This window comes from Streptomyces morookaense (assembly GCF_013030945.1).
In the GTDB taxonomy this organism is placed as follows: domain Bacteria; phylum Actinomycetota; class Actinomycetes; order Streptomycetales; family Streptomycetaceae; genus Streptomyces; species Streptomyces morookaensis.
On sequence record NZ_JABBXF010000069.1, the window covers coordinates 1 to 54901 of the forward strand.

Annotated in this window: 43 protein-coding genes and 2 pseudogenes; 15 read left to right on the top strand and 30 right to left on the bottom strand. The window is 70.7% G+C overall.

The genetic code is table 11. The features are described from left to right. The first annotated feature begins 126 nt into the window (after positions 1 to 126). From HG542_RS25625 to HG542_RS35405, 3 genes and pseudogenes are all read left to right on the top strand, one after another. Positions 127 to 2025 (top strand): endonuclease/exonuclease/phosphatase family protein, encoded by a 1899-nt coding sequence (locus tag HG542_RS25625; protein ID WP_229922460.1) that lies wholly within the window; start codon positions 127 to 129, stop codon positions 2023 to 2025. A gap of 692 nt (positions 2026 to 2717) precedes the next feature. Next, positions 2718 to 2790 (top strand): annotated as a pseudogene (locus tag HG542_RS36315) (AMP-binding protein); the annotation flags it as partial. Between the two features lie 45 nt (positions 2791 to 2835). Continuing rightward, positions 2836 to 2970 carry a hypothetical protein gene (locus tag HG542_RS35405; RefSeq protein WP_255316194.1) on the top strand — a complete coding sequence of 45 codons (135 nt, stop codon included), beginning with the start codon at positions 2836 to 2838 and terminating at the stop codon, positions 2968 to 2970. Positions 2971 to 3053: 83 nt separating this feature from the next. Here the strand turns inward: HG542_RS35405 and HG542_RS25640 are convergent, their stop codons facing one another. Next, positions 3054 to 3635, bottom strand: a complete 582-nt coding sequence (locus HG542_RS25640) for a TetR family transcriptional regulator (RefSeq protein ID WP_171085385.1) — start codon at positions 3633 to 3635, stop codon at positions 3054 to 3056. Between the two features lie 184 nt (positions 3636 to 3819). Here HG542_RS25640 and HG542_RS34570 point away from each other — a divergent pair, with 184 nt between their 5' ends. Further along, the gene (locus HG542_RS34570; protein ID WP_218039077.1) at positions 3820 to 4266 is read left to right on the top strand and encodes a hypothetical protein; all 447 of its coding nucleotides are present in this window, start codon (positions 3820 to 3822) and stop codon (positions 4264 to 4266) included. 471 nt (positions 4267 to 4737) lie between these two features. On the opposite strand, the gene HG542_RS25650 is transcribed toward HG542_RS34570, so the two are convergent. After that, positions 4738 to 5304 (bottom strand): TetR family transcriptional regulator, encoded by a 567-nt coding sequence (locus HG542_RS25650; protein WP_171085387.1) that lies wholly within the window; start codon positions 5302 to 5304, stop codon positions 4738 to 4740. A gap of 124 nt (positions 5305 to 5428) precedes the next feature. Between HG542_RS25650 and HG542_RS25655 the strand changes: the two genes are divergently transcribed. Further along, the gene (locus HG542_RS25655) at positions 5429 to 6367 is read left to right on the top strand and encodes an SDR family oxidoreductase (RefSeq protein ID WP_171085389.1); all 939 of its coding nucleotides are present in this window, start codon (positions 5429 to 5431) and stop codon (positions 6365 to 6367) included. Between the two features lie 197 nt (positions 6368 to 6564). Here HG542_RS25655 and HG542_RS25660 read toward each other — a convergent pair whose 3' ends face one another. Further along, the gene (locus HG542_RS25660) at positions 6565 to 13560 is read right to left on the bottom strand and encodes a type I polyketide synthase (RefSeq protein WP_171085391.1); all 6996 of its coding nucleotides are present in this window, start codon (positions 13558 to 13560) and stop codon (positions 6565 to 6567) included. 355 nt (positions 13561 to 13915) lie between these two features. Here HG542_RS25660 and HG542_RS25665 point away from each other — a divergent pair, with 355 nt between their 5' ends. Beyond that, positions 13916 to 15157 carry an FAD-dependent oxidoreductase gene (locus HG542_RS25665; protein WP_218039078.1) on the top strand — a complete coding sequence of 414 codons (1242 nt, stop codon included), beginning with the start codon at positions 13916 to 13918 and terminating at the stop codon, positions 15155 to 15157. A 133-nt stretch (positions 15158 to 15290) separates the two neighbouring features. Here HG542_RS25665 and HG542_RS25670 read toward each other — a convergent pair whose 3' ends face one another. Then, on the bottom strand, positions 15291 to 16112 hold the full coding sequence (locus HG542_RS25670) for a DUF1684 domain-containing protein (protein WP_171085393.1): 822 nt from the start codon (positions 16110 to 16112) through the stop codon (positions 15291 to 15293). Positions 16113 to 16301: 189 nt separating this feature from the next. Further along, positions 16302 to 16883 carry a helix-turn-helix domain-containing protein gene (locus HG542_RS25675; protein ID WP_171085394.1) on the bottom strand — a complete coding sequence of 194 codons (582 nt, stop codon included), beginning with the start codon at positions 16881 to 16883 and terminating at the stop codon, positions 16302 to 16304. 65 nt (positions 16884 to 16948) lie between these two features. Here HG542_RS25675 and HG542_RS25680 point away from each other — a divergent pair, with 65 nt between their 5' ends. After that, positions 16949 to 17932 carry an NAD(P)/FAD-dependent oxidoreductase gene (locus HG542_RS25680; RefSeq protein WP_171085396.1) on the top strand — a complete coding sequence of 328 codons (984 nt, stop codon included), beginning with the start codon at positions 16949 to 16951 and terminating at the stop codon, positions 17930 to 17932. 105 nt (positions 17933 to 18037) lie between these two features. Here the strand turns inward: HG542_RS25680 and HG542_RS35410 are convergent, their stop codons facing one another. From HG542_RS35410 to HG542_RS25700, 4 genes are all read right to left on the bottom strand, one after another. Next, on the bottom strand, positions 18038 to 18292 hold the full coding sequence (locus tag HG542_RS35410; protein ID WP_229922503.1) for an NAD(P)-binding domain-containing protein: 255 nt from the start codon (positions 18290 to 18292) through the stop codon (positions 18038 to 18040). A 129-nt stretch (positions 18293 to 18421) separates the two neighbouring features. After that, a complete protein-coding gene (locus tag HG542_RS25690) occupies positions 18422 to 19690 on the bottom strand; it encodes a cytochrome P450 (RefSeq protein WP_171085399.1) in 1269 nt (422 codons plus the stop codon). Between the two features lie 60 nt (positions 19691 to 19750). Then, positions 19751 to 21154, bottom strand: a complete 1404-nt coding sequence (locus HG542_RS25695) for an NAD(P)/FAD-dependent oxidoreductase (RefSeq protein ID WP_171085401.1) — start codon at positions 21152 to 21154, stop codon at positions 19751 to 19753. Then, positions 21151 to 21369 (bottom strand): ferredoxin, encoded by a 219-nt coding sequence (locus HG542_RS25700; protein ID WP_171085402.1) that lies wholly within the window; start codon positions 21367 to 21369, stop codon positions 21151 to 21153. Before HG542_RS25700 ends, HG542_RS25695 begins: the two co-directional genes overlap by 4 nt. Positions 21370 to 21836: 467 nt before the next feature. On the opposite strand from HG542_RS25700, the gene HG542_RS25705 reads away from it, so the two are divergent. Further along, positions 21837 to 23522, top strand: coding sequence for a ribonuclease J (locus HG542_RS25705; protein ID WP_171085403.1), 1686 nt, complete (start codon positions 21837 to 21839; stop codon positions 23520 to 23522). 255 nt (positions 23523 to 23777) lie between these two features. Here the strand turns inward: HG542_RS25705 and HG542_RS25710 are convergent, their stop codons facing one another. From HG542_RS25710 to HG542_RS25735, 7 genes and pseudogenes are all read right to left on the bottom strand, one after another. Then, positions 23778 to 23981 (bottom strand): cold-shock protein, encoded by a 204-nt coding sequence (locus HG542_RS25710; RefSeq protein WP_030052720.1) that lies wholly within the window; start codon positions 23979 to 23981, stop codon positions 23778 to 23780. Positions 23982 to 24224: 243 nt separating this feature from the next. Further along, positions 24225 to 24563, bottom strand: coding sequence for a helix-turn-helix domain-containing protein (locus tag HG542_RS25715; RefSeq protein ID WP_171085404.1), 339 nt, complete (start codon positions 24561 to 24563; stop codon positions 24225 to 24227). Between the two features lie 898 nt (positions 24564 to 25461). Continuing rightward, positions 25462 to 25687, bottom strand: a pseudogene (locus HG542_RS35420) (hypothetical protein); the annotation flags it as partial. A gap of 280 nt (positions 25688 to 25967) precedes the next feature. Then, the gene (locus HG542_RS25720) at positions 25968 to 26171 is read right to left on the bottom strand and encodes a cold-shock protein (RefSeq protein WP_023586116.1); all 204 of its coding nucleotides are present in this window, start codon (positions 26169 to 26171) and stop codon (positions 25968 to 25970) included. Positions 26172 to 26652: 481 nt separating this feature from the next. Continuing rightward, entirely contained in the window at positions 26653 to 27141 is a 489-nt protein-coding gene (locus tag HG542_RS25725; protein ID WP_171085405.1) for a GNAT family N-acetyltransferase, read from the bottom strand. A gap of 337 nt (positions 27142 to 27478) precedes the next feature. Further along, on the bottom strand, positions 27479 to 27955 hold the full coding sequence (locus HG542_RS25730; protein ID WP_109279306.1) for a (2Fe-2S)-binding protein: 477 nt from the start codon (positions 27953 to 27955) through the stop codon (positions 27479 to 27481). 12 nt (positions 27956 to 27967) lie between these two features. After that, positions 27968 to 30316 carry a molybdopterin cofactor-binding domain-containing protein gene (locus HG542_RS25735; protein WP_373313056.1) on the bottom strand — a complete coding sequence of 783 codons (2349 nt, stop codon included), beginning with the start codon at positions 30314 to 30316 and terminating at the stop codon, positions 27968 to 27970. A gap of 513 nt (positions 30317 to 30829) precedes the next feature. Between HG542_RS25735 and HG542_RS25740 the strand changes: the two genes are divergently transcribed. Both HG542_RS25740 and gnd read left to right on the top strand, forming a co-directional pair. Then, the gene (locus HG542_RS25740) at positions 30830 to 32800 is read left to right on the top strand and encodes a potassium transporter Kup (RefSeq protein WP_171085407.1); all 1971 of its coding nucleotides are present in this window, start codon (positions 30830 to 30832) and stop codon (positions 32798 to 32800) included. Between the two features lie 384 nt (positions 32801 to 33184). Then, positions 33185 to 34645 (top strand): NADP-dependent phosphogluconate dehydrogenase, encoded by a 1461-nt coding sequence (gene gnd, locus HG542_RS25745; RefSeq protein WP_171085409.1) that lies wholly within the window; start codon positions 33185 to 33187, stop codon positions 34643 to 34645. A gap of 119 nt (positions 34646 to 34764) precedes the next feature. Here the strand turns inward: gnd and HG542_RS25750 are convergent, their stop codons facing one another. Both HG542_RS25750 and HG542_RS25755 read right to left on the bottom strand, forming a co-directional pair. Further along, positions 34765 to 34935: a hydrophobic protein gene (locus HG542_RS25750; protein WP_171085411.1), complete on the bottom strand. Its 171-nt coding sequence runs from the start codon at positions 34933 to 34935 to the stop codon at positions 34765 to 34767. A gap of 62 nt (positions 34936 to 34997) precedes the next feature. After that, positions 34998 to 35705 carry a hypothetical protein gene (locus HG542_RS25755; RefSeq protein ID WP_218039079.1) on the bottom strand — a complete coding sequence of 236 codons (708 nt, stop codon included), beginning with the start codon at positions 35703 to 35705 and terminating at the stop codon, positions 34998 to 35000. Between the two features lie 180 nt (positions 35706 to 35885). On the opposite strand from HG542_RS25755, the gene HG542_RS25760 reads away from it, so the two are divergent. The 3 genes from HG542_RS25760 to HG542_RS25770 all read left to right on the top strand — a co-directional run bounded on the left by HG542_RS25760 (position 35886) and on the right by HG542_RS25770 (position 37769). Continuing rightward, positions 35886 to 36398, top strand: coding sequence for a DUF6328 family protein (locus tag HG542_RS25760; protein ID WP_171085414.1), 513 nt, complete (start codon positions 35886 to 35888; stop codon positions 36396 to 36398). A 134-nt stretch (positions 36399 to 36532) separates the two neighbouring features. Continuing rightward, positions 36533 to 37087, top strand: a complete 555-nt coding sequence (locus tag HG542_RS25765) for a type 1 glutamine amidotransferase domain-containing protein (RefSeq protein ID WP_171085416.1) — start codon at positions 36533 to 36535, stop codon at positions 37085 to 37087. A 106-nt stretch (positions 37088 to 37193) separates the two neighbouring features. Further along, positions 37194 to 37769 carry a TerD family protein gene (locus HG542_RS25770; protein ID WP_171085419.1) on the top strand — a complete coding sequence of 192 codons (576 nt, stop codon included), beginning with the start codon at positions 37194 to 37196 and terminating at the stop codon, positions 37767 to 37769. Between the two features lie 27 nt (positions 37770 to 37796). Here the strand turns inward: HG542_RS25770 and HG542_RS25775 are convergent, their stop codons facing one another. From HG542_RS25775 to HG542_RS25785, 3 genes are all read right to left on the bottom strand, one after another. After that, a complete protein-coding gene (locus HG542_RS25775) occupies positions 37797 to 38270 on the bottom strand; it encodes an OsmC family protein (protein ID WP_171085421.1) in 474 nt (157 codons plus the stop codon). A 27-nt stretch (positions 38271 to 38297) separates the two neighbouring features. After that, positions 38298 to 38771: a hypothetical protein gene (locus tag HG542_RS25780; protein ID WP_227723896.1), complete on the bottom strand. Its 474-nt coding sequence runs from the start codon at positions 38769 to 38771 to the stop codon at positions 38298 to 38300. A gap of 97 nt (positions 38772 to 38868) precedes the next feature. Then, positions 38869 to 40425 carry a Na+/H+ antiporter gene (locus tag HG542_RS25785; protein ID WP_229922459.1) on the bottom strand — a complete coding sequence of 519 codons (1557 nt, stop codon included), beginning with the start codon at positions 40423 to 40425 and terminating at the stop codon, positions 38869 to 38871. 108 nt (positions 40426 to 40533) lie between these two features. Here HG542_RS25785 and HG542_RS25790 point away from each other — a divergent pair, with 108 nt between their 5' ends. Continuing rightward, complete coding sequence (locus tag HG542_RS25790; RefSeq protein ID WP_171085425.1) at positions 40534 to 43077, top strand: sensor histidine kinase; 2544 nt, start codon at positions 40534 to 40536, stop codon at positions 43075 to 43077. Between the two features lie 111 nt (positions 43078 to 43188). Beyond that, entirely contained in the window at positions 43189 to 43707 is a 519-nt protein-coding gene (locus HG542_RS25795) for a GNAT family N-acetyltransferase (RefSeq protein WP_171085427.1), read from the top strand. Here the strand turns inward: HG542_RS25795 and HG542_RS25800 are convergent. The 9 genes from HG542_RS25800 to HG542_RS25840 all read right to left on the bottom strand — a co-directional run bounded on the left by HG542_RS25800 (position 43704) and on the right by HG542_RS25840 (position 54631). Beyond that, positions 43704 to 46211 (bottom strand): aldehyde dehydrogenase family protein, encoded by a 2508-nt coding sequence (locus HG542_RS25800; protein ID WP_171085429.1) that lies wholly within the window; start codon positions 46209 to 46211, stop codon positions 43704 to 43706. The two genes, HG542_RS25795 and HG542_RS25800, sit on opposite strands and share 4 nt — an antisense overlap. Continuing rightward, complete coding sequence (locus HG542_RS25805; RefSeq protein ID WP_171085431.1) at positions 46208 to 47359, bottom strand: LuxE/PaaK family acyltransferase; 1152 nt, start codon at positions 47357 to 47359, stop codon at positions 46208 to 46210. The genes HG542_RS25800 and HG542_RS25805 overlap by 4 nt, the downstream gene beginning before the upstream one ends. Further along, positions 47356 to 48492 carry a GNAT family N-acetyltransferase gene (locus HG542_RS25810; RefSeq protein ID WP_171085433.1) on the bottom strand — a complete coding sequence of 379 codons (1137 nt, stop codon included), beginning with the start codon at positions 48490 to 48492 and terminating at the stop codon, positions 47356 to 47358. Before HG542_RS25810 ends, HG542_RS25805 begins: the two co-directional genes overlap by 4 nt. Further along, entirely contained in the window at positions 48489 to 49790 is a 1302-nt protein-coding gene (locus HG542_RS25815) for an MFS transporter (RefSeq protein WP_171085435.1), read from the bottom strand. Before HG542_RS25815 ends, HG542_RS25810 begins: the two co-directional genes overlap by 4 nt. Beyond that, positions 49787 to 51058, bottom strand: a complete 1272-nt coding sequence (locus tag HG542_RS25820; RefSeq protein WP_171085436.1) for an AMP-binding protein — start codon at positions 51056 to 51058, stop codon at positions 49787 to 49789. The genes HG542_RS25815 and HG542_RS25820 overlap by 4 nt, the downstream gene beginning before the upstream one ends. A 242-nt stretch (positions 51059 to 51300) precedes the next feature. Next, on the bottom strand, positions 51301 to 51954 hold the full coding sequence (locus tag HG542_RS25825) for a response regulator transcription factor (RefSeq protein ID WP_171085439.1): 654 nt from the start codon (positions 51952 to 51954) through the stop codon (positions 51301 to 51303). A gap of 27 nt (positions 51955 to 51981) precedes the next feature. Then, on the bottom strand, positions 51982 to 53667 hold the full coding sequence (locus HG542_RS25830; RefSeq protein ID WP_229922458.1) for a sensor histidine kinase: 1686 nt from the start codon (positions 53665 to 53667) through the stop codon (positions 51982 to 51984). A 101-nt stretch (positions 53668 to 53768) separates the two neighbouring features. Beyond that, complete coding sequence (locus tag HG542_RS25835; RefSeq protein WP_171085441.1) at positions 53769 to 54215, bottom strand: large conductance mechanosensitive channel protein MscL; 447 nt, start codon at positions 54213 to 54215, stop codon at positions 53769 to 53771. Positions 54216 to 54361: 146 nt separating this feature from the next. After that, positions 54362 to 54631, bottom strand: coding sequence for a DUF1876 domain-containing protein (locus HG542_RS25840; RefSeq protein ID WP_171085443.1), 270 nt, complete (start codon positions 54629 to 54631; stop codon positions 54362 to 54364). Positions 54632 to 54901: the final 270 nt, after the last annotated feature.

The following is a 54901-nucleotide window of genomic DNA, read 5'->3' on the forward strand; positions in this document are numbered from 1 at the left end:
TTCGTTGCGAACAAGGTCGTGACAAACCTGTTCGCCACTGCCAGGCTGGACGCCGGTCCCGCTGGCCGGCTCCCGGCCGGCCACCGGGCTCAGTGCTCTCAAGTGTCCCGACAGAAGGGAACGTTGATGCACGCTCACCGGATTCTCCGGCGCACCGGCGCCGACGCCCACCCGCCGGGCAGAGCCCGGCGATTACGCCCGCTCGCGTCCCTGATGACGGCATTTCTGCTGGCCTGCGCGGGGATCGTCACGGCCACCGGCACGGCGCGCGCCGTGAACGGCGACGGATCCTCGCCGTTCGCCACGTACAACATGCACGGCTCCGACAACGGCTCACGCTGGACCTCGGAGGTCACGCGGCTGGCCGCGACCAACCCGCTGGTGGCACTGCAGGAAGCCGGCGCCGGGCCGCCGCTGCCGGCGCACGACAACAACCGCAACGAGTTCCAGCAGATCCGGCTCACTCCCAACCGCAGCCCCCAGCCCAGTTCCGTCCAGCGGGTAACCTGGGCGGGCGGCCCCAACGGCAGCAACCGCTACGTGTACTACCTGCAGACCGACCCGCGCCGGGTCACGGGGACGGACCAGGACACCTGGGACGGCGGCCAGATGAACCTGGCGTTCGTCACCGACACCCCGGCCGCTCAGGTCCGCGTGCTGGAGAACCCGGCCTACAACCCGGACCCCAACGCCCCCAACAACCGCTACCGGGCACGCCCCCTACTCGGCCTGCGGTTCGGCAGCACCTGGTACTGGAACACCCACGCCCGCGGCGGAGACGTGCAGCAACTGCTCACCCAGGTCCGCGACTTCATGGCCACGCCGGACCAACGCGGCCGGAGCTGGGTGCTGGTCGGCGACTTCAACGTGAACATCCTCCACCGCTCCGACGCCGACGCCCGCAACCTGTCGCTCCACCTGCGCGCGGACGAGACGCTGCTGCGCACGGGGCAGGTGACGTACATCGGCGGCGACGAGCCCAGCGAGCTGGACTACGCGATCACGCGCGGCGTGCCGGGCGGGTTCAACGCGACCGTTCCCCGGGGCGGCGGCTCGGACCACGTGCCGGTGGAGTTCGCCCGCACCCCGCCACCGGTCCAGGCACCGCGCCCGTCCCACGTCTACCACAGCGTGCTGGCCGCCCCGACCGGCAGGCTGCTGCAGGAGAACCCGAACCGCACGATCACCGTCGGGGAGGCCCGCTACAACGGCAACCAGACCTTCGGCATGTTCACCACCGGCGCGCTCACCCACTACCTACAGAACATCGATACCGGAGACTGCATCGCGATCGCGTCCAGCGTCCGCCGGGCCGCGACCACTCCGGTCGTCGCCGGCAAGTGCGACGACCCGCGTGCGCAGTGGACCATCGCCCACCTCGATGACCCGCCGGCCTGGAACGACGACAACGGCGGACCGCAGCGCTGGCGCAACGTGGCCAACCCCGGACTCTGCCTGACGCCCACCGGCGCCACGGTGGCCGCCGCGCCGTGCACCCAGGACGCCGGCCAGCTGTGGTGGGACAACGCCGCATCCGTCCCTGCGAACTGGCAGACCACCGGCGACAACATCCGCCTGGAATCCTCCTGGCTCGGTGGCCGGCTGCGGCGGGCCGGCAACGTTCCGGGGACCTTCGTCTACACCCAGCCCACACCGCCCCGCTCGTGGTGGATCTACTGGCTGTTCTATGAGAAGCAGGACTTCGGCTGGAACATCCAGCGGATCAGCCAAGGCGACAACCTGGTCCGCATCCAGAGCCTCAGCGGCACCAACCAGTGCCTGGGCAGCCAGGACGTCCACGCCACCACCCGGACAAGCGCCCTGCTCTACACGTGCGACGACGCCCGCGGCGTCGCCGGAGCCGGCCAGCGCTGGCTCGCCGAGGCATACCCGGACGGATCCATCCGCTATCGCAACGAAGCCAACCACCTGTGCCTGCTCGCCCCCGACGCCGACCACGGCGTCGTCAACCTCTACAAGTGCCAGGACATCCCGGCCGAACGCTGGAATGCGGTCAGCCCCTGAAAACCCACCGGCCGCCTGGACCCCCGTACGCGCGGGCCCAGGCGGCCCGTTCGCCGGACTCGACCGCTTCTGCCCACACGCCCATCCCGGAAGGTTTGTTCTCTCTGAGCCATGACGAGAATTCCGTCATGGGCGAAGGCGAAAGCCTCGCATGCAGCGGATGCGGCCCGGGCCTACTACAACTCCGCTGACGTCGAAGGCTTCTACACCTCCGTATGGGGTGGCGAGGACGTCCACACTGGAATCCACGAACACCTCGACGAGCCGGTCGCGCGGGCAACCCGGCGGACCGAAGCCGGCCCGGCCGGGCCGGCGAGGTATGGCACTGGCCAGACGCTGACCTTGGTGGTGCGGATGGTGATGAGTGTGGGGCGCTCACGGTCGGCGGTTCCGGAACGGAGCAGGCTCGCCAGCTCATCGGTGTCGTGGGCGGTGTGCGCGTCCACCCCGTAGCGAGAACCGGCCGCGTGGCCGGATGCAGTTGAAGATCGCGTTTTCGTTGCTTCCTGCCTCGGTCACCCACATGGTGTCGGCCGGTGCGTTGTCGCCCACGGTTGCCCACAACGCCTCGGGCGTGAGCGGTGCGGCCGCCGGATCCACAGCGGGGACGGGGGCCCCGGGAGCCGGGGCGGGACGGCCGGTGCAGCCTACGTTCCCGCGGACCCCGGCTATCCCGAGGAGCGGATCGCCTGGATCGTGCCCACGTCATCTACACGTCCGGGTCCACCGGCCGGCCCAAGGGCGTCCAGGTGGAGCACCGCAACGTCGTGTCATGCACGCCTCCCACCGCACGAGGGCCGCACCCGGGACATGCACATGGGCTTCGTCGGCCGCTACGTTCCCGCCGCCGTGGAGATCTACCCCGGCACCGACGCAATCGACGAGTACGGCGAGCCTGCGCGGACGCGAGTGTTGCCCAACTCGCCGAGCCGGGCCACCCCGTGACGGCTGCCCCGGCTGCGCAAGCATCTGGTCACTGCCGACCGCCGGGGCTCACTCGTCCCCGGGTGCGGCTCAGCCCGCTCGCCTCACATCCGCTCACTGGCCGCTCGCGGCCACAGGGCCTTGAGCTCGCCCAGTGTCTCCCGCAGCAACTGCGCCATCTCCCGCTCCTCGCCCGGCGCGATCCAGCGTGCGAAGCCGACCTTGAAGACGACGACGCCCGCCTCGGCGGTCAGGGTCGCGGTCGGCTCCGCGACGCCGCGTCGGCGCAGGGCTTCGGCGAGCGCGGCCGACAGCTTGGCGAGCTTGATCAGCTCGCGCTCCTGGAGATGCGCGTTCGCCGTGATCACGCTCTGCCGCTGCCGCGCGGCCTCTCGGCGGTCGGCGAACATCTCGGAAACCGCGTCGAACCCCGCCACCAGCAGATCGACCGGCGCCGCGGACCGCGGGGCGTCGCTGACCGCCTGTACGAAGAGCTCCCGCATCGCGGGGGCTCCTGCGAACAGCACTTCGCGCTTGTCGGCGTAGTGACGGAAGAAGGTCCGCTCCGTGAGTCCGGCCCGTTTGGCGATCTCCGCCACGGTGGTCTGCTCGAACCCGCGCTCGCTGTAGAGCTCCAACGCGGCCGTTGCCAGCCGCCCAGGCGCATTCGGCTTCCATCGGCCCATGGGAGGAATTCTACGTGATGACAGTCGATGACGTCAGGTGTAGCTTCGACGGCAGCAACTGGCATCAACTGGCCTCTGCTGTTGATGAGTTGTGCTCATGCCCGTCATCGCGACCGGGCGTGTGAGCGCACCATCATCAGGAGCTCGCACACCACTCTCATCGACCAGAAAAGGACGTGCAGCCATGAAGTCAGCCCTGCGCACCGGAGTGGCCGCCGCGGTAGTGGTCGCAGCCCTCGCCGTGATCGCCCCGTCCGCCAGTGCCACCAGCGCAAAGAACGAGCAGGCGGTGAACGCACTGTGCCGGGGGCGCTCTGCCGCAGCGGACGCCGCTGCAGACCAGGCCATGGCCGCCCGCACAGCGGCGAACCCGACCAGGATCAAGGCCGCCGCCTACAACCAGGCCCGCAGCATCCTGGCCAGGGCCGGCAGCGAGACCGCCGCCAAGTCCCACCCCGTCCACGGCACCGGCGACGTCCCCGTCGGCTACGGCACCAGCCTGCTGGCCTGCTCGCGCGACGAATTCCGGGCCAAGGACAAGAACGCTCCGATCAAACGGTCGGGCATGACGCCCTACCACTACGTAGCCATCCACGACGCGGCACGGACCATGGGCATCGACCGCTGGTGAGACGGCCGACAGCGCACCAGCCCAGCCGGGCTGGTGCGCACGGCTCTCCCTCTCCGACCACCGCATCCACACCATGCCGCGCGAACCGGCCGAGCCGTGCACCGGCGCACCTCCGCCCGGGACCGGCTCCCCTACGCCCAGATCGCCCCCGCACCGGAGCCGTCACCCGCTCCCTCCCCCTGGGAGCCGACGCCCTCCCACGACACCCTCCGGCAAGTCGGCACCATCGCACCCGGCGGCGTGGTGTACGAGGGCACCATCACCGGCATCCTGCGCATCGCGCCACGCCGACCGACCACGGCACAGAGAGCGCGGACGATCGCGAGCATGTCCCTGCGAAGTGTCGACGCCGAACAGTTCCACCTGCGGGCAACGCCCGATCGCCGACAGGCCGGGCCCGCCCCGGCCCTCGGGGTGACCGGTGTTCCCGCCGCCTGCGCCCCTACAGTGTGGTGGCTCGGGAACGACGGGTCATGTGCCCGCCGTCATGGCTTTGAGCTCGTCGAGCGCCTCCCGGACGAAGGCCGACAGGCTCCGGCGGCCGGTCGAGGCGGTCCAGCGTTCGAATGCGACCTTGAAGACGGCGATGCCCGCCTCGGCGGCCAGGCTCGCGGCAGGTTCCTTGACACCGCGTCGGCGCAGTGCGTCGGCCATAGTTGCGGACAGGGACGCGAGCTTGACGAGCTCGCGCTCCCGCAGCTCCGCGTTGGCGGTGATGACGGCCTGGCGCTGTCGTGCGAACGCGTGGCGCCCTCGGAAGCCGGCAGCGACAATCTCCAGGGTCGTACCCACTGCGTCCATCGGCGCTGTGGAAGCGGGAACATCGGCCAGGGTGTCCGCGAAGAGCGCCTGCAGCGCGCCCGCCCCTCCGAACAAGACCTCGCGCTTGTCGGCATAGTGCCGGAAGAACGTCCGCTCTGTCAGGCCCGCCCGCTTGGCGATCTCGTCCGCAGTGGTCCGCTCGAACCCTCGCTCGGTGTAGAGCTCCATGGCGGCCCGTTCGAGCCGGCCGCGTGCGTCTGGCTGCCATCGACCCATGTCCGGATCCTATCCAATGACAGTCGCTGACATTGAGTGCTACCGTCGATGTCAGTGACTGACATTCCCCTGCCGTTGCCGCGGACCTGCCGCACCGGCGGGGGCCTCACCAGGAGGTCTTCTCATGCGTGTATTCGTCACTGGCGCTTCCGGCTGGATCGGCTCCGCCGTCGTCCCCGAGCTCATCGGCGCGGGGCATCAGGTCGTCGGGCTTGCACGCTCGGACGCCGCCGCCGCGGCCCTCACTGCCGCCGGGGCCGAGGTGCACCACGGCACCCTCGACGACCTCGACGGACTGCGGAAGGCGGCCGCCGCGTCGGACGGAGTGATCCATCTCGCGTTCAAGCACGACCTCGCCTTCTCCGGCGACTTCGGGGGCGCCGTCCAGGCGGACAGGCGCGCCGTCGAGGCGTTCGGCGACGTGCTCGCCGGGTCCGACCGGCCCTTCGTCCTCGCCTCCGGCCTGGCCGGGCTCGTGCGGGGACGCGTGAGCACCGAGCAGGACGGACACGACATCGGCCCGAACGACACCACACAACCCGGAGCGGGACCGGAGGGCCGGCACGCCACCGCGGAGCTGGCGCTCTCGCTCGCCTCCCGCGGCATCCGCAGCTCGGTCCTGCGTCTGGCGCCGACCGTGCACGGCGCGGGCGACCACGGCTTCATGGCCACACTGGTCGGCATCGCCCGGGAGAAAGGCGTCTCCGGCAGCGTCGGCGAGGGGAACGCCCGCTGGCCCGCGGTGCATCGGCTCGATGCCGCCCGCCTGTTCCGGCTCGCGCTGGAGAAGGCCCCCGCGGGCTCGACACTGCACGCGGCCGCCGACGAGGGTGTACCGCTCCGCATCGTCGCCGAGGTGATCGGACGCCACCTCGGCCTGCCCGTGGTCTCCGTCGCCCCTGAGCAGGCAGGCGAACACTTCGGCTGGCTGGGCGACTTCCTCACGCTGGACTGCCCGGCATCGAGCACGCTCACCCGCGAACTGCTGGGGTGGCAGCCGACGCACCCGGGGCTCCTCGACGACCTGGAAGAGGGGCACTACTTCCAGGCTGCCGCTGTGTGACCGGGACGTGCCCCCGAGCCCGTCGCAGCCCGCCGGCATGTCAGCGCTGCACAGGCGCGGCTCCTCCGCACGTGCACTGTGCGGTGCGGGCACTTCGCGAGGGCATCAATATCCGCGGAATGCAGGGCATTTGACAGTGCCATGGCGGGCGCGCATGTCGTGGTGGGCGCCGTCTGAAGCCGGACCACAGCGACCCCTCAGCCCTCGGCGAGGAACTCGGCGATCCGAGGCCAGAGCGAGCCCCACTCCTCGCCGTCGTACCGGCTGTCGTGCGCGAGGCCGGGCACGGTGACCAGCCTCGCGGACCGGCCCAGGCGCCCCGCCTCGGCGGCCAGGTCGCGGGCGTGCTCGACGGGGATGAGCGGGTCGGCCTCGCCGTGCACGATCAGCATGGGGGCGGTGACGTCGCCGAGCGAGGTCAGCGGCCGGCGTTCCGGAGCAGCGAAATGGGACGCCAGTTGGTCCGGTCCCACGCCGAGCCGCGAGGGCACGAAGGAGCCGGGCTGTTCCCGTTCGGCCGTCACGAGCAGTGCCGGGTCGTACAGGCCCATGAGCAGAACCGCCCGGTGCCAGCGGTCCGGTGCGCGCCCGAGCGCGGTGAGGGCGGTGTACGCACCGCGGCTGGTGCCCAGCAGGCTCACCCGGGCGCCGTCGATCCCGGGGAGGCCCGCGAGGTGGTCGGCGGCTGCGAGGACGTCGTCGATGTCCCGGCCGCCCATCTCGGCACGGGCGTCGAAGTCCGGGCCGTGCCCAGGGGCACCGCGGTGGTCGACGGTGAGGACCGCGAAGCCCGCGGCCCGCAGCGGTGGGTGTTCGCCGACCTGTACGGGGTCACCGTCCGCGTTCAAGGCTCCGCCCGGGCCCGCGGTGCACACCACGACAGCCGGGTGCGGCCCCGGTCCCGGCGGCAGGCCGAGGTGGCCGTAGACGGTCAGGCCGTCCGCCGACGTGAACTCGTGGACGGCGAGATCCTGGAGGGCGTCCACCGGCGTCCGGTCGAGTTCGTCCGAGAGCAGCCTGGCCAGCCCGGCCATGGTGAGGTTGCGCTGCAGTTTGACCGCGGGCACCGAGACGCCGAGTTCCTTGTGCAGCAGGACGCGCAGCCCGACGGCGGTCAGTGAGTCGATGTCGACCGGCTGGTCGTTGCCGAGCTGGTGGTCGGTCAGGCCGGTGGTCTGTTGCAGGATGGGCGCGAGCAGCGTCGGCAGCAGCGTGGCGCGTTCCTCCGGGCCGAGGATGGCCAGTTGTGCCGCGCCCGGCCCGTCGCCGTCGGTCGTCGTGCCGGCCGGTACGACCGGGCGGACCCGTGGGAGGGAGGCGAGTTGCGGGTTGGCCCGGGCCCATCGTGACCAGTCGATGTCGGCCACCGATGCCTCGACGGGGCGGGTCCGCAGCAGCGTTTCCAGTTCGGTCAGGAACCGCTCGGGTGACAGGCCGCCGTGCCCGTTGCGGCGGAGGAAGGATCCGACCTCGCCATTGCCGCTGACCGCGACGCCCACGTCGTCGATCATGCCCCAGCCGATGCTGGTGGCGGGCAGGCCCTGGGCGCTCCGGTGGCGGGCCAGGGCGTTGAGGAATTCGTTGGCGGTCGCGTAGGCACCCAGGGCGACGGAGCCCAGCTGTGCCCCTACCGACGAGAAGAGCAGGAAGAAGTCGAGGCTGTCCGGCCGGGTCTCCAGGTGCAGGTTCCAGGCGCCGTCCGCCTTCGGCCGGGTGGCGTCCACCAGGCGCGCCGCGTCGGTGTCCGCGAGCACGGTGTCGTCGAAGTCGGCCGCGGCGTGGACGATGCCCCGGATCGGCGGCATCGTGGTACGGATCCGGGCGAGCAGGGCGGCCACCTGGGCCCGGTCGGCCACGTCGGCCTTCTCGACCCGGACGTCGACTCCCCGGGCGGTCAGTTCGGCCACCGCCCGCTCGGCCTCGGCCGTCGCTGCACCGCTGCGGCCGGTCAGGACCAGATGACGGGCTCCCCGGTCGGCGAACCGGCGGGCGACCGTGCGCCCCAGGCCGCCCAGGCCGCCGGTGAGCACGTAGGTGGCGTCGGGCCGGACCGGTGATCCGGCGAGTGAGGACGCGGGAACGGTGACCGGTTCACCGGCCATGCGGACCACGATCTTGCCGAGGTGGTCCGGCCCGCCCATGGCCAGCATCGCCTTGTCGACCTGGTCGGCGGGCATCTCGGTGACCGGCAGCGGGGCGAGGGCGCCCTCCTCGAAGAGGGCGGCCACCTCCTGCATGGCCGTGCGGACGTCATCCGGCCGCAGCGCCATCAGCTGGTCGTAGTCGAACGCGTGGTGTGTCATGGCCCGTTGCGCGGGCCCGGGGTCGACGGTGGGTTTGCCGAGTTCGACGAAGCGCCCGAACGTGCGGAGCACCCGGAGATTGTGGTGGATCATCTCCCCGGGCAGCGAGTTGAGGATGACGTCGACGCCCTCGCCGCCGGTCCAGCGGAGCACGTCGTCGGCGAACGTCGTGGACCGGGAGTCGGCCACGTGGGCCACGCCCTGGCCGTGCAGGAACTCCCGTCGGGTCCGGCTGCCTGCGGTGGCGAACACCTCGGCGCCGAGCCGCCCGGCGATGCGGACCGCGGCCAGCCCGACGCCCCCGGCGGCCGAGTGGACCAGGACCCGGTCGCCCGGGCGTACCCGGGCCAGCCGTACCAGCGAGAGGTACGCCGTGACCACCGGGAGCAACGAGGCGGCCTGTGCCGGGGACAGCCCGGCGGGCTTGCGCACCACCCGCACCGCGTCGAGCGTCACATGCGAGGCGAACAGCGCCTTGCTGTGCGCGAACACCTCGTCGCCGGGCCGCAGTTCGGTCACGTCCTCGCCGACCCGGACGACAGTGCCCGAGCACTCCAGGCCGAGTGTCTCCCGCGAGTGGCTGCCCTCCATCGCCCGGGGCGCGAGCAGCCCGGTCACCTTCAGCACGTCCTTGAAGTTGACGCCGACGCAGGCGACTTCGATCTCGACCTCTGCCGGGCCGGGCTCCCGCCGGGCGGTCGCGGCGAACCGGAGGTTGTCGGCGGTGGTGCGCAGCACACCGAGGCGGACCGGCGTGAGATCGGTACGGGTGGTCACCTGGTGCAGCGGTGACAGGTCCCCGGCCGGTTCCAGCCGCCGGACGTACCGTGTGCCGCCACGCAGCGCCACCTCGTCGAGCCCGTCGTGGAGGAGCTCGGCCAACAGCGCCTCCTCGGAGCCCGCGTCGATGTCGATGAGGCGGCAACGCAACTCCGGCCGTTCGGCGTTGACGACCCGCCCGAACCCCCACAGCGCGGCCGCGAACGGGTCGGTGGTCGGATCCTCGGGGGAGACACTCTGCGTGCCCGCGGTGATGAGGAACAGCGGTACGTCGCCGACCGGCATCGCCTGCACCAGCCGCAGCGGCTCGGCGACGGGCGAGCACACGGGCGCGTCGTCCGTCCGGCTCGCGACATGGACGACGCCGCGGCAGCCCTTGACTTGTTCCGGCCAGTCGTCCTCGCTCAGGTCGGTGTGTACGACCGTGCCGCCCGCCGCGGTGATCCGCCGCGCCAGCCCGGCATGGGTGGCCGAGGAACCCACGAGGATCCAAGTTCCCTCGGCATCACCGGCGTTGTCGAGGGGCTCGGGGCGCCAGGTGTGTTCGTAGTGGAGGCGCTGCCCGGGTGCGGTGGTCACGGCGCTGTCGTCGGCCGGCCGCTGGGCGCGCAGGCCGGTCACCTCCGCGACCACCTCGCCGTCGTCGGTGACGAGGGTGAGGTCGCATTCGAACCGGCCCGGGACCGTGCTGTGCCGGTCGCGTCCATGGACCCACAGCCGTCGGCCCGGCGCGCGGTAGTAGCGGAGTTCGGCGATGCGGGCCGGTACGTAGGTACCGGCCGCTGCGGTGCCCCCGAGGACGAGGGCCCCGGCGAACACCGCCTGGAGAGCAGCGTCCAGGAACACCGGGTGCAGGCGGTGGCCCGCCGGGTCCACGGTGCCGAGGCCGATCTCGGCGAAGACCTCTCCGGTCTCCTCCCGGAGCCACATCCGGTCGACGGCGCGGAACGCCGGCCCGTAGTGCAGGTCGCCGACGCCGAGCCGTGCGTACACCTCGTCGTGGTCGAGTACCGGCAGCGAACGGACGTGCTCGGCAAGGGTGTCCGTGCGCGGCGGCGGCAGCAACGGTCCGGCGAGGTACGACCGGCGCAGTTCGGTGTGCAGTGTCCAGTCGGGGTCGTCCGCGTGGGCGCGACTGTGCAAACTCATTCGCCTGCGCGTCGGGTCGTAGCCGACGCGCAGGGTGGTCACCGAGGACGGCGGGAGTACCAGGGGCCGGTGGAAGACGATGTCTTCCAGGAAGCAGGGCTCGTCGTCGGGGAACATCGCGAGCGCGGCCTCGACGTACCCTGCGCCCGGGAAGATCACGTCGTCGCCGATCCGGTGGTCCTCGAGGTACGGGAACTCGGCCGTGCCCAGTTCGACGTCCTGGGCCGGGTCGGCCGAGGCGACGGTCCGGCCGCCGAGGGACAGGCCGCCGTGGTCCAGGCGTGCTTGCCGGGAGGCCGGCGACTCGGTCCAGTGGCGGTCGCGCTGCCACGGGTAGAGCGGGAGGTCGAGGTGATCCGGCGGGCCGGGGTGCACCGCTTCCCAGTTCGGTGTGGCGCCGGCCGTGTAGAGGGAGCCGAGCGTTTCCAGCAGATGCCGACGCTGCGGCCGGTCCCGGCGCAGTGAGGCCAGCCGTACCGCGTCGGTGCGGCTGTCGATCAGGGCCTCGTCCACCGCTGCGGCCAGGACCGGATGCGGTCCGACTTCGAGCACCGCCCCGGGCGCCCGGCCGAGCAGGTGTCGGAACGCGTCGGCGAAACGCACCGGCTGCCGGACATTGCGCCACCAGTACGCACTGTCGAGTTCGGAGCCGTCGACCCGGTCGCCGGTCACCGTCGAGTACAGCGGCACCCGGGCCCGGTCCGGCCGGATACCGGCCAGGGCCGCCAGCAGCGGTGCGCGGATCTCGTCCATCTGCGGGCTGTGATAGGCCACTTCGACCCGCAGCGGCGTGACGGCGGCGCCCGCCGCCCTCAACCGTTCGGCCACGGCATCGACGGCCTCGTGATCACCGGCCAGCGTTGTCGCCGTCGTGCTGTTGATCGCGGCCACCGCCACGCCCTCGGCCAGATGGGGGGTGACTTCGTCGACGGGCAGGCCGACCGCGATCATGCTGCCGCGTCCGGCGAGCGTCGCTTGCAGGCGTGCCCGGTGGAAGCTCACCGTCAGCGCGTCCTCCAGCGTGTACACCCCGGCCGCGTGAGCCGCGGCCACCTCGCCCACGCTGTGGCCCACGACCATGTCGGGCTCGATTCCCCAGTCGCGCCACAACGCCGTCAGCCCGGTCTGCACCACGAAGTTGGCGACCTGTGCGTAAAGGGTCCTGTTCAACCGGGAGTCGGTCTCGGCGCGGAGCAGTTCGTCGCCGATCGAGAGGCCGAACCTTTCGAGCACCGCGTCGCACTCGGCAACGATCTGGGCGAAGCGCGGTTCTTCCAGCAGCAGTTCCCGGCCCATTCCCCACCATTGCGGGCCCATTCCCGAGTAGACGAACGCGACCGCCGGTCGTTCCGTCCGTTGCGCGGCGATGTCGAGCTGCCGCAGGTGCCCGGCCGCTTCCCCGGGGTCGGCAGCAACGACGAAGGTCCGCAGGGAATGGTGGTCGCGGCGTCGTGCGGCGGCACCGGCGACGCGCCGCAACGTCGGCGCGTCCGGCTGTTCGAGGAGGGTCGCATAGGCGTCGGCCAGGGCACGCAAAGCCCCTTCGCTGCGCGCCGACAGCGGGAGAAGCAGCGGCTCTCCGTCGTCCTCTCTGTCGGGTCCGACGGACGTCACGGCCGGGGCCTCTTCGAGGAGGGCGTGTGCGTTCGTACCGCCGACGCCGAACGAGTTGACCCCCGCCCGCCGCGGGCCTCCGTACGCCGGAAACGGGACCGTCTCCGTCGGCACGCACAATGGCAAACGGTCGAACGGGATACGGGGGTTGGGCTTTTCGAAGTGCACATTGGGCGGGATGAGACCATGTTCCAGGCACAGACTCGCCTTGATCACCCCCGCCACCCCGGCCGCCGCCTCGGTGTGACCGAAGTTCGACTTCACCGACCCCATCCAGTGCGTGCGCTCCGACCCGACGAGTGCGTCGCCGATCGCAGCCGCCTCGATCGGGTCTCCCACGGCGGTGCCCGTTCCGTGGGCCTCGTAGTAGCCCACCGATCCCGGCTCGACACCGGTCGTCCGGAACACCTGCCGGATCAGCCCCCGTTGGGCTTCTGCGCTGGGCACCGGCACGCCGGGGGTACGGCCGTCGTGGTTCACCGCCGAGCCACGCACCACCGCGTGAACACGGTCGCCGTCGCGCCGGGCCGCGGAGAGCGGCTTGAGCACGATCATTCCCGCGCCTTCGCTGCGCACATACCCGTTCGCGCGGTGGTCGAAGGACCTGCAGCGGGCGTCCGGGGACAGGAACTGTCCCTTCGCCATCGCCATCGTGGTGACCGGGAGGAACATCATGTTCACGCCGCCGGCCACCGCCAGTTCGCACTCGCCACGGTCCAGGGCGGAGCATGCCTGGTGGACCGCGACCAGCGACGAGGAACACGCGGTGTCGAGCGTGAAGCACGGCCCGTGCCAGTCGAATGTGTACGACAGCCTCGCCGCGAGCATGGTCATGCTCACCCCGGTCGGGGTGGCCACGCCGAGCAGGTGCCGGTTCTGGTCGGCCATCGCCAGACCTGCCGCGTCGAAGGTGAATCCGCCCACGTACGCGCCCACGCCGCGGCCGGCGGTCGAACCCGGCGGAATGCCGGCGTCCTCGAAGGCTTCCCAGGTCACCTCCAGCAGCACCCTCTGCTGCGGGTCCAACGCGGCGGCCTCGCGTGGTGGCATCCCGAAGAAGCCCGCGTCGAACTCCTCCAAGCCCGAACGAAGGAACCCGCCTTGCCGGATGAACATCCGTCCCGGAACGACGGGATCGGCATCGAAGTAGGCATCGGCGTTCCACCGGTCGGCTGGAATGTCGGCGATGGCGTCCACTCCGGAGACGACCAACTCCCAGAAGCTCCGCGGATCCGCGATCCCACCGGGGAATCGGCAGCCGATGCCGACGATCGCGATCGGCTCGGCCCATCCAGGGTCTTTTTCCCGGTCATCTTCAGGGCCGGGAGGGGGAGTTGAGGATGCCATCGAAATCTCCTCGTGACGGCTCTGACCGCGACAGCGCGCCAGCCTACCCGCTGTGCCCTGGGCAGTTGGGACGGAAGTGGCGGGGTTTCCCGGACGGAAGGAAGCAGTTCAAACAGGTGACGATCAGCACCTGCCGGCGGCCTCCACGGGTCCCGGCCGTTCCGCGCAGCGTGTGTGCAGGTGTCGCCTCGGTTCGGGGGTCGACGAGGCCCGGTTGTCTGTTACGGTCATTGACGGACGTACGAAAGTCACGGTCCGGTAGGTAGTCCGGATGGCGATCACTCGCTCGTACGGTGCCCATTGAGGCACATCCGGTGCGCCCCTTTTCGTCACATGATCGAGAAGGGACACAACTGTGTCGGATCTGCATGCCATCATCGCCGGGGGCGGCCTGGGCGGCCTTGCTCTCGCACAAGGACTCCAGCGGGCGGGCATCAGCGTCGCCGTCCACGAGAAGGACCCCGGCCCCGACTTCCGCAACCAGGGCTATCGCATCCGCATCGATCCGGACGGCATCACCGCGCTCAAGGCGCTGCTGACGCCGCAGGCGTTCGAGGTGTTCGCCGCCACCGCCGGAACACCCGGCGCGCGGATGGACTCCTTCGACCACCGGCTCTGCCTGCTGCACGCGCAGGAACTGCCGGTGGTGGAGGACCTGCCGGGCGGCGGGAACCTGGCAGCCAACCGCAGGACCCTGCGCCAGATCCTGCTGGCCGGGCTGGAGAAGTCCGTGCACTACGGCTCCGCGTTGACCCGTTATGAGACCGATCAATCGGGCACGGTGACCGCGCACTTCGCGGACGGGACGAGCGCCACCGGGGACGTGCTGATCGGTGCCGACGGGGTCAACTCTGCAACCCGAAGGCAGCGTCTGCCCGAGGCCCAGGTCGTCGACGCGGGGCTGCGGCTGCTGTACGGCAAGGTCCCGCTCGTCGGCGATGCGGCCCAGGAGCTTCCCTCCGACCTGTCGGGCCTGTGGACCACCGTCATCGGCCCGCAGCGGCGCTTCCTCGGGCTCGCGCCGGTGCAGTACCGCGAGCCGCAGCACGAGGTGACCGCGAGGCTGGCTCCCGGGATCGAGCTCAGCGACGACAGCGACTACCTGGCCTGCGTCTTCGGCATGCGCCGGAAGCAACTGACCTGTAGTGACGAGAAGTTGTTCGCCATGAGCGGCGCCGAGCTCCGGGCGATGACCCTGTCGCTGATGGAGGGCTGGCACCCCGGGCCGGCGGAGATCGTCTCCCGCCAGGACCCGGCCTCGATCTTCCCGATTTCGGTCCGCACCAGCGTGCCCGTCACCGCATGGGAAACGAACGCGGTCACGCTCCTCGGCGACGCCATCCACGTCATGAGCCCCGCCATCGGTGTGGGCGCGAACACCGCGCTGCGCGACGCCCGCGTTCTCACGGCCCGCCTCGTCGAGGCCGCCGCCGGTCGACCGCTCACCGACGCCCTGCGGGCCTACGAGGACGAGATGCGCGACTACGGCTTCGACGCCGTCCGCGAATCGGCCGAGCGCGGTCACCGCCTCGTCGGCCAGGACCGGCTGCCCGCACCGCAGTTGCCGCCGACGGGCAACGCCCACCCGCAGCACTGACCGGCCGGCCCAGGCCCGACCCCACCCTGTGCCGGGCCTCCTCGGGCTGTCGGTTCCCGGCAGTTCCGCATGTCCCAACGCCTGAACCGGAGAACTGGAGAACTGGCGGGCTGCCGTCAGGCGACTGCGGCGGTCAGCCGGTCTTCTCCCGTGGCGTCCGTTCTCCTGCCTTGATGGCGAAGGGCAGTCGGTTGCCCGGTGGTGGGACGGGGCAGATCGGGAAGTTGTCGCTGAACGCGCACGGCAGGTTCACCGCCCGGTTGAAGTCCAGGTGCACCTGTCCGTCCTTGCCCACCTCGCCGATCTCCAGCGAGCGGCCCGCGCTGTAGGTGGTGACGCCACTGGTGTCGTCGGCGAACACGGTGTTGAGCCTCCCGTGGGAGCGCAGCATCTGCAGGGTGTACGTGTGTCGATCGTGCTGGACGTGTACAAGTCCGGGGGAGTCGTATGTGTGCCGGCTCAGTCCCGGATCGACGGAATCGAGTTCGATCTGGCCGGACGACTTGTACGGTTCGTAGTGGCCGGTGAGTACCCACTCGGGGTTCGGCTCGAAGACGGGGACGCCGCGGAAGTTCAGTCGCGTCGACGCGTCCGGGTCGTAAACCACGATCATGTAGGTCCCTCGGTAGGTGATGCCGATCTCCAACTCGCCTGCCGCCACCCGCTGGTCGTCGCGAGCGCCGGCCGGCGCGAGCCGCCTCATGGTGGTGAAGCTGTCGCCGTCGAATGCCATCGTCGTCTCTTCCGGGTCGATGACGACCTCGTCGTGGTCCTGGGACCACAGGCCCGGAAGTCCGGGGTAGCGGCGGGGGGTGTCATCCAGCCAGTGCAGCGATCGCGCCGACAGCCAGCCGTGCGGTGCGATGAGCCACTGCTCCCATCCAGTCCGCCATGCCTTCCAGTCCTGCGTGAACTGCTCGCCGTTGATGCCCGTGATGTCCTGACCGAGTGTCATGGTGCGGTGCCCGCTTTCTTGTCGGTTCTCTCGTCGGTGCGGTTCGGGTGGACCTACCGTGCTGGGATCCGGGCAGCATGGGCAAAGGAACTTGCGAGAAAGGCAAACGCGCCTAGCGCCGGCTTGTGGACGAAACCGAGTTCCGGCGCGAGGGCGTACGTGGCGGGACGCGGCTGGTCTGGGGCCGGGTCACTTCGTGCGAGCGCGCAGATGCATCCGCTCGCCTTGCCGGCCGAAGATGATGAGCAGTTCGAGGGGCCGGTGGCCGGCGTTCGCGATGGCGTGCGGCACCCGGGTGTCGAACTCGGCGGCCTCACCGGCACTCAGGAGGAAATCCTTGTCCCCCAGAGCGAGCCGCAGCTTGCCGGCGATGACATAGAGCCACTCGTAGCCCTCGTGCACCTGCTGGTCGAGCCGCTCGGGGGTCTGCGCGGGCACTGGCAGGACCTGTTTGAACACGTTGAGACCGTCCGTGCCACGGGAGAGGGGCACCCACACCACACCGTCACGGTTCACCGGTTGCGGGCGGATGCGGGGATCACCCGTTGCCGGAGCACCGACCAGTTCGTCGAGCGGCATCCGGTACGCCTGCGCGAGAGGGAGCAGGACGTCCAGCGTCGGACGCCGCCGGCCCGATTCGATACGGGACAGCGTGCTGACGGACATGCCCGTCAGCTCCGCGAGCTGCTCCAGCGTGGATCCGCGCTGCTTGCGGATGGCGCGCAGCCGTGGCCCGACCGCGTCGAGGACGGCACTCAGCTCATGGGTCATGGAGCAAGCTTGCGCTTTCCGCAAAGTTTATTCCGCTCTCTGCCGGGCCGCCGCACAGTGGGCACATGACTACACCAGCAGAAGCCGAAGCCGCACCCGGACCGGGCAACGCCGCAGAGTGCGTCGATGTCGTCGTGGTGGGCGGCGGACTGGCCGGCCTCGGGGCCGCTCTGACCCTCGGCCGCGCGCGTCGCTCGGTCCTCGTCATCGACGCGGGCCACCCGCGCAACGCGCCGGCCGCTCACTCGCACGGTTACCTGACCCGCGACGGCACACCTCCGCTGGAACTGCTCAGGCTGGGGCGGCAGGAGGTGCGCGGCTACGGCGGGCGGGTCATCGAGGGCACCGTCGAGACCATCGCGCGGCTCGACGACGGCCGCTTTCGCCTCACCACCGGGGAAGGCACCAGCCACCTGGCGCGGAGGGCGCTCGTGACCACAGGACTGGTGGACCGGTATCCGCGCATCCCCGGCCTGCACGACCGGTGGGGACGCGACGTCGTCCACTGCCCCTACTGCTTCGGCTGGGAGTACCGCGACCGCGCCCTCGCCGTCCTCGGCACCGGACCCGGCGCGGCGGCGCAGGCACTGATGTGGCGCCAGTGGAGCGAGGACGTGGTGCTGTTCCAGCACACCGCGCCCGAGCCCACCGAAGAGGAACAGGCCCGGCTCGCGGCCCGCGGCGTCACGGTCGTGCCGGGCGAGGTGGCTGCGGTCGAGGTCGACGACGACCGCGTCGTCGGCATCCGGCTCGCCTCGGGCGAGGTCCGACCACGCGAGGTCATTGTCATCGGCCCGCGGTTCGAGTTCCGGCACGAACTGCTCGACCCCCTGGGCGTCAAGGCAGTCGAGCACCCGCTCGGCATCGGCCGTCAGGCCGAGGCCGACCTGAGCGGCTTCACCGGTGTCCCCGGCGTGTGGGTCGCCGGCAACGTGCTCGATGTGACCGCAGGCGTCATGCAGTCCGCGGCATCCGGTGTCACGGCAGCCGCCGCGCTCAACGCCGACCTGACCGCGGACGACGCCGCACGCGCCGTTCTGGCACGGTGAACGCCGCGACACAACGCCGCGCGAGCGAAGTCGCAGGCAACTTCCCAGCCGGCCCCGGTGATCAACGCGACACCCGGCGACAGCGCCCTGGACCGCCTCACCGACCTACGTCACGATGTCCGCGGTGCGGGCGGTGGTGCGCTGGTCGGCGAAGGAGATGCGGGGGCCCGTGCCTTCGGCGGGTGTTGCGGTCTCCTTCTCCGGGTTACGGAGGCCGAGGGTGACGTGGTGTCCGGTCGTGGCGAGGTTGGTGCCGACGCGGCCGACACCGCGGCGCCCCGAGGGTGGAGGGCAGTTCGGTGACGAGCCCGGGTGGTGGCCCGGGTGCCTCCATGATGTGCAGGTCGGAGTGGCACGCACCGGCACCCGCGACCTTCACCAGCACCTGCCCCGGTCCGGGCTCGGGAACCGGCACCTCGCGCAGCTCCGGCGACTGCTGCCATCCGACCAGTTGAAACGCCCGCATTGCGACCCGTCGCCCACACACGCTCAGTCGCGGACACCGTCGATGTCGACCAGGACGTGCCGCGGTCCGCGGAAGATCTGGTTGTGCCGGTACGGCGGCGGGTCCTCGACGAGCCGGGGGTTCTCCACCCGGCGGACGAACTCGCCGACCGCGACCTGGACTTCCAGCCGCGCGAGCGGGGCGCCGAAGCAGAAGTGGATGCCCTGGCTGAAGCCGAGGTGCTGGTTGTCGCGGCGCTCGAGATCGAGTTCATCGGGGTCGGTGAACCGTTCCGGATCGCGGTTCGCCGAGCCGTACACCAGGAAGATCGGTGCTCCCTTGGGGATGGTGGTGCCGGCGATGTCGATGTCTTCCAGGGCGGAGCGGGTGTGCCAGAACTGCACCGACGACTCGAAGCGCAACAGTTCCTCCACCGCGGACACGATCAACTCCGGCCGGCGGCGCAGCTGTTCCAGCGCGTCGGGGTGGCGCAGCAGGGTGAGGACGCTGTGGGCGATCAGGTTGACCGTGGTTTCGTGTCCCGCGAAGATCAGGAGCAGGGCGTTGCTCGCGAGGACGCCCTTGGACATCCGTCCTTCCGGGCCGTCCTCGTTGACCAAGGCGGAGAGCATGCCCGGGCCGGGCTGGTCGGCGTACCGGTCGAGCAGCTCGGCTGCGAACTGTCCGAAGTCCTGCACGGCCTGCCGGGCCCCGGCCAGTCGGCTCCGGATCTCCTCGGAGGCGGCTTCGGGCCCGAAGTCCAGGGCGTCCAGGGCCGTTTCGATCCAGTGGTGGAAGCGTGGCTCGTCCTCCAGCGGCACGCCCAGGACCTTGCAGATCACCGTCACCGGCAGGGGGTAGGCGAAGTCGTCGACGGCGTCGATCCGGGTCTTGCCCCTCATGTCGTCCAGGAGGCCGTCCACGAGGCGGCGGATGTCGGGTTCCAAGTCGGAGATCAGGTGAGGCGCCTGGGGCGGGCCGACGAAGTGCGGCATCATCGTCCGGCGGTCCCGGTCGTGCTCGGGTGGATCGCAGGTGATGATGTTCGGCTCGGTCAGCGCCTCTCTGATCGGCTCGGCCGCCGGTTCCCCCGAGTCCTCCGTACGGGCCGCGACCGGGACCGGACACTTCCTCGGGTCCGAACTGACCCGGGGGTCGTGGAGCAGCGCGACGATCTCCCGGTAGGTGCTGACGACATAGGTGCCGTCCGGTTGCCGCGCCACCGGTGTCTTGCGCAGTTCCTCGTAGAACGGGTACGGGTTGGCGCGGTTGGCGTAGCGCAGGGCCTGCTGCCAGGGGGTTTCCTCGACCACGAGGCTCCCCTCCTTCTTCCTGTCGGTGCTGTCCGCCCATCCGCCCGGTCGGCGGTCGGGTCAGCGATGTCGCGGCCGGAACTCGGCCGTACGCTCGCTCGGGGCGTGTCCGGTCAGGACGACGTCGGGGATCGCCGTCGGGACCCTCGGGTCCGGGAACTCGGCCGGCATCGGCTTCATGTCGGGCGGCTGGTCCCAGCCCGGCGGCGGAGGCGGGAACGGACCGGACTGCTCGATCAACTTCCCGTAGTACTCCAGCCACTTGCCGTGATCGAAGGTGACGGCCGCGACGATGCGGCCCCGGTGACCGTAGGCGGCGGCGAAGCGGTGTTCCTCGACGGATCCCTGGGTGAAGACGATCTCGTCGCCGAAAGGCGGCACGCCGACGGACTTGATGTTCACGCCGAACTGACCGGACCAGAAGCCGGGCAGCAGCAGATGCGGGCGGTAGTGGGGTTCGAGGTTCACCATGTTGTGGGCCGCGGCCTCCGCGCCGAGCACCGCGTTGTCCCAGTGCTCCATCGCCAGGAACTGATACTCGTAGAGCACATGCGGCGCACGTGCCACATCCCCTGCCACGAAGATGCTGTCGGTTACCACGCCGTTGATGTCGAAGGCCCGTCCGCCGGCGTCGCATCCGACGCCCCAGAAACCGGCCGCCAATCCGGAGCCCTCCAGCCATTCCACGTTGCGGATCGACCCCAGCGAAGTCACCACCACATCGGCGTCGACGGTCGAACCGTCCGAAAGCCGAGCACGCCGCACGTGCCCGCCGGAGTCGCCCTCCAGCGACGACACGCCCAGCCCGCAGCGCAGGTCCACGCCGTGATCGCGCTGCAGCTGCGCGGCGATCTCCCCGATCACCCCGCCGAGCGCGCCGACCAGCGGCGCCGAACCCCGCTCGACGACGGTCACCGGGATGTCCAGTTCCCGGCAGACGGAGGACACTTCCGAGCCGATGAACCCGGCGCCGATGACCAACACCCGCGACGGCGGCTCGGCCAGCTCCTTTTGCAACTGCGCGGCATCATCGCGCGAGCGGATCGTGTGGACCCCCTGCAGGGCGGCCTCGGCCTGGTTGGGCCACTGCCGCGCGCGGGTGCCCGTGGCGATCAGCAACCGGTCGTACGGGACCTGCTCACCGTCGGCCAGGCGCACCTGCTTGGCGGCCCGATCCAGCCCGACGGCAGCCACCCCGAGTCGCCAGTCGGCATCCACTTCCCGCATGCGGGGCAACTTGGTGTGGTCGGCCGGCACCCAGCCCTTGAGCACCTGCTTGGACAGCGGCGGACGGTCGTACGGCTCGTACGGCTCGTCCCCGACGATGGTCAGAGAACCGGTGAAGCCCTCCTCGCGCAGAGTCTCCGCGGCCCGCAGCCCGGCCAGAGAAGCACCCACGATGACGATCCGGCCGCTGGCCCGGAACTCGCGCACCAGCTCCGCGACCGTTGCCCGCAAGGTCATGATGTCTGGCCCCGCTCCTCGCCGTTCAGGCGGTCGATCACGATCGCCTGCACCGGGCACGCCGCAGCGGCTCGCTCGACCTGCAGGCGCCGCTGGTCATCAGGGTTCGGCTCATAGGTGAGCGCCTCCTGACCGTTCAACCTGAAGACCTCGTGCGCCAGATACACGCACTGTGCGTATCCCTGGCAGCGATTCAAGTCCACGACGATCCGCATGGGCAGACTCCTTCCGCTCTGCCGACCGCTCCACGGCGGCGACCACCGACACGGTCATGCGGCTGTGGCGGGGTTCAGGCCGTCTGCCAGGTGAGCCGACCGCGGGTGTTCCACCCGTCAGCCCGGAACCCCGGCTGAGCAGGTCCGGTCTTATTCGCTGCGATACCGCTTCACGGGTGACGTCTGTCGGAGTGTCGCAGCGCGAAGGGCGCGCCCCCTCCCATGGCGCCGGCATTCAAGGCTCGGCCCGGCCGTTGCGCCCCCTGGAAAAATGCTTGCACCGCCTTCCGACGATCGCAAACTGCCGTTCGAGGCCCAGCACGTCGGTCACCCCCGACGCGCGACGCCACCCCGACACACGCCGCGGCTGCTGCGGTCGCTGCGGCTGCGGTTGTCCTCCTGGCTTGGGGCCGGGGCAGCGGACAGATGAGACGGGCGCCGACCTGAGCGCCGGGTACCGTCAGGGTATGAGTCATCCGCACCCCGAGCTGAAAGCCGCCCCACCCCTTCCCGAAGGAGGGCTGCGGGTCATCGCCCTGGGCGGCCTGGGTGAGATCGGCCGCAACATGACCGTCTTCGAGCACGCGGGCAAGCTGCTCATCGTCGACTGCGGCGTGCTGTTCCCCGAGGAGACCCAGCCCGGCGTGGACGTGATCCTGCCGGACTTCACCTCGATCCGGGACCGGCTGGACGACATCGTGGCCGTGGTCCTCACCCACGGCCACGAGGACCACATCGGCGGCGTGCCGTACCTGCTGCGCGAGCGGTCCGACATTCCCGTGGTCGGCTCCAAGCTGACGCTGGCGTTCCTGGAGGCCAAGCTCAAGGAACACGGAATCCGGCCGCGCCCGGTGCGGGTGCGGGAGGGCGACCGGCGTGGCTTCGGGCCCTTCGACTGCGAGTTCGTGGCGGTGAACCACTCCATCCCCGACAGCCTCGCGGTCGCTCTCCGCACCCGGGCCGGGATGGTGCTGCACACCGGCGACTTCAAGATGGACCAGTTCCCTCTCGACGACCGCATCACCGATCTGCGTGCCTTCGCCCGCCTCGGCGAGGAGGGCGTGGACCTGTTCCTCACCGACTCCACCAACGCCGAAGTACCCGGTTTCACCACCTCCGAGCGAGAGCTGAACCCGGCGATCGAGCAGGTGATGCGCACCGCGCCGCGCCGGGTCATCGTCTCCAGCTTCGCCAGCCACGTGCACCGCATCCAGCAGGTCCTGGACGCCGCCCACCAGCACGGCCGCAAGGTCGCCTTCGTCGGCCGGTCGATGGTCCGCAACATGGGCATCGCCCGTGACCTGGGCTATCTGAAGGTCCCCTCCGGTCTGGTCGTGAGCACGAAGGAGCTGGAGAAGCTCCCGGACCACCAGATCACTCTGGTGTGCACCGGCTCCCAGGGCGAACCGATGGCCGCGCTGTCACGGATGGCCAACCGCGACCACATGATCCGCATCGGCAAGGGCGACACCGTCCTGCTCGCCAGCTCCCTCATCCCCGGCAACGAGAACGCCATCTACCGGGTGATCAACGGACTCACCCGGTGGGGCGCCCACGTGGTCCACAAGGGCAACGCCAAGGTGCACGTCTCCGGGCACGCCAGCGCCGGCGAACTCGTCTACTGCTACAACATCGTCAAACCCCGCAACGTCATGCCCGTGCACGGCGAATGGCGCCACCTGCGGGCCAACGCCGACCTCGCCATCCGTACCGGTGTCGCCCCCGACCGGGTCGTCCTCGCCGAGGACGGCGTCGTCGTCGACCTGGTCGACGGACGCGCATCCATCACCGGCAAGGTCCCCGCCGGCAACGTCTACGTGGACGGCATGGAAGTCGGCGGCGCCACCGAAGCGTCCCTCAAGGACCGCCTCACCCTCGCCGCCGAAGGCGTGGTCACGGTAGTGGCGATCGTCGACGCGGACACCGGCGCCCTCGCCGAGGCTCCCGACTTCCTGGCCCGCGGCTTCGTCCACGACGATGCCACCTTCGAGCCGGTCATCCCCGTCATCGAGAAGACCCTGGCCACCGCGGCCCAGGAGGGCGTCGGGGACGCGCGCCAACTCGAACAACTCGTCGCCCGCGCCGTGGCGAACTGGGCGTTCCGCACCCACCGCCGCAAGCCCCTCATCATCCCCGTCATCGTCGACGCCTGAGCCACAGCCCGGCACCACGGTTCCCGTTGCAATGAGTCATCGGAAACCCGCAGTTCAGCTGCACGGTAGCCGCGCAGGACATGCGGCTCGCGTGCCCGTCGACCACCAGGGGCCGCGCAGCAATGGCTGCGCGGCCCCTGATCTTGAGCCGGCCCGGCACGAGATCAGGCGACTTCGTCCAGGTGGGCGGCAGGGCCCGCACGGGCGGCGACCACCGGACGCGGCGTACGCGATCCCTCGGGCAGGTCCGCGAGGTCAGGCCAGGTTGATGTTCTCGGCCTGCGGGCCCTTCTGACCCTGGGTGACGTCGAACGTCACGGCCTGGCCCTCCTGGAGCTCACGAAAGCCCGTGGAGTTGATCGCGGAGTAGTGCGCGAAGACATCCGGGCCGCCGCCGTCCTGGGCGATGAAGCCGAAGCCCTTCTCCGCGTTGAACCACTTCACAGTTCCCGTAGCCATGGTCATGCCTTCCAGTCGATGAACGCCTCCCACCCCACGTGGCAGACAGAGGTGATCGCCCTGGTCCCTGCGGCACAGCACAGCAAAACGCCCACACCGGAGGCGTGGGCAAGAGGGAATTCCGAACCACGACAGCTGACACAGACGTTACACGCCCACACGCCGCGTCACCATAGGAAAAGATCACTCCGCACACCGAGACCGTGCGTGCGATGCCCGCCGGCGCTGACGGGCATGCTCATCTCATTCTGCTGCCGTCGGGTTCGCCGATTCGGCGGCGCGGCGATATTCGGCGTTGATGCGCTGGGCCTCCTCGAGCTGGTCTTCGAGGATGACGATCCGGCAGGCGGCCTCGATGGGGGTGCCCCGATCGACGAGTTCCCGGGCGCGGGCGGCGATGCGCAGCTGGTAGCGGGAGTAGCGGCGGTGGCCGCCTTCGGAGCGCAGGGGGGTGATCAGGCGGGCTTCGCCGAGGGCGCGGAGGAAGGCGGGGGTGGTACCGACCATCTCGGCCGCCCGGCCCATGGTGTAGGCGGGGTAATCGTCGTCGTCGAGACGGCCGAACGTGTCATCTGCTGTCATTGCACCTCTCTGTGGAACGCGTCGAGGGGCCCTGGCGCCGTCTGGCACCAGGGCCCCGAAGGAACTACTACACCATCTGCCGGCCCTGACACTGGACCGGCCCTCTGTTTCCGCGGACCCGACCGAGACGCTGTCGGGGGCGCGGGGATCGCGGTTGCTCGACCGGAGACCACCTCACTATCGATGTCCTGCGGTACCCGGGTCCTGGACTCCACCCGGGCGATCCTGATGGCGCTCGGCTCCTCCGTCCTTCCCTCTTGATCAACTACTCGCCGACGAAAACCGTCGGACTGCTGGGTACTGCGAACTTGCACTTACGGGTACTGCCACTGCGGCACTGCTCATGGCGGCCCCTGATCACTGCGGGCCACCCGGTCCGGTCGTCAGTCCCGTCACCGCCCTGCAACCGCTCTGGCTTCGGAACTCCACCACCGAACCGTCCTGCGAACTGCAACTGCTGTACTGCTACCCGGCAGTTCACTTCTGCCGAGCATCGCCCGATCTCGGCTACAAGAGAAACCATAACCACGCCGCCACCAAATTTCTACTCCGGCTGGCATAGATTTCCGCATGCTCGAAGACAAGGTAATCCGCCTCGACCGGTCCAGGGGCGGTTCGAGCAGCTCCGAGGCCCAGTCCGGCGCCCACAGTGACCCACCGCCGCGCGGGCACGAGGGTCGGCGCCGCCCTCGACGATCCCGGGATGATCGGGCAGCTCGTGGAAGCGTGCACGCGGGTGCGGCGATCCGCGGGGCGACGCTCCTGCTGCCGCCTCAGCGCCTTGGCGAGGATCTGCCTCCTCGTCCCGGGTCCCTCCCGCGCTCGCGCAAGCACTGTGGCCCTGCGGGGTTGGCGGGTGGAGGGGCGGGCACAGGGGGTTGAGCAGGCACGCGCAGGGCACGGAACGGGCGTACGGTGCGAGCGGTCGGTCACCTGCCGCGCCGGCTCACGCGTCGGTACGAGGATCAGCCCCAGCGGCTGGCAGGGTTCAGCACGCTGCCCAGCGGTACGGGCGAGCAGGGCGAGGCCGAAGGCACGAACTCACCTTGCACTGCGGCTGGCCGGCAGCCGTAACCGCCGGAACGGGCGGGGCCGCCGGAACGGCGCGATGCCTGTGAGCCCATGCGGCTGCTGCCCTTTCCGGCGTCGGCACTGCCGTGACGGGAGCGGTCGTTCGTGCGTGTGCGGTTCGTGCGGAACCTTCCTCGATGTGGCGCAGATCAAGGAATTCCCGCAGCAATGAGCGGCGTCGAGAATTACAGGCATGGATCGGTAGCAAAATCCGTGCGTGACGATACCGCCAATTCCCCGAGTCGCCCGCAGTTGAATCACTGCGGGAGATGCGTGCAGCTGGGGCCCGCACCCCGAAGGATGCGGGCCCCAGCTGCAAAATGCGCGTCAGCGTCAGGCCGGAACGATGTTCTCGGCCGTCGGGCCCTTCTGGCCCTGCGCGATGTCGAAGGTCACCTTCTGGCCTTCGAGGAGCTCACGGAAGCCCTGCGCGGCAATGTTCGAGTAGTGGGCGAACACGTCGGCACCGCCACCGTCCTGCTCGATGAAGCCGAAGCCCTTTTCCGCGTTGAACCACTTCACGGTGCCAGCAGCCATGTCATATCTCCTTCGGGGCAGTACATCGGGATCCGCACTGCGCGAACGCCGTGTCGCCGCAATGATTACCCCGTCCGGAAATGACCGGAAATACAGAAGTGCCTCCAACCGACAGAACCGGTGGGGCACTTGAAGTTTTGGGAACCACAACTGCAACCGAGATCGACAGTAGCACGCCGGAACGTCCCGCGCACATTACGTAATTCCACTCCACTCAGTGCGACAAAAACTCTCACCACCCGGTCCGTCAAAGTCTCACTTCGCAAGCACAGATATTGACCCACTCGGAGTGCTGCTTTCAGGAGGAGCAGTCCCACAAGGTGCAACCCTGACCGCCAGGGGGGCGACGACGTACACCGCTGTGGGAGATGCCGCCGACGCAGGCGGTCGCCCACCAGGGCAGAGACGACGGCAGAGACGACGGCACACACGGAGCGCGCCATGCGGGCGAACCCGGTGCCCTGCGAACCGGCACACCGCGTCATTCCGAAGGAATGTGGAACTCGAATTCGGGCCGGTCCCACGGCACGGCGGGCGGGTTCGCGAGTGCGGTCCCGGTCCGCACTGCACCGGCGCGGCGGTAGAAGTCCTCGGCGGGACGATGCGACACGACCTTGACGCGGTCGAGCCCGGCGGCACGGGCCTCGGACTGCATGTGCGCGACGAGCAGTCGTCCGATGCCCCGTCCTTGTGCTTCGTCGGCGACGAACAACAGGTCGAGCTCCGGTGGAGCGAGGACGAGCGAGTAGAACCCGAGGACCCGGTCTGCGTGCTCGTCGGCGCCGACGGCTACGAAGGTGCGGTGGGCCTCGATGTAATCAGGGCCGACTCGGTAGCCTGCGACTGCGGCTGCGTACTTGCCCTCGTAGGCGCCTGAGCCACGCACGAGCCGCGTGAGCCGTTTGGCATCCCGCGCGACGGCCCTCCGTATGGTGACCGGCCGGTTGGTCGGGGACGTGCGTGAGGTCATCGGGAGAGTATTTCGCACCGGAGAGTGCCTCCGTGCAGCGGGTCTGCTGCTCGGGCAGCGTTCCCGCACCGCTCCCGGGCACCGCTCGCCCTGGCCCCGACCGACCACGTCACTGCCGCCGGAACAGGTCGCCCGCCAGCAGCAGCTGGACGCCCGAACCACTGCGGAGGATCCGACACCAGGCGAGACATCACCCACTCGGAAGCCTCCCGGCTGAACCTCAGCTGCCCCGAGCCTCGGCGACTTCCTCGATCCGCCCGCGCCTTGGCCGTAAACCGATCGCGGCCGGCGGCATCCGGCCATGGGACCGGCCGCGGGCGGTTCTGCCTTCGCCGGGCTAGAAGTGCTGTGCCCCCGCCATGATGGCCTCGCGGATGCGGTGGTAGGTGCCGCAGCGGCAGACGTTGCGGATCTCGTCCAGGTCGGCCTCGGTGATCTCACGCCCGGTGGCGCGGGCCTGTTTGACCTTGGCGACCGCGGCCATGATCTGGCCGGGCTGGCAGTAGCCGCATTGGGCGACGTCGTGCTCCAGCCATGCCTCCTGCATGGGGTGCAGGTCCTTGCCGACGGTGGCGGGCAGCCCCTCGATGGTGGTGATCTCGTCGTCCGGCCGGATGCTCTTGACCGGCACGGAACAGGGGTTGAACGCCTTGCCGTTGATGTGGCTGGTGCACGCCTGGCAGACGCCGAGTCCGCAACCGTACTTCGGCCCGGTGACACCCAGGACGTCGCGCAGCACCCACAGCAGCCGCACATCGTCCTCGACGTCCACCGTGACGGGCTTGCCATTGAGGATGAAGGTGTGTTCGGGCACGGTCGCTCGTTTCTAGTAGGCGCGGTCCAGGCCGTCGGTCGGCGATTGCGGGATCGGAGGGACGGTCGGCAGCGGCTCGAAGCCGAGCGGGCCGGAGTGGTTGACGGGAAACGTCGTCGGCATGGTGCCGGTGGCCGCGCCGTAGGCGCAGGCGACCGCGGCAGCGGCGGCACCGACCGCCAACTCCCCCGCACCGCCGGGCTTTTCACTGCTCGGGGGCATGACCACGATGTCCAGCTCGGGTGGGGTGTTCCACTGACGGGTGTAGAAGTAGTTGTCCCAGCTGCCCTCCAGGAACGCACCGTCCTTGAGGTGCAGACCCGAGGTGAGGGTGATGGCGATGCCGTCCATGATGCCGCCCATCATCTGGGCCTCAAGGCCCTTCGGATTGATGGCGAGGCCGACGTCGACGGCGCAGACGACCCTGGTGACGCGCGGTCCGGTGCAGGCGTCGGGAACATGCCGCCCGGTGGTCTGCGGGCGGCAGTCGATCTCGGCGAGTACGGCGACGACTCCGTGGTACTCGGGGTGTACGGCGATGCCCTGCGCCATGCCGCTCGGCAACTCCCGACCCCAGCCGCCCAGTTCCGCGACCTTGTCCAGGACGGCCCTGGCCCGGTCGTCCTTGATGAGCTGCCGGCGAAGGCCGAGGCGGTCCTTGCCCATCTCGTCCGCGAGCCGGTCGAGAACGAGTTCCTGCGCGCACCGGACATTGGGCGAGTAGATGCCACGCATGCTGCCGGTGTTGAAGCCCTTGTCCACCTCGTTGAGGAAATGGGTGTGGAGGCCGAGGTCGTAGGGCGTCTGCTGGGTGAGCGTGAAAATGGTCTCGGAGAAGGCGAGATCGCCGACCGGCAGCCTGGCGGCCGACGCGGTGATGATCTCCCCGAGGCCGTGGCCGAAGTCGGTGGACACGGAGGTGTGCCGCTGTTCATAGGTGAGCACCTTGCCCAGCGCATGCGTGGCCCGTATGCGAGAGGTGGCCATCGGGTGCGTACGCCCCTGGCGGAACTCGTCGGTTCGGTGCCACATGAGCTTGACCGGCTTGCCCATCGCCCGGGAGATCTCGGCGGCTTCGAGGGCGGCGTCGAAGAACAGCTTGCGGCCGAACGAGCCGCCGCCCTCCGTGACATGCACCGTGACCGCACTCGGCAGCAGCCCCAGCTTCGCCGCGATCTTCTCCTTGGCGACGATCGGTGACTTCAGGGATGCCCAGATCTCGGCCCGGTCCTGCCGTACATCGGCCACGGCGCAGTTGGGCTCCAACGCGCTGTTGCTGGCGAAATGGAAGGTGAAGGTGGCCTCGACAGTCTTGGCCAGCACATGCAACGGCGGTACCGCCAGGGGGACTTCCGCCGCCTTCAGCTCGCGCAGAACCGTTTCGTCGGATTCCCCTTCCGCCGTCCCGGGTCCCCAGGCCACCTTGAGCGCGCGTACCGCGTCGATGCACTGGCCGAAGGTCCGTGCACGTACCGCCACGCCCGTGGAGATGACCGCGACATCGGTGACGCCTGGCATCGCCCGTACCGCGTCGACGTTCTGTACGGACCGCACGGTGCCGTTGACCGTGGGCGGCCGGCACACCATGGCCGGGAATGCGCCCGGCACCTGCAGGTCCATGGCGAACTGCTTGCGGCCGGTCACGCTCGCCAGCGCATCGACCCGGTTGCGCGGGGTGCCGATGACCGAGAAGGCGGAGCGGGGTTTGAGGTCCGTGGCGACCCGTACGGTCTTCAGGCTCGCGGCCTTCTCCGCGAGCGAACCGTATGCCGCGCTCCGGCCGTTGGGGGCGGTGACCACACCGGCCCTGACGGTCAGCGTGGATATCTCGGCGTCCAGCACTTCGGCCGCGACCTCCAAGAGGCGCTGTCTGGCGATCGCGGCGGCGACACGGACCGGAGTGTAGGTGGAGATGGTGGCGTTGGAGCCGCCGGTGAGCTGGTTGAAGAGCAGTTCGGGGCGCGCGTCGGCGAGGGTGACGCGGATCTTCTCCAGTGGCAGATCCAGTTCCTCGGCGATCAGCATCGCGGTGGATGTGGTGATCCCCTGACCCACCTCGGCACGCGGCAGGGCGAACGAGGCCGTGCCGTCGGCGTGTACCTGGATGGTGATGAGGCCGGACGTCGGCAGCGCCGCATCCGTGAGCATGTCGTTGAAGTCGAACAACCTGGTCAGCTCGGGGAGCGAGGCCGGCGCGGCGTGCGCCGGCGCGGTGCCGGCCGCCGCTTCGCCCAGCTGAACGGCGACGGCGAGAGTCGGCGCCGCCAGGAGATAGCCGAGGAACCTGCGGCGGCCGACCCCGGCATGGGGGTGCGGGGCGGCTTCGTCCTGCTCCTGCGGCAGACGATTGTGACCGTCCATCATCTGTCCTCTCACGGAGCATGGTTGATCGACCTACCGGATGGTAGCGAAGGCATGCGCACGACAGAAGCGAGGGATTCTGCTGAGCCAGGCCCCCTCCTGGCCCGCCGGGGCAACGGTTGACCGACGGCCAAGCGCAGCAGACGCAGGCGGGCTGGCACAGCGCTCCGTAACACCGTTTCAATGCATGCCACGCGCGGGTCGCCGGCCGGTCCTGGTCGGGCGTGTTCGGCATCGTCGTCCGGGGCCGGTTCTCACTGCCGACGTTATCGGTCACGTGCCCCTGCTCGCTCCAGGGGGCGGTACGTCCGTCTTCCCCGAGCGGCCGGCCCGGCGATCCATTCCACCACGGCCCTGCCCCGGCAGCCGTGGTGGCCGGGCACCCGCCCATCGGCAGACGCCATCCGAGGCATGACGGTGTGCACCTGCCGGTTGTTGTGCTGTGAGGTCGGTATCGTCCGCGGCAATGCACCAGGTCGGCGACACGACAGCGCCATGCAGAGGAGGACTGCCATGGCCGATCGGCGGCGCGGGAATTCGCCCGACGACGGCTCTGCCCCGCCGCTGACGGAGGCTCACCACCCGGGCGTGCACGACACAGCGCGCCTCGCGCTGGTGATCGGTGCTCTCGGCGTGGTGTTCGGCGATATCGGGACCAGCCCCATCTACACCCTGCAGACGGTGTTCAACCCGAGCGATCCGCACCCCGTCCCGGTCACCGAGCAGAACGTGTACGGGGTGGTGTCCCTCGTCTTCTGGTCGGTGGTGCTCATCGTCCAGTGCACCTATGTGCTGCTGGCGATGCGTGCCGACAACGACGGCGAGGGCGGCATCATGGCGCTGATCACCCTCCTGCGGCGGCTGGGTTCACAGCGGAGCCGACGGACCACTGCCGTACTGGCCGCGCTGGGCATCTTCGGCGCATCGCTGTTCCTCGGCGACAGCATGATCACCCCGGCGATCTCGGTGCTCTCCGCGATGGAAGGGCTCAAGGTCGTCGAGCCGTCACTGGAAGGCGCTGTCGTGCCGGCCACCGCCGTGATCATCGTGGTGCTGTTCCTGGTGCAGCGCAGGGGCACGGCAACGGTGGGCCGGGTGTTCGGGCCTGTGATGATCGCCTGGTTCGTGGCCATCGGCGCGTGCGGCGCCGTCGGCATCGCCGACCACCCGCAGATCCTCAGGGCTCTGTCGCCGACCTACGCCCTGGGCTTCCTGGCCGGCCACTTCGGCACCGCATTCTTCGCCCTGGCCGCGGTCGTGCTCGCGGTCACCGGCGCCGAGGCGCTCTACGCCGACATGGGGCACTTCGGCCGCCGGTCGATCACCCGCGCCTGGCTGCTCCTCGTCTTCCCGGCGTGCCTCCTGAGCTACTTCGGCCAAGGCGCGCTGATCCTCACCGGTCCGCACAACGTCAGCAGCCCCTTCTTCCTCCTCGTGCCCGAGTGGGGACGGCTGCCCCTGGTCCTGCTGGCCACGGCGGCGACGGTGATCGCATCCCAGGCGGTGATCACCGGCGCGTACTCGGTCGCCTCGCAGGCCGCCCAGCTCGGCTACCTGCCGAGGCTGCGGATCGCGTACACCTCCGAGTCCACCATGGGCCAGATCTACGTACCCTGGATCAACTGGCTGCTGATGGTCTCGGTCATCACCCTGGTCTTCGCCTTCCGCAGCTCCACGGCCCTGGCCTTCGCGTTCGGCATGGCGGTCACCGGCACCATCACCATCACCACCCTGCTGTTCTTCTGCATCGCCCGTGCGAAATGGGGCACGCCCGGGTGGCTGATCGCCATCGGCGCGACCGTGCTGCTCCTCGTGGACCTGCTGTTCGTGGCGGCCAACCTCACCAAACTCGTTCACGGCGCGTGGCTGCCGCTGCTGATCGGACTCACCGCGTTCACGGTCATGACGACCTGGCAGCGCGGCCGCGAACTCGTCACCGCGGAGCGGGGGCGGCACGAAGGCTCGCTGAGCGGGTTCATCGACGACCTGCGCAGTGGGAGGACGTCGACGCTCCGGGTCCCCGGCACCGCCGTCTTCCTCAACCGGGGCAAGCAGACCGCGCCCTTGGCCATGCGGGCCAACGTCGAGCACAACCACGTACGGCACGACCACGTCGTGATCCTGTCCATCGAGACCGAGCCCGTGCCCCGCGTCCCGGCCGACCAGCGGATCGTCGTCGACGACCTCGGCTACGCCGACGACGGGATCATCCACGTCACCGCCCGGTTCGGCTACATGGAGACGCCGGACGTACCCGGCGCGCTGGCGAATCTCGCCCCGTCCCGGACGGAGGGACAACTGCAGATCGACCAGGCCTCCTACTTCCTGTCGAAAATCGACCTCCGGCGCGGAAAAGCACCGACAATGGCCCCTTGGCGCAAGCGGCTGTTCATCGCCACCTCCTACATCACGGCCGACGCCGCCGAGTACTTCGGCCTCCCCCACGACCGCACGGTCATCATGGGCTCGCACATCGAGGTGTAAGCACCCGGATCGGCAACGGGCGGTTCCTGACGGACATCGCGCTTGGGCCCGGGCTCATGCCGCAGCAATCGCCCAGCACCAGCGGGAACCTGTGCACCACTTCCGTGGACAGGGCCGACGGCTACCGCCCGCCCCCCACAGCGTCAATCACTCTCCGCCACTTTTATTCGAGTCGCACAATCGGACCCGAGGAGGCACAGGCTCACCCGGACGAGGAAGGTGACAGACCCACACCAACACCCGGGCACCGTCCGGCTCCCCGTGCAACGATGATCACACCACCCTCCGGCACCCGGAGGAAGGTGCTCAAAGTTTCAATAATTGCTGCTACATGTAAATCGTCATCCCTAGCCACCACACCAGAGCGACAGGAGCACGACCCACATGCCCGGCACACCCGTCACCACCGCCACCGCCCAGATCGGCGTCACCGGACTCGCCGTCATGGGCAGCAACCTCGCCCGCAACTTCGCGCGCCACGGCCACACCGTCGCCGTCCACAACCGCACAACGGCCCGCACCACGGCCCTCATTGACGAACACGGCCACGAAGGCACCTTCGTCCCAGCCGAGACCCCCGAAGAATTCGTCGCCGCACTCCAAAAGCCCCGCCGCCTCATCATCATGGTCAAGGCCGGCGACCCCACCGACGCCGTCATCGACGAATTCGCGCCCCTCCTCGACGAAGGGGACATGATCATCGACGGCGGCAACGCCCACTTCCTCGACACCCGCCGCCGCGAGAAGAAACTCCGAGAACTCGGCATCCACTTCGTCGGCACCGGCATCTCCGGCGGCGAGGAAGGCGCCCTCAACGGGCCCAGCATCATGCCCGGCGGGTCGGCGGAATCCTACAAGTCGCTCGGACCGCTCCTCGAGTCCATCGCCGCCAAGGCCCCCGACGGCACCCCCTGTTGCACCCACATCGGCCCCGACGCCGCCGGGCACTTCGTCAAAATGGTGCACAACGGCATCGAATACGCCGATATGCAACTCATCGCCGAGGCCTACAACCTGCTGCGCACCGTCGCCGGTTACGAGCCGGACCGGATCGCCGAGATCTTCCGTGGCTGGAACACCGGGCGGCTGGACTCCTACCTGATCGAGATCACCGCCGAGGTGCTCGCCCATACCGATGCGGCCACCGGGAAGCCGTTCGTCGACGTGGTGGCCGACGAGGCCGAGCAGAAGGGCACCGGGCGGTGGACCGTGCAGACCGCGCTGGACCTCGGGGTTCCGGTTTCCGGTATCGCCGAGGCTGTTTTCGCCCGGTCCGTCTCCGGGCACACCGACCTGCGGCGTGCCGCGCGCTCCCTGCCCGGTCCCGGCGCCGAGCCATTGTCCGCCGACGCGGCGGAGGCGTTCGCGGCGCAGGTGGAGGAGGCGCTCTACGCCTCGAAGGTGGTGTCCTACGCGCAGGGCTGGAACATGATCAGCGCTGCGAGCGCCGAGTACGGCTGGGACATCGACCTCGGGTCGACAGCCGCCATCTGGCGGGGCGGGTGCATCATCCGCGCCGCCTTCCTCGACCGCATCCGTACCGCGTTCGCCGCCGACCCCGCGCTGCCCACGCTGCTGGCGGACAAGGAGTTCGCGGACGAGGTCGGCCGGGCGCAGGACGCCTGGCGTGCGGTCGTCGCGACCGCGGTGCGCCACGGCGTGCCGACGCCGGGCTTCTCTGCCGCCCTCGCCTACTACGACGCGCTGCGGGCGGAGCGGCTGCCGGCCGCCCTGACGCAGGGGCAGCGTGACTTCTTCGGGGCGCACACCTACCGGCGCACCGACCGCGAGGGCTCGTTCCACACCGTGTGGGCCGGCGACCGCCACGAGGAAGCGGCCGGCTGAGGCTGCCGGGACGCCCGGCCGGAATGCGACACGTAGTGCGACACGTATTGCGGGACGGAATGCGACACGCAATACGGGCGGCGTCCATCCGGCCGGGCCCGCCATCGGAATTCATGGCGTCACCAGCGATACCACCGACCCCTTTTCCCGCCGGAACCCACGCTGCGGAAAAGGAATCCCAGCAGCCACACGATCAGCACGGCCATGGCGAGCCACCACAGCACGTGCAGTGCAAATCCCGCACCGCCCAGAATCAGGGCGAGCAGCAGGACGACGACAAGTACGGCCATATCCGCCCCCTTTCTACTCGGCAGGGATATTCCCTTTACGGGGCCGGATAACCGGTTTTCGGTCAGGCGGGGTGCGGGCTGTCTCCGTCCAGGAGCAGTTGGGGCACCTGGGTGAAGGACCAGTCCCCGCCGCCCTTGCGGGTGAAGACCCAGACCAGGTCGAAGCGGTCGTCCGGCCAGGCCTTCGGCGGCTCGGGCCGTACCGTGCCCAGGCCCTTGACGATGGCGGAGATCCGGTGGTGCTCCCAGGCCACCAGGGTGGCACCGTGCAGCCCGACGAGTTCCTCGGCCAGCGCCGCCTCGTCGTCCGTGCGGTGGTCGACGTTGGGCTTCAGCTTGAGCTTCGCCGCCAGCGGCGTGACCGTCTCGCTGGGCCGCAGGCCTCCCCCGCCGTTGTGCGGCGAGGCGGCGTAGACGGCGGTCGGCCGCACCAGGCCCTGGCGCAGCGGTGTGCCGCCGTCCGGCGCGAAGAGGCCGGTCAGCGCCCCCGCGCGCTGCCAGCCGCGGACGGTGAGCGCGTGCACGCTCTGCTCGCCGTCCTCGGTGATGCCGAAAGGCGGCTTCTTGCCGCTCTCCTTGGGCTTCTCCGCATGCCGGATGATCATGATGGTGTCGTCGCCGGAGGCCGGAGCCCGGCCCGTCTCGCCCGCCGCCGCACTCTTCTTCTTGCCGCCGCAGGCCGTCGCCATGGCGCCGGTCGCCGCCACGGCGCCGCCGGCGCCGATCATGCGCAGCAGGGTGCGGCGCCGTGGCGCCCGGGGTGTCTCCATCTCCGGCTCCTTCGTGTCGAGGGCACGTCAACGTCGCGCACATCACGCACGTCAACTCCCGTTCGCCGTCCATGCTCGCGGATGGCCCCGGCATCCCGTCAGGTCAGGTTCGCCTTCCCACACCCACCACTCCGCCTCCCCGGAGTCGCGACCGTCCCGAAACTGCCGCACAGTGACGGCATGGCAGCGGACGGCGGGCCTCCCCCACCCGGCGAGGAGCATCGCGTCGGGCGCCGCGAATCGCCCGAGGAGCGCGCGGACCGGCGCTGGGGCGAGCTGCTCCAGGAGGTGCGGGTCGCGCAGACCGGGGTGCAGATCCTCTTCGGCTTCCTGCTGACGGTGGCCTTCACCCCGCGCTTCGCCTCGCTGGACGACGCCGACCGGCTCATCTACGTGGTCACCGTGGCGCTCGGCGCTGCCACCACGGGGGCGCTGGTCGGGCCGGTTTCGTTCCACCGGATCGTCAGCGGGCGGCGGCTCAAGCCGCAGACCGTCACCTGGGCCTCCCGGCTCACGCTGGCCGGTGTCGTCCTGCTGCTGGCGACGGTCGTCTCGGTCCTGCTGCTGATCCTGCGCGTCGCCCTGCACAACAGCGCCGTTCCCTGGCTGGTGGGCGGGCTCATCGGCTGGCTGGTGCTGTGCTGGTTCGGGCTGCCCTGCTGGGCGCTGTACCGCTACGGGCGGCGCAGGTGAGCGCTCGCGCGGCCGTCCGGGGGATTCCGCACGCCCATTCCCGGGACGGGGTGTTTCCGCGCCGCACGAACGGTCACCCGTAGCCCGACAGCGGAAGACGCGAAGGACGGCGAAAGACGGCGAAGGACGGCACCATGCAGATCGCATTTCTCGCGGCACCGGACGGTGTCGAGCAGGTCGAACTCACCGAACCCTGGCAGGCCGCTCTCGACCACGGCGACAAACCCCGGCTCGTCTCCACCCGCAGCGGCCGGATCCAGGCCTTCAACCACCTGGACCGCGCCGACACCTTTCCTGTGGACCTGACGCTGGACGAGGCCCGTATCGAGGATTTCGACGGGCTGGTCCTTCCCGGCGGCGTCGCGAATCCCGATGCGCTGCGCATGGACCGGAAGGCCGTGGAATTCGTGAAGGGGTTCTTCGACGCCGGAAAGCCGGTCGCCGCCATCTGCCATGCCCCGTGGACGCTGATCGAGGCCGACGTGGTGCGGGGCCGCACCCTCACCTCGTGGCCCAGTCTGCAGACCGACGTGCGCAATGCGGGCGGAACGTGGGTCGACCAGCAGGTCATGCTCTGCACGGGCGGCCCCAACACGCTGGTCACCAGCCGTAAACCGGACGACCTGAAGGCTTTCTGCACGGCGTTCATCGATGCGTTCGGCAAGGCGTCGCCCGCCGACGGGGACTGACCGCCCGGTCAACACTTCATGTATTGCGCAAGCGGGGAACCCTGGGGCCCGCCCGTGCGTCCTGCCTGTCGACAGCACACCCACTGCATCATGCACGGAGGACCCCATGGCCGTGACCCTGTCCAAGGGCGGCAACGTCTCGCTGAGCAAGGAGGCCCCGGGCCTGACCGCGGTGACCGTCGGTCTGGGCTGGGACGTCCGCACCACCACGGGAGCGGACTACGACCTCGACGCCTCCGCCCTGCTCTGCGACGTGTCCGGCAGGGTCCTCTCCGACCAGCACTTCGTCTTCTTCAACAACCTCAGCAGCCCCGAGGGTTCGGTCCGGCACTCCGGTGACAACCTCACGGGCGGCGGTGACGGCGACGACGAGCAGATCCAGGTCGACCTGGCCGCCGTCCCCGCACAGGCGGCGCGGATCGTCTTCCCGGTGTCCATCTACGACGCCGAGCAGCGCGGGCAGAGCTTCGGGCAGGTGCGCAACGCGTTCATCCGCGTGGTCAACCAGGCCGACGGGCGGGAGATCGCCCGTTACGACCTGACGGAGGACGCCTCCACCGAGACCGCGATGGTCTTCGGCGAGGTGTACCGGCACGGCGGCGAGTGGAAGTTCCGGGCGATCGGGCAGGGTTACGCGTCCGGGCTGGCCGGCATCGCCCAGGACTTCGGGGTCAACGTCTAGCGTCCGAGGACGCGGATCGGGCCTTCGTCACTGGACGCGGACGACCGGCTCGTGCCGGATGGGGAAGTTCACCGAGCGGGCGATGAAGCAGACCGCGTGCACATCGCCGTGCAGTGCGCGGGCCTTGTCCGTCATCGACGCCTCGGCGACGGTCACTTCGGGCCGGAGGACGACCTCGGTGATCCGGCCTCCCCCGCCGCTCGCGTCCATGGTCATGACGCCGTGGGCCCGGTCCTCGTAGTCGACGACGGTCACCCCGCCGACGGCGCACAGGTGGAGGTACCAGAGCATATGGCACTGGGCGACCGAGGCCACCAGCAGTTCCTCGGGGTTCCAGCGGGCCGGGTCGCCGCGGAAGGCCGGATCCGAGGAGGCGGCGATGGGTGACTTCCCCTCGGCCAGCACCTCATGGGCGCGGCTGAAGGACCGGTAACCCGCCGTGCCCGGACCGAGGTTGCCGGTCCATTCGATCGTCACGTCGTAGGTGTGTGTCTCCGTCACGCGGCCAGCATAGGGGCCGCGGTCGGCTCAACTCTTGCCCGAATCCTCCTGCTTGATGTCGGATATGAGCTTGGTGCTCAAGTCCGACTGCACCGACAGGTACGTGTACGTCGGGTGCTGGTCGTCGCCCCAGGTGAGCCGCACCCGCGTCCACGTGTGCCCCGCACCGCTGTTGTCGTAGGTGACCTGCCAGGCGCGCGGCGTGTTCTGCGCCCGCAGGATCCCGTCCACGTGGTGGCTGTGCTCCCAGGACTCCAGGCGGACGCGGAACTCCTTGGTGAGGTAGTGCTCGCGCAGGGCGTTGGCGAGCGAGGTGTCGGGTTCGCCGGAGCGGGCGTCTATGTAGGCGCTGTAGAAGGCCGCCACGCGGTCCTGGGCCGAGTCGCTGCTGCCCGCGCGGACGGGCGGCGACGGGGCGTCCGCCGCGAACGCGGTGGCCGGGGCGGACAGCGTGAGCAGGGCGGCGAGGGCGATGGCGATGCGTTTGACGGTTCGGTTCACTGACTTGGCGGACATCATTTCCCCCACAGTTGTGTGTTCCTTCACCTTGTAGAGCGCTCGGCGCACCGGAAGTGTTCCTTCCGTTTTACTCGCCGCCTTACTCTCCGAGGCCCGCCTCCTCCAGGTCCAGCGCCCGCTGCAGGCGTCGCCGCGTCATGTCCCCTATGTGGTTGTCGGCATACAGCCGTGCCAGCTCCGCGGACTCCGCCGCGATCACCGTACGGCGCAACTCCCGGTAGTCCGCGGCCGATACGGCGGACGCCGCCTCTCCCTGGTCCGCGTCCGCCTGGTCCAGCCGTGCCAGCAGTCCCCGCCGCAGCTGGTCGATGACGATGGCCGGTGCCGCCTCCAGCTGTTCCATCTCCTCCAGGCATCCCAGCCCCGCCTCCGCGAGCGCCGCCCGGGCCCGGGCCTCCTCGCGGGCCGTGTGCTCCGGCTCCAGGGCGATGCCCGACCACCGCACCACCGGGGCCAGTGTGAAGCCCTGCAGGACGAGCGTGAACGCCACGACTCCCGTGGTGAGCACCAGGATCAGCGACCGGTGCGGCAGCGCCTCCCCCGCGTCCGTCGCCAGCGGCACCGACAGCGCCGCGGCCAGCGGCATCACCCCGCGCGTCCCCGCCCACGACACCACCGCGGGGACCCGCCAGGACACCGGGCCGTCGCCGCGCCGGCGCTGCATCACCACCGACAGCGGCAGCACCCCCAGCAGCCGCACCGCGATCACCGTGCCGGCCACGGCCAGCACCCCGGGCAGCCAGTCGTGCCGGCTCAGGCCGAGGGCCCGTACGAGCGTGGGGAGTTGCAGCCCGATCAGCGCGAAGACGACACTTTCCAGGAGGAAGACCACCGTGCCGTAGACGGCCTGGACCTGCAGCCGGACGGACCCGCTGGTGAGGGTGTGGCCCGTGCTGCCGAGCAGCACGCCGGCGATCACGACCGAGGTGACGCCCGAGGCGTGCAGGTCCTCGGCCAGGACGTAGCCGGCGTAGGGCGTGACAAGCGCGATGACCGTCTCCAGCACCGGGTCCTCCGTACGCCGCCGGATCAGCGCCGCCGCCCCCGCGACCGCCGCGCCCACCAGTGCACCCCCGCCGCCCAGGACCAGGAACTGGCCGCCCGCGGCCGGAAGCGAGACCGCACTCGCGGCCACCGCGGTGGTGACCGCCACCTTGAACAGCACCAGCGACGTCGCGTCGTTGAACAGGCTCTCCGCCTGCACCAGCACCTGGATGCGCGGCGGCAGCGACAACCGCCGGCCCAGCGCGGTCACCGCCACCGGGTCCGTACTGGCCAGGATCGCGCCCAGGACGAACGCCATCGTGCCCGGCAACGGGGTGATCGCCGCGGCCACCGCCCCGACCGCCGCCGCACTGACCAGCACCAGGCCGAAGGCCAGGACGGTCACCGGCCGCCACACCCTGCGCAGTTCGCGCCAGGGAATCTCCTCCGCCGAGGCGTACAGCAGCGGCGGGAGCACCGCGACACTGATCACATCTGGGGAGACCCGGACGTCGGGTATCCAGGGCAGCAGTCCCATCAGCACCCCGCCCACCACCAGCAACGAGGGGGCGGGGATCCGCCAGTGGCGGGCCCCCGTGGCGACGAGGGTGGCGAATCCGACGAGGAGCACGGTGGCGGTCAGGGTTGTCACGTGCGAATTATCACGGGTCAGGAATGCGTCAACGTCGCTGTCCAGTACCGCGATCGATGCCGCCCGGCCCGACGATGAGGTGTGGACCATTCCAGGAAGGAGCACCTCATGGCGCAGGTCAGCGCGCCTCCCGGGGAACGGCGCAGGCCTCCCGGCAGACTCAAGGTCTATCTCGGCGCCGCGCCCGGGGTCGGCAAGACGTACCGGATGCTGGACGAGGGGCGGCGCCGTGCCGAGCGCGGCACCGATGTCGTGGTGGGTTTCGCCGAGTGCCATCGGCGGCCGCACACCGAGAAGATGCTGGAGCGGCTTGAGGTCGTGCCCCGGCAGCGGCGCAGCTACCGGGGCATGGAGGTCACCGAACTCGACCTCGACGCGGTCCTCGCGCGCCGCCCGGACGTCGTCCTGATCGACGAGCTGCCGCACACCAACGCGCCCGGCGTGCGCAACACCAAGCGCTGGCAGGACGTCGAGGAACTGCTCGCCGCCGGGATCGACGTCGTCACCACCGTGAACATCCAGCACCTGGAGTCGCTCAACGACGTCGTCGAGAAGATCACCGGCGTGCCGCAGCGCGAGACCGTCCCCGACGACGTCGTGCGCCGCGCCCATCAGATCGAGCTCGTCGACATGCCGCCCGAGGCGCTGCGCCGCCGCATGGCGCACGGCAACATCTATGCGCCGGAGAAGATCGACGCGGCCCTCTCGCACTACTTCCGCGTCGGCAATCTCACCGCGCTGCGGGAGTTGGCGCTGCTGTGGCTCGCCGAGCGCGTCGACGAGACGCTGCAGCGCTACCGTGCCGAACACGGCATCGGCGGCGTGTGGGAGACCCGCGAGCGCGTCGTGGTCGCCCTCACCGGCGGCCCCGAGGGCGAGACGCTCATCCGGCGTGCGGCGCGCATCGCGGCCCGTTCCGCGGGCGGTGACCTGCTGGCCGTCCACGTCGCCCGCAGCGACGGGCTCGCCGGCGCCTCGCCGGCGGCCCTGGCCCGGCAGCGCCAGCTCGTCGAGACCCTGGGCGGCAGCTACCACACCGTCGTCGGCGACCACGTGCCCGCGGCACTGCTCGCCTTCGCCCGGGCCGAGAACGCCACCCAGCTCGTCGTCGGCGTCAGCCGCCGCGGCCGGCTGCTGCGCTGGCTCACCCCGCAGGGCGTCGGCGACTCCGTGGTCGAGGGCTCGGGCGACATCGACGTCCATATGGTCACCCACGAACGGGCCGGCCGGGGACGCGCGTTGCCCGTCCCCGGCAGCGGCCTCTCCCGCACCCGCCGCATCGCGGGCCCGGTGGCCGGATTCGTCCTGCCCGTCCTGCTGACCCTGCTGCTGCGCGGCGTCGCCGGGCCGCTCGACCTCAACCTCACCAGCGAGACACTGCTGTTCCTGCTGGCCGTCGTCGGCGTGGCCTGCATCGGCGGCGTCGTCTCCGCGCTGCTGGCCTCGGTCACGGCATCCCTGCTGCTCAACTACACCTTCATCCCGCCCATCGGCCGCTTCACCGTCTACGAGGCCAACAACATCCTCGCGCTCGTCGTCTTCGCACTCGTCGCCGTCATCGTGGCGACCGTCGTGGACGGTTCACAGCGGCTGAGCCGCAGGGCGGCGAGCGCCACGGCCGAGGCCGAGACCCTCTCCTCGCTCGCCGGCGGCATCCTCCGCGGCGAACTGGACGTCCCCGTGCTGCTGGAGCGCACCCGTGAGACGTTCGGCATGGCGTCCGTCGAACTGCGCCCGCGCCACCGCGAGTCGGAGGCGGTGCGGCCCGCGACGTCCCGGGGGAACGGGGACGGGATCGCCGTCCCCATAGGAGCCGACAGCGAACTCGTCCTGCGCGGCCGCCCGTTGCCCGCCACCGAGCACCGCGTCCTCACCGCCTTCGCCGCCCACCTGACGGCCGCCGTGGAACGGGCCCGGCTCGCCGAGGCGGCCGCCGAGATCGAACCGGTCAAGGCCGCCGACCGCATGCGCACCGCCCTGCTCGCCGCCGTCAGCCACGACCTGCGCACTCCGCTGGCCGGCGGCTGGGCCGCCATCAGCTCCCTGCGCAGCCGTGACGTCAGCTTCTCGGAGGAGGACCGCGAGGAACTCCTGGCCACCGCCGAGGAGTCGCTGGCCAAGCTCAACCGGCTGGTCGACAACCTGCTGGACATGAGCCGCATCCAGGCCGGCGCCCTGACCCTGCACCTGCAGCCCACCGCGCTCGCCGAGATACTCCCCCTGGCGCTGGACAGCCTGCCCGAGGCCCCGGCCGACCCCGTCGTCGTGCAGGACGTGGCGGACGCGCCCGCCGTGCTGGCCGATCCGCCCCTGCTGGAACGGGTGATCGCCAACCTGGTGGCCAACGCCGCCCGGCACTCCCCCGCCGGCCGCCCCGTCACCGTCGCGGCGAGCGTCCTCGCCTCACGGGTCGAACTGCGCGTCATCGACCGGGGACCCGGCATACGGCAGCAGGACCGGGAGCGGGCGTTCGCACCGTTCCAGCGCCTGGGCGACACGGACAACACGACGGGTCTCGGGCTGGGGCTCGCGTTGTCCCGGGGGCTGACGGAGGCGATGGGCGGAACCTTGAGCCCTGAGGACACCCCGGGCGGCGGCCTGACGATGGTCGTCTCGCTCCCGGCGGCGCCGGTGCCGCCGGCTGGGCCGTGAGTTTCTGCTGCGGGACGTTCTTGGCTGGTCGCGCCCACGCGGCGGAGCCGCATATGTGACAGCCTCGCGCCCCTTCGGGGCACGGGGCGCGGTCGTGTCTAGGCTTCCGCCATGAACGACATACGGATCAGACCCGGCGGCCTCGCCGATGCACCGGCCATCCTGGACATGCTCGACGCCGCCGTGGCCTGGATGAACGCGCGCGGCAACACCGAGCAGTGGGGCACCACCCCGTATTCGCAGAAGCCCGGCGGGGTGGAGCGGGTCGAGCGGTACACCACCGAGAACGTGCCGTACATCGCGGAGTTGAACGGACGAACCGTCGGGGCCCTGGTGCTGGATTCCGGGCCCAGTCCGCAGATGCCGATCGCGCCCGCCGGGGAACCCGAGCGGTACGTGCGGCTGCTGGTATCCGACCGGCGGCATGCCGGACGCGGCATCGGGGCCGCGCTGCTGGACCACGCCGCCGAGGAGACCCGGCGGGCCGGTGTGGAGCTGCTGCGGGTGGACTGCTGGGCGGGCGGCGGGGGTGAACTGGTCGCGTTCTACGAGCGCAACGGGTTCACCCCCACCGACCGTTTCATGGTCGATGCGTGGCCGGGGCAGATACTGGCCCGGCGGGTGGCCTAGCGGCGCTCGTCCACCACCGCCCGCAGCTTGCCGCTCGTCGCCGTGCGGGCGAAGTCCGCGCCGTCCACGGCCTCGACGACGAGGTCGAGCAGCCGTTCCTCCACCGCCGTGCGCAGCTCGGCGTAGCCGGCCAGCAGGGCGGCGCGCACCGCGGCCGGTTCCGCACCGCCCGTGGGCTCCACACGGACGGTCAGGCGTTCGCGGGTGCCGTCGTTGGAGAGGACGATCTGCAGCTCGCCGCGGTAGCGGCAGTCCTGCTCCGCGATGGCCGTGAAGCGGCGGTGGTTGAGGAAGTACGTCGCCACCCGCATCACGTCGCCGAGCCGGCCCAGCAGTTCGAAGCGCGGGGACCGGCTGCCGCAGGGGCAGGGGCCGGGCAGGGCTCGGCCCAGGTCGCCGATGACGTAGCGGTCCAGGTTCTGGCCGCGGCGGGCGCGGGTGGTGAAGACCAGGCGGCCCGTCTCCCCCGGCTCCACCGGGCGGTCCTCCTCGGGGTGGAGGATCTCCAGCGTGTGCAGGTCGGCGTGCAGGTGGTGGACGCTGCCGCTGCTCTCCGTGCACTGGTAGCCCAGCGGGCCCAGGTCGGTGCTGCCGTAGGTGATGGAGCGGATGCACTCGATGCCGAACGTCTCGGCCAGCGTGCGCCGTTGCTCCTCGGTGAAGTGCTCGCCACCGTAGAAGATCTTGCGGATGCCGCCGTACCCGCGCAGCAGGTCCGCCTGTTCGTGGAGCAGCTGCCACAGGTAGGAGGGCATGCCGAAGAGGGTGTCGACCTCGTACTCCACCAGCATCTCGGCCGTGGCCCGGTGGTCGGGGCCCGCGGCCATCGGCATCTGGACGCCGCCCAGGCGTTCCAGGATGGAGAAGAAGCTGATGAAGCCGCCGTACATGCCGCCGCAGTAGAAGAGGTTGGCGGTGCGGTCGTGCTTCGGGTCGTACCCGGCGGCGAGCAGGCCGCGGGCGGCGGCGTGCATCTGGGTGTCGTAGTCGTCGTAGCTGAAGAGCGACAGGGCGGGGGTGCCTGTGCTGCCGCCGCTGCGGAAGTACAGCTCCGCGTCGCGCGCGTCGACACCGCGGTTGAGCTCCTGCACGGCCGCCTTGTCGAGCAACGGGCCGGACGGCGGCGGGAATTCCGCGGTACGGGCGAGGTCGTCGAGGCAGGCGGTGGTGGTGAAGCGCGCGTCGGCCTGGACGGCGACGCGGCGGCTGTAGCGCTGGAGGGCGTAGACGCCGTCGTGCGGTTCGCCGGGGTAGCTCGCCAGCATGGCGCCGACCGGGGTGACGCGGGTGACGCCCGCGGCCAGGGCGGTGCGCGAGAGCTCCGCGACGTCCGCGGTGCTGCCCGCGATGCCCGCGGTCTGCAGGTAGCGGCGCATCGGGCGCAGGGTGGCGATCAACTGCTTGCGGGGCAGCGGCTTGACCCACACGCTGCGGTGCAGCGGGGAGGCGGTGAGCGCGGCCCGGGTGTCGGCCAGGACGCGGCAGGAGCCGTCGGGGGCGGCGAACACCCGGGTCAGGCCCAGGTGTTCCTCCAGGCGGGCCATCAGCTCGGTGGTGGTGAGCTCGGCCTCCTCGGCGGGTCCGAGCTCGTCCTGCCGCACGGCCGGGGGCATGCCGGCGAGGACGGCGGCGAAGCGCTCGGCGAAGGCGAAGACCTCGTCGTGGTCCTCGGTGTCGAGGTAGACGACCTGCGGGCTGGAGCAGGCCTGCTGTTCGTGCAGGCAGACGTCCGAGGCGAGCGCGTCCAGCACGGTCGCGTCCTGTGCGGCGTCGCGCGTCAGGTAGGCGAAGGAGATCTTGTGGCCCCACTCCACCAGGCGGCAGCCGGGCGGCACATGGGCGGCCACGCCCTCGACGGCGGCCTCGCCGCCCCACACCGCGACGGCGTCGGCGGGCGCGCACATCAGGCCCAGCCATTCCTGGCGGGAGGAGGGGAAGCGCAGCACGATCACGCGCTCGGCAATGGCCCCCGTGGGGTCCAGTGCGGCGAGTTCGGCCAGCAGGTGCTGGGCGAGGAGGGTGTCGGCGCTGCTCGTCTTGAGGACGTTGACGTTCCCGGCGAGCAGTCCTTCGACGACGCTGAGGGGCGCGACGGTGACGGCGTTGCCCGGGGCGATGTGCGCGACGAGGCCGACCGGGGCCCAGGCCTCGTAGACGGTCTCCTTGGCGTCGGGGCGGCCCAGCCGCTGCGGGGCGGTGCCGCCGAGTTCGCGGCGCAGCTTGCGGGTGAGCTCCTCCCGGCTGAAGAACGCGCCGAGTTCGGCGAGGACGGTCGCGTCCTCGCCCTCGGGCAGATGCGCGGCGAGGCGGGCGTGCACGGGGTGCGCCGGGTCGCGCAGGGCGGCGCCCAGGGTGTCGCAGGCGGCCAGGAGCGTCTCGGTCTCCAGCGGCGTGGCGAGCGCGGCCTCGACGGCGGCGGGCAGGTCGGCGAGGCGGCGGCCGGCCTCGGCGTCGTCGACGAACGCGCCCTGCCAGTAGTGGTGTTGCGGGTTCTGGACGGTCACGACATGCCCTTCATCAGTTCGGCGGCGGCCACCGCGCAGCTGCGGTTGCGGCTCACTCCGGCGCGGCCGTGGATGGTGAACCACGGCGTGTCCAGGGCGCAGCCGCACTCCTCGCCGGGGTGCAGGGAGGCGAGGTCCCCCATCAGGACGCTCTGCGCCGGTACGGAGGTGATGTACGGCGAGACGAGGTGCAGATAGCCGGTCTCGCCGTACGGCAGCGGTTCGAGGGTGCGGGTGGAGCGGATGAACACCCGTGACCACACGGGGGCGTGCAGCCGGTGGTGGTCGCACTCGATGTAGGGGATGCAGTGTTCGACGGAGCCGAAGGTGTCGCGGATCCGCTCGGAGGGGATGCCCAGTTGTTCGGTGACGCGGGCGTAGAGCTCGTCCTTGCCGATCTGGCGGTCGGTGTGGCCCTTCCAGCCGCCGCCGAGGATCACCAGGGAGCCCTCGGGCAGGGTCAGGGGCGGCATGCCCAGGGCGCGCATGCGCTCCAGGGTGAAGAAGAGGAACGCGGGGAAGCCGAGGATGCGCACGGGTGCGTCGTCCTGGGCGTAGCGCTGCAGGGCGGCGATGCAGCCGAAGGGGTCGAACTCGTGGCCGTTGCCGGTGTGGCGCAGGGCGTGTTCGACGTTCCGGGCCGGTGCGAAGTCGCACAGGTAGTTGTCGGTGAAGGAGGTGCCGAGCTTCAGGTCGCGGGCGGGCTCGTAGCTGTAGAGCAGGTAGTTGACCTCCTGCTCGGGGGTGATCCAGCCGTTGTGCTCGAAGATGCGGGCGACCATGCGCTGGGCGGAGCGGATGGTCCACCGGTCGAAGAACATCTGCGACTTCTGGCCGGTGGTGCCGGAGGAGGTCAGGTGCAGGTCGACCTCGTCGCGCGGGATGGAGAGCACCTCGTGGCGCTTGAAGAAGTTCGCGTGCACGAGAGGTGCACGGAACGGTGCACCGTCGTCTTCCATACGCTCGTACAACGCGCTGAAGAACGCCGACCGTTCGCGGTGCCAGGCGTTGGTCTCGGCCATGGCGGCGGCGAACAGTTCGTCCTCGGCGGGGCCGCAGGCGTAGGGGTCGGTCAGGTCGCACAGCTGCTGCACGTGCGGCAGCAGGTCGGGGTCGGGGACGCCGATCGGGGCGAGATGGGGGTTCACGGGGCAACCTCGAGTGTGGGCAGGTAGGTCGACGCCCAGGCCGACAGGTAGGAGTCCAGGTAGGGCTGGAGCGGTGCGTCGACGACCACGCCGCGGAAGTCGATCTGTTCGGCGGTGCGGGACATCACCACGTAGTCGTGGAATCCGTCGCCCTCCGGGCGCATGGCCGGGTAGAGGGCGCTGGGGATGAAGCCCTGGTGCAGGAACGCGGAGATCGCGCGGTGGTGGTCGAGCGGCACGAGTGCCTCGACGTAGCCGGCGCCGGCGCGGGTGAGGGTCTGTGTGAGCGGCTCCAGCCAGGCGGCCGCGGCGGCCGGTTCGGGGTGGGCTGCCACGAGGGCGCAGTACCGTCCGGTGCGGTTGAGGTAGGCGTAGACCTCGAAGCCGCCGTCGTCGGGCATCAGCAGCACGTTGGGCGTGTGCAGCGGGTAGAACCACTGGGCGCTGTCGGGGAAGCGCTCGCGGAAGCGGCGGCGTACGAAGGCGGGCGCCTCGATCATCTCCAGCCGCGCCGCCGCGGGCCGGGGCGGCGCGGGGACGGGGGCGGTGGCCCGGGTGTCCGCGTAGCTGACGCCCAGGCTGCGCTCGACGTTGCGCAGCAGCGGGGTGAGCGGGGCGGGCACTTCGGGGACGGGGATGCGCCGGTCCAGCACACCCTGCGAGTAACGCGCGTAGAGTGCCAGGCTTTCGCGGGAGTCGAGGTCCACGGCGTTGGGCAGGATGCCCATGGGCCGGAAGCCGTTGCGCGTGACGACGCGCTGGGGTCCCGCGATGACGGTGCGGACGGTGGCGTACACCGAGTCCAGCCGGCCCTGGTCGAGCATCTGCGCGCAGAGCGCCTCGGTGAGTGCGCCGGCGAGGCCGCCCGCCCGGTGGTCGGGGTGCACGGCGAGCCCTTCGAGGCGGCCGATGCGGCTGCCGGGCTCGCTGTGGATGGCGGCGGAGCCGACGAGGGCGCCGGTCACCGTGCAGCGGGCGACGAGCCAGAGGGTGTGCGGGTCCCCGATGAGCCGGGTCATCTCGGCGGGGTCGGTGCCCAGTGCCGTGGGGTAGTGGGGCCCGTAGACGGCGTAGTAGAGCTGGCGCAGGTCGGCGATGTCGGCGCAGCCCGCGCGGCTGATCGCGGCGGTCATCGCCCGCCTCCCCCGGTGCCGGCGAGCGCCGGGGCGGTGTCCTCCGTGGACTCCGCGGGCTCGTCGGACGCGGCCGGGGCGGGGTCGCCGAGCAGGGCCAGCATGCAGGCGACGGGCAGGATGCCGGCCGCCTGGACCAGGCACAGGGTGCGTGCCGAGAGCGCGTCGCCGAGGAGTCCGAAGAGCAGGGAGGCGACGGGGAAGGTCGCGCCGAGCACGGCCTGCATGACGGCGAAGAAGCCCGGCTTGTCCGCGGCGGGCACGAGCCGCTGGAACAGGGCCACGAAGCGCACCCCGATGACTCCCACGCACCAGCCGGCCACCACCAGGCCGCCCGCGAAGGCGAGTTGCGAGGCGACGAGACCGGGCAGGGCGAGCGCGGCGGCCATCAGCCCGAGGCAGGAGGCGCCGACGACGGTGGGCCTGCCCGGCACCCGGACACCGGTGAAGGAACCGATCAGCGTGCCCGTGCCGAGCGAGGCCTCCAGCAGGGCGACGGTGCTGCCGCCGTTGTGGAGCACGGACTTGGTGTAGAGCGGGATGACGACGAAGACCGCGGTGGTGAAGAGGTTGGCCGCGGTGAAGCAGACCAGGATCTTCCGCACGTACGGCAGGCCGGACAGGATGCTGCGCAACGTGCGCTGTCCCCCGGCCTCTTCGCCGGCCTCGCCGTCCGCCGCGAGGGGGCGGAAGCGGGCGGTGCCGACGAGCAGGGCTGCGGTCGCGTAGGCGGCGGTGCAGCCGACGGCCAGGCCCGCGATCCCGGCCCGGTCGACGATGAGGGCGCCGAGCAGCGCGCCGCCGAGGCTGGCCAGCGACTGGGTGGACAGCTCGAATCCGGTGGCGGCCTCGATGTCCTCGTCGTCGACGAGTTCGGGCACCGAGGTCGTCAGGCAGGGGTCGAAGAACGCCTGGCAGGTGGACAGGGCCAGGGTCGCCGCGTAGGCGGCCGCGAGCGGCAGGCCGGCGGTGCCGGCCCAGACGGCCAGGGCCGCAGCGGCCGTTCCGGCTCCGGCGGCCGCGGTGCGCAGCACCGAGCGGTGCGCGCAGCGGGCGATCGCCCGGGCGACGACGGGGGCGAGGGCCACGGCGGGCAGGGTGCTGACGGCCATGAACAGGCCGGAGGCGAGGCCGCGTCCGCCGGAGACGGCATAGGCGACGAGCCACCAGGAGACGCCGACCTGGAACATGCGGACGGCGGCCTGGGTCAGGACCTGGCCCAGCCAGACGGCCCCGAAGGCGCGGTTGCGCAGCACGAGCGGCCGTCGGCGGCCCGTGCCGGTGGTCTCGGCGGTCATGCGGTCGGCCTCTCGTCCACGACGCGCACGAGCTTGCCGGAGCGGGTGTTGACCACCAGGTCGCGGTGGTGGACCCACTCGACGGCCAAGGGGTGCACGAAGCCCTTGCCCACGCTGTCGGGGTACAGCGGCCGGGCGTCCTCCAGCCCGGTCATCACGGCCTTGGCGAGGACGGCCAGTTCGGCCGGGTCGTCGTCGCCGGGGGCGGTGGCGAGGCGCAGCACGAGTCCGTCGCGGCCGTCCCAGCGGCGCACGACCAGCTGCATGCCGGTGATGCGGCCGTCGGTGTCGGCCTGGCCGACGGCGTCCTGGGCGTCCTGCGAGTACAGGGAGACGGGGCCGACGCGCACGCCCTCGTCGGCGCGGCCGAGGATGCGGAAGTGGCCGGCCTCGACGTCGGTCCACTCGGCGCGGTCGCCCGCGGGGTAGCGGATGATGGGCATGAGCCGGCGGAACAGGCTGGTGACGACGACGCGTCCGGGCCGTCCGGGCTCGGTGACCGGCTCCCCGGTGGTCTCGTCGAGGATCTCGACGACGGAGTGCGGGGTGAAGGCGCGGTGCACCCGGGCGTCGGGGCCGGGGACGGGGCAGCCGAGCAGCCCGGCGTCCACGCTGGCGTAACCGAGCGAGCGGGCCTGGGCGTTGGGGAAGGCGGCGGCCAGCAGGCGGCGCTGGTCGTCGAAGAGGGCCTCGCCGCCGAAGAGGACGAGCTCCACGGCGGGCAACTGCGTCCCGGCGGTGACGAGATGGTCGGCGAGCCGGCACAGGGTGGTCGGGGTGCCCGCCACCACCTGGGCGGTGAAGTCCTGCAGGGTGGTGACCGTCGACTCCAGCGGTGCGGCTCCGCCGATGGGCAGCCGGACGTTGGCGACCGGGGCGTGCGCGAGCGAGTCGAGGATGAACAGGAAGCTGGCGTAGAGCTCGCCGGCATAGAAGAGGTCGGCGACCCGGTGGCCGGGGCGCAGTCCGGCCTCGGTCATGCCATGGCCGAAGGCGGTGACGAACTCCTGCCATTCGTCACGGGTGTAGCAGGAGAACTTGGGTGCCCCGCTGGTGCCGCCGGTCTTGAAGACGACCGCCTCTCCCAGCGGTTCGGTGAGCACGCGGTTGTTCTCGAGGGTGTTGGCCTGCCAGAACTCTCCCTGGTCGATGACGGGGAGGTCGGTCAGGCGCTCCACGCCGGGCGGCAGGGGCGCATAGAGGGCGGCGTAGTACGGGGAATGCTGGCGGGCGAACCGTATGAGGTCCGGGAGTTGGTGGACGGGCATGCCTTTGCCTAGGGGTGTGGAAAAGGGGCAGGGGCCGCGGCATGGCGATATGGGTGGTCGCCGCCTGCGGTGTGTGTGAGGTGGCCCCCGCGCCCTCACGTTGAGCAGGCGTCAGAGGTGACGCCCGGTCATAATGATGAAGGATCGAAGGCAGAAAGCGCAAAGTGGCCGGTAAACGTGCGGCAAATACGGCCGGAACCCTTAGTTCTTCCTGGCATGCTGACGGGTCGGTCAGGTGTTGCTCAGATACCGAGCCCGGCATCGCGAGCCAGCAGTGCGGCCTGGACGCGGTTCTCGCACTCGAGCTTGGCGAGAATCCGGCTCACATACGTCTTCACCGTGGCCTCGCTCATGTGGAGGCGGCGGCCGGCGTCGGCGTTCGACAGGCCCTCGCCCAGCAGGGCCAGCACCTCGCGCTCCCGCTCGCCGAGCACCCCCACCCGGCGCCGCGCCTCCTCGCCACGGGCCTCGGCCGGGCCGGCCACCAGGGAGTCCGCCACATGCCGGGTGGCCGCGGGGGACAGATACGCATCCCCCGCGGCGGCGGCCCGCACCGCCCCGATCAGCTCGCCCGGCGCGGAGTCCTTCAGCAGGAAGCCCGCACCGCCCTGCCGCAGTGCCCGCAGCACGTTCTCCCGCTCGCCGAACGTGGTCAGCACCAGGGCGCGCGCCCCGGGAGCCGCACGGCCCAGCTCGGCGAGCGCGGTCAGCCCGTCCATGACCGGCATCCGGATGTCGAGCAGGACGACGTCGACCCGGTGCGAGCGGGCCAGCTCCACGGCCGCCCGCCCGTCGGCGGCCTCCGCCACGACCTCGATGTCGTCGGCCGAGGTGAGAATCATCCGGATGCCCGCCCGGATGAGAGGCTCGTCGTCGGCAATGAGGACGCGGATCACCTGGTCTCCCGCTAAGAGAATCTTCAACTAATTCTGGACGTCGAACTCGCGCTTCTCGATCAGTTTCCCGTCCTTGAAGCAAAAGCGGAAAACCGTGTCCGTGGATCCCTTCGAACCCTCCGACGACACCAGGGACAGACAGCTCGCACCGGCCGGCTTCGCAGGGCCCTTGTCCTTGAGATCGGCGGTGAGGAAGGACTTCCCCGACGGCAGCCTGTCCCGCACCTGCTGCTCGGGCTCGCCCACCTTCACCGAGTCGTAGACGCTGCGGTCGAGCAGCCCCTTGTTCGTCTCGTCCACCGTCTTCCCCAGCGCCAGGAAGGCCAGCGCCGCCAGCCCCAGCAGGATCAGCAGGGCGATTCCGCAGCCGACGAGGCAGCCGTTGCTCTTCCGCGTACTCATGATGTCCTTGAACTCCTCGCGGGGATCCAGTCGGTCGATGACCGGACCACCTTCGCCGGGAGTCCCCCACGTCGGCTGCTCCCGAAGGTCGTCCTCCGCATCGACGAAGGTCGCCCGCGCCTCCCCCGAGCCGTAGGGCAGCAGCCCCGCCAGCCGGAACCCGCCCCCGACCGGCCCCGCGAAGATGATGCCGCCGACCAGCCGGGCCCGCTCCCGCAGCCCCGTCAACCCCTGCCCGCCGCTGACCGCCTCCTCGGACCGGACCGGCACGTCCGGCCCGGCGGGGCCGTTGGCCACCTCGACGACCAGTGAATCCGGCTCGAAGCGCACGGCGACGGCGATGGGGGCACCCGGGGCGTGCTTGTACGCATTGGTGAGCCCCTCCTGCACGATGCGGTAGGCCGCGTGGTCCACGGCCGGGGCCAGCGGCCGCGCCTCCCCCGCGCGCTCCAGCGTCACCCGCATCCCGGCCGCGGCCGCCGAATCGACCAGCCCGCCGATGCCCGCCACCACCCGGGCCGGCGGCTCCGCCCCGGACTCCTCGCCGAGCGTGCCGTCCTTGAGGATGCCCACCACTTCGCGCAGCTCGTGCATCGCGGCGACCGAGGCCTGGCGCAGCACCGCCACCGCCTCGCGCTGACGGTCCGTCAACTCGCGGTCCACCTCCAGAGCGCCCGTCTGCACGGCGATCAGGGCCAGTTGATGGCCGAGGCTGTCGTGCATGTCCTGGGCGATGCGCTGCCGCTCGCGCATCCGCGCCTGCCCGGCGACCATCCGGCGCTCGCGCAGCAGCTGGGCGTTGCGCTCCTGCAGCGTCTGCAGCAGGGTGCGCCGCTGCGTCCAGTAGCGGCTGGCCAGGCCCGGGACCACGGCGAAGACCAGGAAGAAGAGGGCGCCCAGCACGAGCCACAGGGGCGCTGTCCGGTCCTGGCTCCACAAGGACAGCCATACGAACAGCACGAGGGAGGCGCTGAAGACGCCCAGCGCCTTCAGCACACCGTCGATCCTGCGCCCGGCGGACCAGCCGGCCAGCGGCAGAAGCAGCCCCGCGGCATCCGTGCCGCCCGACAGGGCGGACACGGCGACGAGCGTGGTCATGGGCAGGGCGCGCCGCACCAGGGAGAGCACCGCCACGGCCAGGGCGGCCCCCGCGGACCGCAACAGGCCGTGCCCGCCCGCCAGTTCGCCCCAGCCCCCGATCAGGGCGAGCCCGAAGGCCAGCAGGCACTCCCACACAAGCCGCCTGCGGGGCCAGTCCGCCGGATCGGTCACCCGCCCCCACAGGTCACGGGCCCACGATGTCGCATCCACCCCCGCACCATAGGCAGCCGGGCCCGCCCGTGGCGTTCACCGAAAGTCGCGTCCTGGATCGACGGAAGTCGCGGAACAGCCGGCCCGCCGCTGCACCGCGCTCAGGACGGGCGCGGTGCGGCGGCCGCCGGGGGCTGCTCGGCGCAGCAGTGGCGGCACCTGGCCGCGGCCGCGGGCAGGTCCTCGGACAGGCAGGCCGGGCACGTCTTGAGCGGGCCCGGATCCCGGAAGACGACGACACCGCGGCGGGCCTGCACATGCTTGTAGGGCATGACGATGCAGAAGTAGACGACGGCCATGAAGATGAGGAAGTAGATCAGGGCCGAGATGAACGACCCCAGGTCGAGGTACGTCGCCTTGTTCCCACGGTGCCCGAGCTGCCAGCCCAGCCCCAGCGAACGGCCGCCCTGCAGGCTCGCGATGATCGGGTTGATCACGAAGTCGGTGAACGCCTTGATCAGGGTGCTGAGAGCCAGCGCAATGATCAGTCCCACGGCGACGGTGACGATGTCACCGCGCATCACGAAGTTCTTGAATCCCTTGAGCATGATCGTGCTCCTGGCGTCCGTTGCGGATCTCTGGGGCCAGGAGGCACGCTACCGCCGCCCACCGCCGCCCGCACCCGGGGCACGGCACGAGCGGGACCTGCGCGGACGGGCCTCACGGCCGCCCGCGGTGCGCCGGACGTCCCGGCTCACATCGTCGGGTGGGCCTGCACGTGGGTGACCTCCTCGATGTCGTGGCCGGCCTTCTGCATGAGCTCGCGGGAGAGCGCGTTCAGGGCCCGCGCCGCGGCGACCTCCTCGCCGACCCGCAACTGCTCCGGGTCGTCCGGATGCCGTGTGGCGTGGCCGCGCGCCCGCATCTCGGTCCCGTCGGGGAGCCTGAGCATGCACGCCGCGCGCGTCTTCTTGTCGACCTCTTCGAATTCCAGATCGACGTGCCATCCAACGATCGTCTGCATGGCGTCCACCTCCTGCGTGACAGTTCCAGCGTGCATCAGGCGCGCCGAATGCGACACCGGGGCCTCGCCGGCGAGGCCCCGTCAGGGGCGCGGTGAACTGCGCGGTCGGCCACGACGGGCCAGCAGACGGCGTTCCCGGGGCTTCGCCCCGGACTTTGGGCGTGCTGCTTCGGCTGCGGGCCGGTGGGGTGCTGGTCGCGCAGTTCCCCGCGCCCCTACGGGGCACCCCACTGCGGGGGCGGCGCCGCCGCGCGGCGTTCCCCGCGCCCC

Coding starts and splice junctions, on each gene's coding strand:
- HG542_RS25625 (WP_229922460.1), top strand. CDS start 127: ATGCACGCTCACCGGATTCTCCGGCGCACCGGCGCCGACGCCCACCCG.
- HG542_RS35405 (WP_255316194.1), top strand. CDS start 2,836: ATGCACATGGGCTTCGTCGGCCGCTACGTTCCCGCCGCCGTGGAGATC.
- HG542_RS25640 (WP_171085385.1), bottom strand. CDS start 3,635: ATGGGCCGATGGAAGCCGAATGCGCCTGGGCGGCTGGCAACGGCCGCG.
- HG542_RS34570 (WP_218039077.1), top strand. CDS start 3,820: ATGAAGTCAGCCCTGCGCACCGGAGTGGCCGCCGCGGTAGTGGTCGCA.
- HG542_RS25650 (WP_171085387.1), bottom strand. CDS start 5,304: ATGGGTCGATGGCAGCCAGACGCACGCGGCCGGCTCGAACGGGCCGCC.
- HG542_RS25655 (WP_171085389.1), top strand. CDS start 5,429: ATGCGTGTATTCGTCACTGGCGCTTCCGGCTGGATCGGCTCCGCCGTC.
- HG542_RS25660 (WP_171085391.1), bottom strand. CDS start 13,560: ATGGCATCCTCAACTCCCCCTCCCGGCCCTGAAGATGACCGGGAAAAA.
- HG542_RS25670 (WP_171085393.1), bottom strand. CDS start 16,112: ATGACACTCGGTCAGGACATCACGGGCATCAACGGCGAGCAGTTCACG.
- HG542_RS25675 (WP_171085394.1), bottom strand. CDS start 16,883: ATGACCCATGAGCTGAGTGCCGTCCTCGACGCGGTCGGGCCACGGCTG.
- HG542_RS25680 (WP_171085396.1), top strand. CDS start 16,949: ATGACTACACCAGCAGAAGCCGAAGCCGCACCCGGACCGGGCAACGCC.
- HG542_RS25695 (WP_171085401.1), bottom strand. CDS start 21,154: ATGACCTTGCGGGCAACGGTCGCGGAGCTGGTGCGCGAGTTCCGGGCC.
- HG542_RS25700 (WP_171085402.1), bottom strand. CDS start 21,369: ATGCGGATCGTCGTGGACTTGAATCGCTGCCAGGGATACGCACAGTGC.
- HG542_RS25705 (WP_171085403.1), top strand. CDS start 21,837: ATGAGTCATCCGCACCCCGAGCTGAAAGCCGCCCCACCCCTTCCCGAA.
- HG542_RS25710 (WP_030052720.1), bottom strand. CDS start 23,981: ATGGCTACGGGAACTGTGAAGTGGTTCAACGCGGAGAAGGGCTTCGGC.
- HG542_RS25715 (WP_171085404.1), bottom strand. CDS start 24,563: ATGACAGCAGATGACACGTTCGGCCGTCTCGACGACGACGATTACCCC.
- HG542_RS25720 (WP_023586116.1), bottom strand. CDS start 26,171: ATGGCTGCTGGCACCGTGAAGTGGTTCAACGCGGAAAAGGGCTTCGGC.
- HG542_RS25725 (WP_171085405.1), bottom strand. CDS start 27,141: ATGACCTCACGCACGTCCCCGACCAACCGGCCGGTCACCATACGGAGG.
- HG542_RS25735 (WP_373313056.1), bottom strand. CDS start 30,316: ATGGACGGTCACAATCGTCTGCCGCAGGAGCAGGACGAAGCCGCCCCG.
- HG542_RS25740 (WP_171085407.1), top strand. CDS start 30,830: ATGGCCGATCGGCGGCGCGGGAATTCGCCCGACGACGGCTCTGCCCCG.
- gnd (WP_171085409.1), top strand. CDS start 33,185: ATGCCCGGCACACCCGTCACCACCGCCACCGCCCAGATCGGCGTCACC.
- HG542_RS25750 (WP_171085411.1), bottom strand. CDS start 34,935: ATGGCCGTACTTGTCGTCGTCCTGCTGCTCGCCCTGATTCTGGGCGGT.
- HG542_RS25755 (WP_218039079.1), bottom strand. CDS start 35,705: ATGGAGACACCCCGGGCGCCACGGCGCCGCACCCTGCTGCGCATGATC.
- HG542_RS25760 (WP_171085414.1), top strand. CDS start 35,886: ATGGCAGCGGACGGCGGGCCTCCCCCACCCGGCGAGGAGCATCGCGTC.
- HG542_RS25765 (WP_171085416.1), top strand. CDS start 36,533: ATGCAGATCGCATTTCTCGCGGCACCGGACGGTGTCGAGCAGGTCGAA.
- HG542_RS25770 (WP_171085419.1), top strand. CDS start 37,194: ATGGCCGTGACCCTGTCCAAGGGCGGCAACGTCTCGCTGAGCAAGGAG.
- HG542_RS25790 (WP_171085425.1), top strand. CDS start 40,534: ATGGCGCAGGTCAGCGCGCCTCCCGGGGAACGGCGCAGGCCTCCCGGC.
- HG542_RS25795 (WP_171085427.1), top strand. CDS start 43,189: ATGAACGACATACGGATCAGACCCGGCGGCCTCGCCGATGCACCGGCC.
- HG542_RS25810 (WP_171085433.1), bottom strand. CDS start 48,492: ATGACCGCCGCGATCAGCCGCGCGGGCTGCGCCGACATCGCCGACCTG.
- HG542_RS25815 (WP_171085435.1), bottom strand. CDS start 49,790: ATGACCGCCGAGACCACCGGCACGGGCCGCCGACGGCCGCTCGTGCTG.
- HG542_RS25820 (WP_171085436.1), bottom strand. CDS start 51,058: ATGCCCGTCCACCAACTCCCGGACCTCATACGGTTCGCCCGCCAGCAT.
- HG542_RS25835 (WP_171085441.1), bottom strand. CDS start 54,215: ATGCTCAAGGGATTCAAGAACTTCGTGATGCGCGGTGACATCGTCACC.
- HG542_RS25840 (WP_171085443.1), bottom strand. CDS start 54,631: ATGCAGACGATCGTTGGATGGCACGTCGATCTGGAATTCGAAGAGGTC.